A 56,392-nucleotide genomic window follows, 5' to 3' on the forward strand; every position below is an offset into this window, starting at 1 on the left:
GTGGGGGTGGGCGGGCCGGGGGGTGGGGGTTACTTGCGTTTGGGGTTGCGGGTAGAGGGGTTGTTGGAGCGGGAGGCGCGGCGGGTCAGGGCGGCTTGATGTTCGGTGCGGTGGAGGTTTTCGCCGGGGGCTTCGACGAGGCAGCGGAGGGAGTAGGCGAGGAGGGAGCCGATGAAGCCGATGGCCTTGAGGCTGCGGAGGGACTCCTCGCGGGCCGGGTCGGCGGGGCGGCGGACGAAGCCTTCCCAGGTCTTGCGGAAGGCGATCGCGCTGCAGACCGCGAACATGACGACGACCAGGATGTTGACGATGCCGCCGACGGCGGCGATCTGAAGGCCCTCGTAGGCGAAGCGCAGGACGAAGCAGGCAGCGACGGCGGCGGCGAGCGAGCCGACGGCGAGGCCGGCGCGGCGCAGGGCGTAGCCGTCGGTGTGGTCGAGCCAGGACGTGCCGAAGAAGCGGATCTCCTCCGGCTGCGGCCCGGTGGGCGCGGCGCCGGAGGAGCCGCCGGTCGTGCGGGGTTTCTTGTCGTCGCTCACGAGGTCGATTATCCCCGGGGCGACGGAGGAGGGCTCAGGAGCAGCGCGGCGCGACGAGGTCGTCGCTGCCCGTGTGCACGTAGGCGTCGGACACGTACTCGCCCGGCGCTATGTTGTCCCAGATGTTCGTGGTGCCGTAGGGGCCGCTGATCCACTCGCCGTACTTCTGGCAGTTGATCGCGACCGTGGCGCCGAGTGGCAGCACCCGGACGATCGGGTGCTTGGTGCTCGGGCCCGATCGGACGTTGACGCGGTAGCCCGGTGCGACCTCGTAGCGCGTGCTCATGGTGTCCTCCCCCTGTGGCGCAAAAGCGCTCCGCTGAGTTTCACTCTCCGCGACGCGCAGGCTAGCAAGCTCCGCCGACTTCGAGGGCACCATGGACTAGGCTCCGTCGGGTCGCGCACCTGCGCGCGAGGTGACGGGCAATCACACGGGGGTGGGCGATGCCACCGTTGCGCGGTACCGGTTCCGACCGGGAAGCGGAGGGGCCCCAGTTTGCGGGCGACTACCGGCTCCAGGCGTGTCTGGGGGCCGGCGGCATGGGAGTCGTACACCTCGCGGCATCGGCCTCGGGCCTGCGGCTCGCGGTCAAGGTCGTACACGCACGGTATGCGGAGGACCCGGAGTTCAGGGCGCGTTTCCGCCAGGAGGTCGCTGCCGCCCGCAGGGTCAGCGGGGCCTTCACCGCGCCGGTGGTGGACGCCGACCCCGACGCCGTACGGCCCTGGATGGCCACCCTCTACGTCCCCGGCCCGACCCTCGCCGACCAGGTGAAACGGAACGGCCCGCTGTCCCCCGCCGAACTGCGCCGGCTCACCGCCGGGCTCGCCGAGGCGCTGCGCGACATCCACCGGGCGGGCGTCGTCCACCGGGATCTCAAGCCCAGCAACGTCCTGCTCACCGACACCGGGCCGAAGGTCATCGACTTCGGCATCTCCCGGCCCGTCGACAGCGACCTGCACACCGAGACGGGCAAGCTGATCGGCTCGCCGCCGTTCATGGCGCCGGAGCAGTTCCAGCGCCCGCGCGAGGTCGGACCCGCGGCGGACGTCTTCGCGCTCGGCTCGGTCCTGGTGCACGCGGCGACCGGGCACGGCCCGTTCGACTCCGACAGCCCGTACATCGTGGCGTACCAGGTCGTCCACGACGAGCCTGACCTGACGGGCGTCCCGGCGGAGCTGGCGCCGCTCGTCGCGCGCTGCCTCGCCAAGGAGCCGGCCGACCGGCCGACCCCGGCCGAGATCATGTCGGCGCTGCTTCCTCCCTCGTACGAGGCGGAGGCCTTCATACCGGCGCAGCGGCGGCGACCCTCGCTGCCGGACGGCGAGCCCGGCCACGCGCCCGCGTGGGACGCGGACACCCGCGTACGGGCCACCGCGCCGGCCCCGCGCCGCCGGGGTCCGCGCCTCGCCGGGCGGATCCGTCCGCGCCCGACGCTGGCCGTCGTCGCCGTGCTCGCGCTGACCGGAGCCGGCCTGTACGCGGCGCTGAGCGCTCCGGCGGGCGGCAGGCCCGAGGCCCCCGCCCACCCGGACGAGGTGGCCAACGCCTTCACCGGCTGGCAGACCACGCTCCAGGAGCTCGGCCCCACGGCCGCTCCCGCCTGCGCCCACGACTCGGGGGCGCTGTACTGCACGGCCCGGGGCGTCGGGATCGCCCGGCTCGACCCGGTGACCGGCCGGGTCGTCTGGTCGCGGACCTCCCCCATCGAGCAGGGCTCCCCGGAGGTGCCGGTGGTCCTCGCGGGCGGCAGGCTGATCGGCGCCGCCGCCCCCACGGAGCCCCTCCGCGCGTACGGGGCCGAGGACGGCCGCCCCGGCTGGCGGGCCGGCTCGGGCGTGCCCGAGGCGTACTGGCCGGCCGGCTCCGCCGTCGTCCTGTCGGACGGCGCCGGCGGGATGCGGGCGGTCGACAGCCGCAGCGGCAAGGAGCTCTGGCGGCACGGACTGGCGGGGTTCGGCGTCCCGCGCCCGGGAACGTACGACGCGCCCTCCGGGCTGCTCACGCTGTCCGAGACCTCGTTCGACGGGACGAGCACCCGGGTGGGCGCGATCCGCCCGGCCACCGGCGAGGTGGCCTGGCACCGGGAGCTGGAGGGCGAGCTCGACCTGGTGGGTCGCACCGGGGACGGCTCGCTGGTCCTGGCCTCGCTGTACGACACCGGGCTGGTCGACGCGCTGGTGCTCCTGGGGCCGGGCGACGGCGGCAACGGAGCCGTACGCAGGCTGGCCCTGCCGAGCAGGATGGATCTCCGGGGCATCGCCGTGAGCGGCGCCGTCGTCCATCTGCTCGAAGCGGACGGGCACCTCACCGCCTTCGACACCGCCGCGGAGAAGGGGCGGGTGCTGTGGGACCTGGAGACGGCCGCCGGGAACGTCTCCCCGCCGGTCCTCGGCCCCGGCGACCGCCTGTACTTCTCCGTCCAGGACGGGCGGCTCCTCGCCGTCGACACCGCGCGCGGGGCGCTCATCGGCCAGACCAGGCCCCGGCTGCAGAACGGCCGGCTCGGGTACGCGCCCTCGGTGCCCTCGCCGCTGGTCGCCGGGGACCGGGTGTTCGGGACGGCTCCGGACGGCTCCGTGTTCGCGGTGGACGCGCGCGAGCCGTCGTCCTGGTGAACGGCGGTACGCCGGAGGTACGACGAAGGGGAGCGGGCCCGCAGCCCGCTCCCCTTCGTCGTACCTCCAGCGGGCTCAGCCCAGCTTCGTCACGTCCCTGACGGCGCCCTTGTCGGCGCTGGTCGCCATCGCGGCGTAGGCGCGGAGGGCGGCGGACACCTTGCGCTGCCGGTTCTTCGGGGCGTAGACGCCGCCCAGCGCCTCACGGCGGGCGGCGAGGGTGGCCTCGTCGACGAGGAGCTCGATGGAGCGGTTCGGGATGTCGATGCGGATCCGGTCGCCGTCCTCGACGAGGGCGATCGTGCCGCCCGACGCGGCCTCCGGGGAGGCGTGGCCGATGGAGAGGCCCGAGGTGCCGCCGGAGAAGCGGCCGTCGGTGACCAGCGCGCAGGTCTTGCCCAGGCCCCGGCCCTTGAGGAAGGACGTCGGGTAGAGCATCTCCTGCATGCCGGGGCCGCCGCGCGGGCCCTCGTACCGGATGACGACCACGTCGCCGTCCTTGACCTGCTTGTTGAGGATCTTCTCGACGGCCTCGTCCTGCGACTCGCAGACGACGGCAGGGCCCTCGAAGGTCCAGATCGACTCGTCGACGCCGGCCGTCTTCACGACGCAGCCGTCGGCGGCGAGGTTGCCGTGCAGGACGGCGAGGCCGCCGTCCTTCGAGTACGCGTGGGCCGCGTCGCGGATGCAGCCGCCGGCCGCGTCCACGTCCAGCGCCTCCCAGCGCTCGGACTGGGAGAAGGCGGTCGCCGAGCGGACGCAGCCGGGGGCCGCGTGGAACAGCTCGATCGCCTCGTCGGACGCGGAGCCGCCGCGGACGTCCCAGGTGTCCAGCCACTCCTTGATGGAGGCGGAGTGGACGGAGTTGACGTCCTCGTTGAGCAGGCCGGCGCGGTAGAGCTCGCCGAGGATCGCCGGGATGCCGCCGGCCCGGTGCACGTCCTCCATGTAGTACGTGCGGTCCTTGGCGACGTTCGGGGCGACCTTGGCCAGGCAGGGCACCCGGCGCGAGATCTCGTCCATGTCGGTGAGGCCGTAGTCGAGCTCGGCCTCCTGCGCGGCGGCGAGCAGGTGCAGGATCGTGTTGGTCGAGCCGCCCATGGCGATGTCGAGCGCCATGGCGTTCTCGAAGGCCGCGCGGGTCGCGATCGCGCGCGGCAGGACGGAGGCGTCGTCCTCGTCGTAGTACCGGCGGGTGATGTCGACGACCGTGCGGGCCGCGTCCTCGTACAGCGCCTTGCGGCCGGTGTGGGTGGCGAGCAGCGAGCCGTTGCCGGGGAGGGAGAGGCCGATGGCCTCGGTCAGGCAGTTCATCGAGTTGGCGGTGAACATGCCGGAACAGGAGCCGCAGGTCGGGCAGGCGTTCTCCTCGATCCGGGCGATGTCCTCGTCCGAGATCGCGGGGTTCACCGCGTCGGAGATCGCGTCGACCAGGTCGAGCGTGCGGACCGTGCCGTCGACGAGGGTGGCGCGGCCGGACTCCATCGGGCCGCCGGAGACGAAGACCGTCGGGATGTTGAGGCGCAGGGCCGCCATCAGCATGCCGGGGGTGATCTTGTCGCAGTTGGAGATGCAGATCAGGGCGTCGGCGCAGTGTGCCTCGACCATGTACTCCACGCTGTCGGCGATCAGGTCGCGGGAGGGCAGCGAGTAGAGCATGCCGCCGTGGCCCATCGCGATGCCGTCGTCGACGGCGATCGTGTTGAACTCGCGGGCGATGCCGCCGGCGGCCGTGATGGCCTCGGAGACGATCCGGCCGACCGGCTGGAGGTGGGTGTGGCCGGGGACGAACTCCGTGAAGGAGTTGGCGACCGCGATGATGGGCTTCCGGCCGATGTCCGCGCCGGGTACACCGGAGGCGCGCATAAGGGCGCGGGCGCCCGCCATGTTGCGACCGTGGGTGACTGTGCGGGACCTCAGCTCGGGCATCGTCGCTCGCTCCTCGTGATGGGTGTGCTTGCATTCGAGCGTACGCCGACGCTCCAAGATCTGGACAGGCCGTCCGGAATGCGGGACGGATGTTCAGCCTTCGGTCAGGTACCGCTGGAGCGTCGGGGCCACCTGGGCCACGATCGCCTCCGGGTCTGCGGAGGCCAGCGGCTCGACCTTGATGACGTACCGCATGATCACGATCCCGATCATCTGGGAGGCGGCCAGCTCCGCCCGGAGCGCCGGTTCCGGCACGTCCAGCTCGGCCGCGATCCGCTCCAGGAGCCGGCGGAGCACGAAGGTCCGCAGCACCTTGGCCGCCGCCTCGTGGGTCAGCGCGGAACGGACGGTCGCGAGGAGCGGGGCGCGGCTGACCGGGTTCTCCCAGACGCCGATGAAGAACCTCGCGAGCCGCTCGCCGATGGCGTCGCGCGGGCCCGCGACGATCGCCGGGACGACGGCCGCGGGCTCGAAGGACACCTCGATCGCGGCGGCGAAGACCTCGTCCTTCGTACCGAAGTAGTGGTGCACGAGCGCCGGGTCCACGCCCGCCGCCCGGGCGATGCCGCGCACCGAGGCCTTGTCGTAGCCCCGCTCCGCGAACTCGGCGCGGGCCGCGTCCAGGATGCGTTCGCGCGAGCCCGGGCCGCTCTCCTCCTCGGTGCGGGAGGGACGGCCGCGCCGGCGCGGGGCCTCCGCGGTCACGGTCGCGGCACCCGGGAGGGGCGGGTGGGGGCGGACGCGAGGTGCAGTCGGGTGAACGCCAGGGCCTCCGCGAGGTCGGCCTCGCGTTCGGCGGCTGACATCGCCCGGCGGGTGTTGACCTCGATGACGACGTGGCCGTCGAAACCGGTGAGGGCGAGCCGCTCCAGGAGCTCGGCGCAGGGCTGCGTGCCGCGCCCCGGGACCAGGTGCTCGTCCTTCGCCGAGCCCTTCCCGTCGGCCAGGTGGACGTGGCCGAGCCGGTCGCCCATCCGGTCGATCATCGCGAGGGCGTCGGTGCGGGCGGTCGCGGTGTGCGAGAGGTCGACGGTGAAGTGCCGGTAGTCGTCCTTGGTGACGTCCCACTCGGGGGCGTACGCGAGCATCTCTCGGTCCTTGTACCGCCACGGGTACATGTTCTCGACGGCGAACCGGACGTCGGTCTCGTCCGCCATCCGCCAGATGCCGGTGACGAAGTCCTTGGCGTACTGCCGCTGCCAGCGGAAGGGCGGGTGCACGACGACCGTCGACGCGCCGAGCTTCTCGGCGGCCGCCTGGGCGCGCTGGAGCTTGACCCACGGGTCGGTGGACCAGACGCGCTGGGTGATGAGGAGACAGGGGGCGTGGACGGCCAGGATCGGGACCTGGTGGTAGTCGGAGAGGCGGCGCAACGCCTCGATGTCCTGGCTGACCGGGTCGGTCCACACCATGACCTCGACGCCGTCGTAGCCGAGGCGCGCGGCGATCTCGAAGGCCGTCGCCGTCGACTCCGGATAGACCGAGGCCGTCGACAGGGCGACCTTCGCATCCGGGATGCGCACCACTGGTTCTGCCACGCAGACAGGGTACGGGGCCCGCCGGGGGGCCGGAGGGTGGTTCGGGTCACGCCCGGCCCCCGCGACCGTGCGGGGACCGGCGGCGGGGCGGCGCCGGGTCAGTGCTCCGGGAGGTGGTCGAGGCGGCGGAGGATGACGCCCTCGCGGAGGGCCCAGGGACAGATCTCCAGCTCCTCGACGCCGAGCAGGTCCATGGCGCCCTCGGCGACGACGGCGCCCGCGAGGAGCTGGCCCGCGCGGCCCTCCGAGACGCCGGGCAGGGCCGCGCGCTCGGGGGCGGTCATGGCGGCGAGGCGCGGGACCCACTCCTCCAGGGACTTGCGGGTCAGGATCCGCTCGACGTAGAGGCCCTCGCCGGAGCCGGGGGCGCCGGCGATCCTGGCCAGCTGCTTGAAGGTCTTGGAGGTGGCGACGATGTGGTCGGGGCGGCCGAAGCGGGTGAACTCGCCGACCGTACGGGCGATCTGGGCGCGCACATGGCGGCGCAGGGCCTTCACGTCGGCGCCGTCGGCCGGGTCGCCGGGCAGCCAGCCGGCGGTCAGCCGGCCGGCGCCGAGCGGCAGGGAGACGGCCGCGTCCGGGTCCTCGTCGATGCCGAAGGCGACTTCGAGGGAGCCGCCGCCGATGTCGAGGAGGAGGAGCTTGCCGGCGGACCAGCCGAACCAGCGACGGGCGGCGAGGAAGGTGAGCCGGGCCTCCTCCTCGCCGGTGAGGACCTGGAGGTCGACACCGGTCTCGTCCTTCACGCGCGCGAGGACGGCGTCGGCGTTGCTGGCCTCCCGCACGGCCGAGGTCGCGAACGGCAGCACCTCCTCGCAGCCCTTGTCCTCGGCGGCCAGGAGCGCGCCCCGGACGGTCGCGATGAGCCGCTCGACGCCGTCGGGCGCGATCGCCCCCCGCTCGTCGAGGAGTTCGGCGAGCCTGAGCTCCGCCTTGTGGGAATGGGCGGGCAGTGGCCGGGCGCCGGGATGGGCGTCCACCACCAGGAGGTGCACTGTGTTCGAACCGACGTCGAGGACTCCGAGTCTCATGGGCGGAACGCTACTGCTCCGACCCGCATACGCTTGGTGTTGTGCCAAAGACGAAGAAGGCGAAGCCGGACAAAGACCGTGACAGTGACAACGGCGTGAAGGCGGCCAGGACGGCGCACGCGGCGAAGTCGGTGAAGGCGGTCAAGGTCGGGAAGCGGAAGCGGGGCAAGGCGGAGGAGCCGGACGAGAAGGGACTGGACTTCGCGCGCGCGTGGGTCGAGTTTCCGGATCCGGCCGACGAGGAGCAGGTCTTCCGCTGCGACCTGACGTGGCTGACCTCGCGCTGGACCTGCATCTTCGGGAACGGCTGCCAGGGCATCCAGGAGGGACGCGCGGACGACGGCTGCTGCACGCTCGGTGCGCACTTCTCCGACGAGGACGACGAGAAGCGGGTGGCCGAGCATGTGGCGCGGCTCACGCCGGAGCTGTGGCAGTTCCACGACGTCGGCGCGGAGTCGGGCTGGGTGCAGCTCGACGAGGACGGCGACCGGCAGACCCGCCGTTGGGAGGGGTCGTGCATCTTCCAGAACCGGCCCGGTTTCGCGGGCGGCGCGGGGTGCTCGCTGCACATCCTGGCGATGAAGGAGGGCCGGGAGCCGCTGGAGACCAAGCCGGACGTGTGCTGGCAGCTGCCGGTGCGGCGGACGTACGACTGGATCGACCGCCCCGACGACAGCCGGGTGCTCCAGGTGTCGATCGGCGAGTACGACCGGCGTGGCTGGGGGCCTGGTGGCCACGACCTGCACTGGTACTGCACGACGGCGTCCTCGGCGCACGTCGGCGGTGAGCCGGTCTATGTCTCGTACCGGCCGGAGCTCGTCGAGATGATGGGCGAGGAGGCGTACGAGGTGCTGGTCGGGCTGTGCGAGGCGCGGCTCTCCTCGCAGCTGCCGCTGGTGGCCCCGCACCCGGCCGACCCGGCCTGATCGACAGGGCCAGGCGGGACTTTCCGGATACCCCCTGAGGAATCGACCGGGCATCCCCTGGGAAACCGCCCCTCCCCTCAGGAAGAGGACGGCGGGGGCGGTTCCTCCGTCGGGGCCGGGGGTGTGCCCGGGTCGGAGGTCGTGGGCGGGGGTTCCTCGGAGGTCGGCGGCGGGGTGGTCGGCTCCGTGGTGGGCTCGGTCGTCGGCGGCGGGGTCGTGGGCTCGGTCGTGGGCGGGGTGGTCGGCTCCGTGGTCGGCGGTGACGTGGGCGGAGTGGTCGGCTCGGTCGTCGGCGGCGTGGTCGGCTCCGTGGTCGTGACCGGCGGGGGCGTGATCACCCGGTCGTCGATCGGCGGGGGCGGGCGGTAGCCGTCGATCCTGACCACCGCGCCCGAGGGGTTCACGCCGATCCGCGCGCTCCAGGCGCCCACGGGCTCGCGGTCGTGGTCGACGCGGACGGTGATCGTGACCGTCTCGCCGGGACGGAGCGTGCCCGAGGCCCGGGTCACGTACAGCCAGGGGGCGTCCGTCCACAGCGACCAGTCGACGGGGGAGCCGCCGGAGGCGGTGAGCGTGAGCAGGGTCAGGTCGCCGTGGCCGCGCGCGGAGACCGTGATCCAGCCGGCGGCGGGCTCGCCGGGGCGGGACGGTTCGGTGGGACCGCCGGGGCTGACCACCTCGACGGAGACGTCGGGGGCGCGGGTGCCCTGGGTGAAGCGGGGTTCGGGGGTGGTGCGGGCGTTGCCCGCGTTCTCGTAGCGGCCGTCCGGGCCCTCCGGTTCGTCCGCCTCGCGGGCGCTGATCCGGGCGTCGTCCCGGCCGGCCGTGTCCGCGGCCGGGGTGCCCCGGTAGGAGGTCCACAGGGCGAGGACGGGTGCGGCGACGACGGCCGCGACGACGGTGGTGGTGACCGCGCGGGCCCGCATCCGGTCGCGCCGGGCCATGTGGTCCTTGGGGTCCATCGGGAAGCCGGTGGGCGCGAAGCGCGGGGCGCCGGCACGCGCGCGGGGGACGTGCAGCATCGCCATGTACGCGGCGGCCCGGGGCGCCTCGACGAGCGGCAGCCGGGCGGGGACCGGTTCGGTGGTGCCGGGCCAGGGGCCGCCGGCGCCGACGCGCTCGGCCACCCGTCGGCAGCGGGGGCAGTCGTCGACGTGCCGGACGAGTTCGGCGCGCAGGGCGGCCGAGAGGAGCACCTGGTGGTCGCCGGTGAGGCGGGCGACGGTGGGGCAGCCGCCGGTCTCGACGACGGCGAGCGCGGCGCGCGTCCGCTCGACCTCGCAGCCCGCGGTGGCGAGGAGCTCGCGGGCGGCCTGCGGGTCGAGGGAGAGCACGGCGGCGACCTGGCGTCGGCTGAGGCCGTGCCGCACGGCGAGCTCCAGGGCCTCCCGCTGCTCGGGCGTGGTGCCGGCCGCCTCGGGCCAGGCGAGGGCGGCGAGTTCGGCCCGGCGCCGGTCCGCGGTCTCCTCGGAGACGCGGGGCGGCTCGGGCGCGGTGACGGCGGGGCGGCCGGTGTGGGCGCCCTGGCGCTTGCGGCGCTGCTCGCCGAGGCTGCGCAGGCAGGCCCAGCGGGCGAGGGCGTACAGCCAGGCCGTGCGGCCGTCCTCGTCGGAGGGGCAGCGGCCGTGGTGGCGCTCGGCGACGGCGAGGACGTCGCCGAGGACGGCGGTCGCCGTGTCGTGGTCGCAGAGCACGGAGAGGCAGTACGTGAAGAGGCCGTCGAGGGCGGCCTCGTAGCGGGCGGGGGGCCGCCGGCCGAGCGTGCGCGGTCCCTGGTCCGCGGCGCGGTGCGCCCGGTGGGCGCCGGTGGTGCCTGTGGGGGAATCCAGCCTGCTGCTCGTCACTGGGCGACCGTAGGCAAGGCGGAGGGCACTCTTCGTACCGGTTGAGCCATTCTCATTCTTACGGGTGAAGGTATCGCTCGAAAGAGGACAGGAACCCGGCGTTCCGGTGCCGTGGCGGTCCCCCTGTGGAGGACGGCGGCCCGTTGTCAGTGGGGGCCGATACGGTGTGGGACATGGCTGCCCGTACGAAATCCGCCAAGGACAGGCCGTCCTACCGCTGCACCGAGTGCGGCTGGCAGACGGCCAAGTGGCTCGGCCGTTGCCCCGAATGCCAGGCCTGGGGGACGGTCGAGGAGTACGGCGCGCCCGCCGTCCGGACGACCGCGGCCGGCCGGGTCTCCACCGCCGCCGTCCCCATCGCCCAGATCGACGGCCGGCAGGCGACCGCCCGCTCGACCGGCGTCGACGAGCTGGACCGGGTCCTCGGCGGGGGCCTGGTGCCCGGTGCCGTCGTGCTGCTCGCGGGCGAGCCGGGCGTCGGCAAGTCCACGCTGCTGCTCGACGTGGCGGCGAAGGCGGCGAGCGACGAGCACCGCACGCTGTACGTGACGGGCGAGGAGTCCGCGAGCCAGGTCCGGCTGCGCGCCGACCGGATCAACGCGCTCAGCGACCATCTGTACCTGGCGGCCGAGACCGATCTGTCGGCGGTCCTCGGGCACCTCGACGCCGTGAAGCCCTCGCTGCTGATCATGGACTCGGTGCAGACCGTCGCCTCCCCCGAGATCGACGGCGCGCCCGGCGGCATGGCCCAGGTCCGCGAGGTCGCCGGAGCCCTGATCCGGGCCTCCAAGGAGCGCGGCATGTCCACGCTGCTCGTCGGGCACGTCACCAAGGACGGGGCCATCGCGGGCCCCCGGCTCCTGGAGCACCTGGTCGACGTCGTCCTGAGCTTCGAGGGCGACCGGCACGCGCGGCTGCGTCTGGTCCGGGGCGTGAAGAACCGGTACGGGGCGACCGACGAGGTCGGCTGTTTCGAACTGCACGACGAGGGCATCACGGGCCTGGCCGACCCGTCCGGGCTGTTCCTGACCCGGCGTGACGTGGCCGTGCCGGGCACCTGTCTGACCGTGACCCTGGAGGGGCGCCGGCCGCTGGTCGCCGAGGTCCAGGCACTGACCGTGGACTCCCAGATCCCGTCCCCGCGCCGGACCACCTCCGGTCTGGAGACCTCCCGGGTCTCGATGATGCTGGCGGTCCTGGAGCAGCGGGGCCGGATCAGCGCGCTGGGCAAGCGGGACATCTACAGCGCGACGGTGGGCGGCGTGAAGCTCACCGAGCCCGCGGCCGACCTGGCCATCGCCCTCGCCCTCGCCTCGGCTGCGAGCGACACCCCGCTGCCGAAGAACCTGGTCGCGATCGGCGAGGTCGGGCTCGCGGGCGAGGTGCGGCGGGTGACGGGCGTGCAGCGGAGGCTCGCCGAGGCGCACCGGCTCGGTTTCACGCACGCGCTCGTGCCGTCCGACCCGGGCAAGGTGCCGGCGGGCATGAAGGTGACCGAGGTCGCGGACATGGGGGACGCGCTGCGGGTGCTGCCGCGGAGCCGCCGCGCGAAGGCGCCGGAGGGTGCCGAGGGTTAGCCGGCGGCCAGGGTGGGGACCCCTTTCGGACCACCCCTGATCGGTCGTGGGCGGAGGGCTGCGGGGTGGTGTCGCTAGACTTTGCCCTGGTCTCGCCCATCCGTACGAGCCGGAGGAGTGCAGTGGCAGCCAAGGACGGGGCATCAGCTCCCGGAAAGTCCGGCGCGGGCTCCGGCAACGAAGCGCTGATGCGCGCCGCCCTGAGCGCCGTCGCGCCCGGCACCGCGCTGCGCGACGGCCTGGAGCGGATCCTCCGCGGGAACACGGGCGGTCTCATCGTGCTCGGCCTCGACAAGACGGTCGACTCGATGTGCACCGGCGGTTTCGTGCTGGACGTCGAGTTCGCCGCCACGCGCCTGCGTGAGCTGTGCAAGCTCGACGGCGCGCTCGTCCTCGACAAGGACATCACCAAGATCCACCGCGCGGGTGTGCAGCTGGTCCCGGACGCCTCCATCCCCACCGAGGAGACCGGCACCCGCCACCGCACGGCGGACCGGGTCTCCAAGCAGTGCAACTTCCCGGTCGTCTCGGTCTCGCAGTCGATGCGGCTGATCGCGCTGTACGTGAACGGGGAGCGCCGGGTCCTGGAGGAGTCGGGCACGATCCTGTCCCGCGCCAACCAGGCCCTCGCGACCCTGGAGCGGTACAAGCTGCGCCTCGACGAGGTGGCCGGCACGCTCTCCGCCCTGGAGATCGAGGACCTGGTCACCGTCCGGGACGTCACGGCCGTCGCCCAGCGTCTGGAGATGGTCCGCCGCATCGCCACCGAGATCGCCGAGTACGTGGTCGAGCTCGGCACCGACGGGCGTCTGCTCTCGCTCCAGCTCGACGAGCTGATCGCGGGCGTCGAGCCGGAGCGCGAGCTGGTGATCCGGGACTACGTGCCGGAGCCCACCGCCAAGCGCGCCCGCACGGTCGCCGAGGCGCTGACCGAGCTGGACGCGCTCACCCACACCGAGCTGCTCGAGCTTCCGGTCGTGGCAAGGGCGCTGGGGTACAGCGGCTCGCCCGAGACCCTCGACTCGGCGGTGTCGCCGCGCGGGTACCGGCTCCTCGCGAAGGTGCCGCGGCTGCCCGGAGCGATCATCGAGCGGCTCGTGGAGCACTTCGGGGGGCTGCAGAAGCTCCTCGCGGCGAGCGTGGACGACCTCCAGACCGTCGACGGCGTCGGCGAGGCCCGTGCCCGCAGCGTCCGCGAGGGACTGTCGCGGCTCGCGGAGTCCTCGATCCTGGAGCGGTACGTCTAGCACCCGCGCGCATCCGGATCCCCGCGCCGAGGCGTCCGGTCGGGGTCCCGCCGTGCCCGGGCCTCCGCGTCCGGGGGTTCCCCCGTGCCACGCCCCCCTGCCCGGGCCTCCGCGTCCGGGCCTCCGCGTCCGGGGGGCCCGCCGTGCCGAGGCCTCCACATCCGCGTTCCGTTGTGCCGCGGTCCGCGCGTCCGGGTTCCGCTGTGCCGCGGTCCGCGGCGCGGGGGTCAGTCGTTCGTCAGCCTGAACGAGGCCGGGAGCACCTTCGCGCCGGCCATCGTGGCCTCCACCAGGTAGGTGCCGGGGAGGGCCGGGCCGGCCGGGGCGGTGGCGCAGTGCGGGGCGCTGCGGCCGCGGTCCCATTCGACGGTGTGGGTGACGGTGGCGTGGGCGGGGACGTGGAGCAGGATCGGGTTGCCGGGGCGGGGGCAGTCGGCGGAGGACCAGACCTCGTCGTCCCGGGCGTCGCTGATCGTCAGGACCGCGGCGCGGGGCCCGAAGTCGGCCTTGCAGGCGGTGTTCGAGGTGTTCTTGGCGACGAGGTGGAAGCGGGGCTTCTCCCCCGCCTCGTAGGAGACCTTGGTGCTGCGGAGCGTCAACTGAAGTGTCCCGGCGGGGCAGTTCGGGAGGGGGGAGTTCGCCGGGACCTGCTGCCCCGCTCCGGTGCCCGCGCCGCCGTCGCCGCCGGCGCCGTCGGTGTCGCCGTTCTTCCCGCCGGTCTCGGCGCCGGAGTCCGTACCGCCGTCCGTACCGGCGTCCGTACCGGCGTCCGCGCCCCCGTCCGTGCCGGTGCCCGCGTTGGCGGCGGAGCCGTCGGAGTCGCCGGTCTCGCCCGACTCGTCGCGCCCGCCGGGCTGTTGGCTGATCGCGGGTCCGGTGCCCGAGGGGCCGGGCGTGATCGAGGGCGGGGTGGGCGACGAGCCGTTGGCGGCGTCGTTCGTCTTCGTCCCGCCGTCGTCACCGGAGGTGGTGACGGCCCACACGGCGAGCAGCGCCAGAAGCGCCACCAGGCATACCGCGACCGCCCTCCGTCGCCAGTAGATGGTGGAGGGAAGCGGCCCGACCGGATTGCGCAAAGATCCCACGACCCGAACCTTACGAGAGATCCGGCTCAACTCCCGCCCCACCCGCCGCCCGAGAAGCCAAGTTTTGCCGATGATCACATCCGTCGGTTCCGGGAACTTTTCCCGGTACCCCAGTCGAAATGGGCGGTTACCGGCGCGAATCGCAGGCCCCCCACTTTCGTCGGGGGTGGCCCTGGCCGTTGGCCCGGGGCGGGGGACCCGGAATTCCGGTTAGCGTCGTGCACCATGAACACCCTCCTCGACTTCTCCGACCGTCTGTATCTCGACGTCGCCGATTTCGCCCACTCCACCCCCCACTGGTTCCAGTGGCTCGCCGAGGTCTGGACCGAGGCCGGACTGCTGCTCTTCGGCGTGCTGTTCCTGGCCGGCTGGTGGCGCTCGCGCGACGGGAAGAGCGGGGCGATGGCGCTCGCGCTGCTCGCCCCGCTCGCCACCGCCTTCGGGTACGTGGTGAGCGAGGCGTTCAAGTCGCTGGTCGACGAGGAACGCCCCTGCCGCGCGGTCGCCGGGGCACCCGCCTCGCTCGTCGCCTGCCCGCCGCACGGCGACTGGTCCTTCCCCAGCAACCACTCGGCCATCGCCGGCGCCGCAGCGATCGCGCTCGCCCTGTCCTGGCGCGGGATCGTCTGGCTGACCGTGCCGATGGCGCTGCTCATGGCGTTCTCCCGGGTCTTCGTCGGCGTGCACTACCCGCACGACGTGACCGTGGGACTGCTCGTCGGCGCCCTGGTCGCCTTCCTCGTCATGAAGGCCGCCGAGCGGCCGGTGCGGTCGCTGGTGGAGACCGCCAGGTCGAGCCGTAACCCGGCCGTGTCGTGGTGTGCGGGGCGCGGACCGGCGGCGCACGCCGCCGCGCACGCTCCCGCGCACTCCGAGCGGCCCTCGCGCGCACGCCACGGCGCGTACTGATCCCGGCGCGGACGTGCCAGGATCGGGGGTGCCATGACTTCCATCGACACTCCCCCCACGTCCCCGGCCCCGGAGAGCCCCGTGGCCCCGGAGCTCCCCGCCGAGCTGCACGGCCCCGTCCTCGCCTGGTTCGACCGGCACGCCCGCGACCTGCCCTGGCGCCGCCCCGAGGCCGGCGCCTGGGGGGTCATGGTCAGCGAGTTCATGCTCCAGCAGACCCCGGTGGTCCGGGTCCTCCCGGTGTACGAGCAGTGGCTCGCGCGCTGGCCGCGCCCGGCCGACCTGGCCGCCGAGGCCCCCGGCGAGGCCGTACGCGCCTGGGGCCGGCTCGGCTACCCGCGCCGGGCGCTGCGGCTGCACGCGGCGGCCGTGGCCATAACGGAACGGCACCGCGGCGACGTACCGAGCGACCACGGGCAGCTCCTGTCGCTGCCCGGCATCGGCGAGTACACGGCGGCGGCGGTGGCCTCCTTCGCGTACGGGCAGCGGCACGCGGTCCTGGACACCAACGTGCGCCGGGTGTTCGCGCGGGCGGCGACCGGCGTGCAGTACCCGCCGAACGCGACCACGGCCGCCGAGCGGCGGCTCGCCCGCGCCCTGCTGCCGGACGACGAGGCGACGGCCTCCCGCTGGGCCGCCGCCTCGATGGAGCTGGGCGCGCTGGTGTGCACGGCGAAGAACGAGGACTGCGGGCGCTGCCCGATCGCCACGCGGTGCGCCTGGCAGCTGGCCGGCAAGCCCGCGCACGACGGCCCGCCGCGGCGCGGCCAGACGTACGCCGGCACCGACCGGCAGGTGCGGGGCCGGCTCCTCGCCGTCCTGCGCGAGTCGACCGACCCGGTGACCCAGGCGTCCCTGGACGCGGTCTGGGACGAGCCGGTGCAGCGGGCCAGGGCCCTCGACGGCCTGGTCGCCGACGGTCTCGTCGAGCCGCTGGAGGGCGGCCGCTACCGCCTCCCGCTCTCCTGACGCACCGCAATCCTTTCCCACACCCCGAGGCCGGCTGCCGGAGGCCTCGGGGTGTTCCCGAAACCTGCTCCGCCCCGCTGTTACACAACCGATGGGTAGCCGTGCGTCCGCCGACGGCTGCCTCGCACAGCTCCGTGACAAGTGCTCCGTAGCGTCATCGACGACACGAGGAACAGAGCAGGTCACGGGGATTCGGAGGCGGTTCGGATGAGGCACGGCGAGGTGCTCGACTTCGAGGAGTACGTACGCACGCGGCAGGACGCGCTGCTGCGCAGTGCCCGTCGGCTCGTCGCCGACCCCGTCGACGCGCAGGACCTCCTCCAGACGGCGCTGGCCCGCACGTTCGGCCGCTGGGACGGCATCGCCGACAAGACCCTGGCCGACGCCTACCTGCGCCGGGTCATGATCAACACCCGGACCGAGTGGTGGCGCGCCCGCAAGCTCGACGAGGTCCCCACCGAGCAGCTGCCCGACGCCTGCGTCGACGACGCGACCGAGCAGCACGCCGACCGGGCCCTGCTGATCGACGTCCTGAAGGTGCTGGCTCCGAAGCAGCGCAGCGTCGTCGTCCTGCGTCACTGGGAGCAGATGAGCACCGAGGAGACGGCGGCGGCGCTCGGCATGTCGACGGGTACGGTGAAGTCGACGCTCCACCGCGCGCTCGCCCGGCTCCGCCAGGAGCTGGAGAGCCGCGACCTCGACGCCTCCGCACTGGGGCGGACCGGGGAGCGGTCGACCGTACGAGGTGACGAAAGGGGGCGGGAGCGGTGCGCGGCCTAGACGACGCGGCCGACGGCGGCAGACGCCACGACGGCGACCCCTGCGAGAGCGGCGGCGGCGACCGGTTCCGGACCGGTCGGCGCCGCCCGCGTCGTACCGCCCGGGCGGCGGGCGCCACGGCGGTGGCGGGGCTCGTCGCCGTCGGCCTGTCGCTGGCGGCCTGTTCCACCGGCGGCACCGGTTCCCGCGACGAGGGCGCGGCCCGCACCGACGAGGTGGCCGCGGCGGCGCCCACCTCTTCCCCGTCCGCGAGCGAGGGTCCGCAGTCCGCCGAGCGGGTGGATCCGATCGCGCTCCTCAAGGCCGACCCGAAGATCGGCGACCGGCTCAAGGACGACCTGAAGCCGTGCGTCGCGGACGCCTATCCGGTGGACGCCTCGTACGGCGATCTCACCGGCGCTCCGGCCCCCGACGTCGTCGTCAACGTCATGACCTGCGGTGATGCCGTGGGGATCGGCACGTACGTCTACCGCATGCAGAACGACAGGTACGTGAACGTGTTCATGGCCGAGGAGGCCGCCGTGTACGCCACGATCGACCGGGGCGACCTCGTCGTCACCCGGCAGGTGTACGCGAAGGGCGACCCCGTCGCGTATCCCTCGGGCGAGGACGTGATCACGTACCGCTGGTCGGGGAGCAGGTTCACCCAGCACGACTGGGTGCACAACGACTACAGCCGCGCGGTCGGCGACGGCGGCGCGGCGGAGCCCGCGCCCAGCGAGCCCCCCGCGAACTGAGCCGTACCGCGGCCCTGCCACTCCGCCCGTATCCCGCACCCCCGACCGCCCGCTCCCGAAGGACGCGCCCGATGGCCGAAACCCATGTCCTGTTCGTCGAGGACGACGATGTGATCCGTGAGGCCACCCAGCTCGCCCTGGAGCGGGACGGCTTCCGCGTCACGGCCATGCCCGACGGACTCTCCGGCCTCGACGCCTTCCGGGCGCAGCGGCCCGACATCGCCCTGCTCGACGTCATGCTGCCCGGCATGGACGGGGTCAGCCTCTGCCGCCGCATCCGCGACGAGTCGACGGTCCCGGTCATCATGCTGTCGGCGCGCGCCGACTCGATCGACGTCGTCCTGGGCCTGGAGGCCGGGGCCGACGACTACGTCACCAAGCCCTTCGACGGCTCGGTGCTCATGGCCCGCATCCGGGCCGTGCTGCGCCGTTTCGGGCACGCGGGCGGCGCCGGCGAACACGGGGACGCGCCGGGCGACGGCGGCGGGCTGCTGGTCTTCGGCGACCTGGAGGTCGACACCGAGGGCATGGAGGTCCGCAAGGGCGGGCAGCCGGTGGCGCTGACCCCGACCGAGATGCGGCTGCTCCTGGAGTTCTCGGCCGCGCCCGGCACCGTACTGTCCCGGGACAAGCTCCTGGAGCGGGTCTGGGACTACGGCTGGGGCGGCGACACCCGGGTCGTCGACGTCCATGTGCAGCGGCTGCGCGCCAAGATCGGCCAGGACCGGATCGAGACGGTCCGCGGCTTCGGCTACAAGCTCAAGAGCTAGGCCGGCATGATCCACCCCACGTCGTCCCCCGAGACGGGACCGGTCCGTTGAAGCTGCTCCCCCTCCGGACCGGGGTCCGCTGGAAGATCGCCGTCGCCATCGCGGCGGTCGGCGCCCTCATCGCGGTCACCCTCAGCATCGTCGTGCACAACGCCGCCCGGATCTCGATGCTCGACAACGCGCGCGAGGTGCAGATGGAGCGGCTGCTCTTCGCCCAGCGGATGTACGAGTCCTCGAAGCCCAAGGAACCCCGCTTCGGCACGAAGATCAACGATCCGGCGCTGCCGCCCCAGCTCGACCAGCTGATGCGGGACAACCGGCGCGGCACGTACGTGCAGGAGCACCGGCACGGCGGGCCGCCCGACGTGTGGGCCGCCGTGCCGCTGGCCAGCGGCGACGTGCTGTCGCTGCACATCCCCTTCGCCGACCGCAGCGCGACGATCATGAACGATCTGGACCGGGCGCTGGTCATCGGCTCGGTCTCCGTGGTCTTCGGCGGCTGCGCCCTCGGCGTCCTGATCGGCGGCCGGATCTCCCGGCGACTGCGGAAGGCCGCCGTCGCGGCCGGGCGGGTCGCCCAGGGCAACACGGAGGTCCGGGTGCGGGACGCCGTCGGCGGGGTCGTACGGGACGAGACCGACGACCTGGCGTGGGCGGTGGACGCCCTGACCGACGCCCTGAACGAGCGGATCGAAGCCGAGCGCCGGGTGACCGCGGACATCGCGCACGAACTGCGCACCCCGGTCACCGGGCTGCTCACGGCCGCCGAGCTGCTGCCGCCGGGGCGCCCGACCGAGCTCGTACGGGACCGGGCGCAGGCGATGCGGACCCTGGTCGAGGACGTCCTGGAGGTGGCCCGGCTCGACAGCGCGTCGGAGCGGGCCGAGCTCCAGGAGATCGCGCTCGGCGAGTTCGTGGAGCGGCGGGTGCGCTCCCTGGACCCCGAGGTGGTCGTCCGGGTCGTCCACGACTCCTGGGTGAACACCGACCCGCGGCGCCTGGAACGCGTCCTCGGGAACCTCCTCGCGAACGCGGCCAAGCACGGCAAGCCGCCGGTCGAGGTCACCGTCGAGGGCCGCGTGGTGCGCGTCCGCGACCACGGTCCCGGCTTCCCGGAGGCGCTCCTCAAGGAGGGGCCGAGCCGGTTCCGTACGGGGACGAGCGACCGCGCCGGCCAGGGCCACGGCCTGGGGCTGACGATCGCGGTCGGCCAGGCGAGGGTCCTCGGCGCCCGGCTGACCTTCCGGAACGTGGCCTCCGAGGCGGCCCCGAACGGCGTGGGCGGCGCCATCGCGGTCCTGTGGCTGCCGGACCACGCCCCGACCAGCACGGGCAGCTTCCCGATCCTGCGACTGCCGGGGTGAGGCGAGCGGATCCGCTGCCGGCCTGAGGCGTACGGGAAACCTGGGGCGTACGACGAAGGGGCCAGTCCACTGCCGGCCTGAGGCGTACGGAAAGGGGCCGGGTCCCTTGTCAGGACCCGGCCCCTTCGTCGTACGCGCTACCGGTCTCAGACCGTCTCCGCGACCTTCACGGTGTCGCCGGACTCCGGCTTCGGTGCCGCCGCCGGTCCCGCGCCCCGGAGCGTCACCTCCTTGACGAAGAAGGCGAGGACGAAGCCGAGGACGGCGACCGCGGAGGCGAGCAGGAAGGCGCCGTGGGTGCCGGTGGCGACCGCGTGCTGGTAGGCCTCGCGGAGTGCCTCCGGCAGCTTGGCGAGGCTGGCCGCGTCGAGCTGCGCGGTGCGCTCGGTGAGCCCGGACCCGCCGCGGGCGGCCATCTCGTCCTGGACGCGGCCGGTGAAGAGCGCGCCCATGACGGCGACGCCGAAGGAGGAGCCGAGCGTCCGGAACAGGGTGGTGGAGGACGAGGCGACGCCCATGTCCTTCATCTCCACGCTGTTCTGGGCGACCAGCATCGTGATCTGCATCAGGAAGCCCATGCCGGCGCCGAGGACGGCCATCCAGACCCCGGAGACCAGGCGCGAGGTACCGGTGTCCATGGTGGAGAGCAGGTAGAGGCCGACCACCATGAGGGCCCCGCCGGCGATCGGGAAGACCTTGTACTTGCCGGTGCTGGTGGTGAACCGGCCGACGAGCAGCGAGACGACCATCATCGACAGCAGCATCGGCAGGAGGAGCAGGCCGGAGTTGGTCGCCGATGCGCCCTGGACGGACTGCTGGAAGATCGGCAGGTAGAGGACCGCGCCGAACATCACGAAGCCGGTGATGAAGCCGATCAGGGACATCAGGGTGAAGTTGCGGCTGCGGAAGATGTGCAGCGGCATGATCGGGTCGCTCGCGCGGGTCTCGACGAAGAGGAAGGCGGCGAGCGCGGCGGCGCCGCCGATCGCGAGGCCGACGATCATGCCCGAGCCCCAGGCGTACTCCGTGCCGCCCCAGGTGGTGACGAGGACGATCGCGGTGATGCCGACGGTCAGCAGTCCGGCTCCGAGGAAGTCGATCCGCGTGCCGGTGGCGCGCTGCTTCTTCGGCAGGTGCAGGACGGTGCTCACCATGGCGAGGGCGACGACGCCGAGCGGCAGGTTGATGTAGAAGGACCAGCGCCAGCCCCAGTGGTCCGTGATGGTGCCGCCGACGAGGGGTCCGCCGATCATGGCGAGGGCCATCACGCCGGCCATCATGCCCTGGTACTTGCCCCGCTCGCGGGGCGGGATCAGGTCGCCGATGATCGCCATGACGCCGACCATGAGGCCGCCGGCGCCGAGGCCCTGGATGGTGCGGAAGCCGATGAGCTGGCCCATGTCCTGGGCCATGCCGCTGAGCGCCGAGCCGATCAGGAAGATCACGATCGAGGCGAGGAAGACGCCCTTGCGGCCGAACATGTCGCCGACCTTGCCCCAGAGGGGGGTGGAGGCGGCGGTGGCCAGGGTGTAGGCGGTGACGACCCAGGAGAGGTGCTCCAGGCCGCCGAGCTCGCCGACGATCGTCGGCATCGCGGTGCCGATGATCATGTTGTCGAGCATCGCGAGCAGCATCGCGATCATGAGGGCGAGAAGGACGACGCGGACACTGCGCGCGGGTGGTGCCTCCCCCTCGGCCGTCTTGACTGTCTCGTTCGTCGCCATGTCGTTCCCTTACTTGCCGCCCGGCTAGTTACTACACTGGGGACGGTAGACGCGGAACTAGCCGGTCGTCAAGTAAGTAAGTGTGGAAGCGAGAGACCATGGCCCAGGCCCGAGGCAACACCCGCCAGCGCATCCAGGACGTGGCTCTCGCCCTCTTCGCCGAACAGGGCTACGAGAAGACCTCGCTGCGCGAGATCGCGGAGCGCCTCGACGTCACCAAGGCCGCGCTCTACTACCACTTCAAGACCAAGGAAGACATCCTCATCGGGATCTTCGAGGACCTGACCCGCCCCATGGACGAGCTGATCGCCTGGGCCGAGGAGCAGCCCCGCACGCTCGAGACCAAGCAGGAGGTCCTGCGCCGCTACCAGGTGGCGCTGCGCGCGGCGGAGCCCCTCTTCCGCTTCATCCAGGAGAACCAGGCCACCGTGCGCGAGCTCAGCGTCGGCCTGACGTTCAAGGAGCGCATGCTCACGCTGAGCGACCTGATCCAGGAGCCGGACCTCCCGATGACGGACAAGGTCCGCTGCGTCAGCGCGATCTTCACGCTGCACGCGGGCACGTTCTTCATGCAGAACGTCGAAGGCGACCCGGAGGACAAGCACGGAGCCGTCCTCGAGGTCGCCCTCGATCTGATCAGTCAGGCCTATTCGGCCTCCTGAGGCGGGTCGGGTCAGATGCCGACGCCGTGGGCCCGCAGGAAGGCGGCCGGGTTGACGGCGGAGCCGTAGTTCGGGGTCGTGCGGATCTCGAAGTGCAGGTGGGGGCCGGAGGAGTTGCCGGTGTTGCCCGAGAGGGCGATCTGCTGGCCGGCGCCGACCTTCTGGCCGACGTGGACCTTGATCTTCGACAGGTGGGCGTACTGCGAGTACGTGCCGTTGGCGTGCTTGACGACGATCGCGTTGCCGTACGCGGGGCCGTCGCCGCCGCCGTTCGGGCCGGCCTTCACGACGGTGCCCGCACCCGCGGCCTTGACCGGGGTGCCGACCGGGACGGCGAAGTCCTGGCCGGAGTGCTTGTGGGCCCACATCGCGCCGCCCTGGTTGTAGCTGGCGGTCAGGGTGTACGAGCTGACCGGCTTGACCCAGGAGGCGGCCTTCTTGGCCGTGACGGCCTTCTTCGCGGCGGCGGCCTTCACGGCGGCGGTCTTCGCGGCGGCGGCCTTGGCTGCCGCTGCCTTGGTGGCGGCGGCCTTCACCTGGGCGGCCACCTTGGCCTGGGTCTCGGCCTGGGTGGCGACGGCGGCGGACGCGGTCACGGCGATCGGGGTGACGGCCTGGCCCTCGGCGGCGAAGGCGGACCCTGCTCCGGCCACCATCGACGCTCCCAGACCCGCGGCGGCGAGAGCGACGGCGGCGGTACGGGTGGCGGGGTTCATGACGCGCTTCGACATACGGGGGGAAACCTCCGGGAAGTACGGGACCCGACGTGAACAGGTGCTCAGCGCCGGGCTTGCTCATCCTTGGTAACCCGGACCCCCGCCAAGCCCAAAACACCCCATCTACGACATAGCGTCGTAGCGATCTCCTCGGAAGATCGACCCTTGACGGCCTTGCCTTCAACTCCTGAAACCGGACATAACGACACAAGAGAAACAGTTTATCCGCACGTCACGGGGCGCCGGAACCGCCCGAAACGCCAGGCCTGCCCGGTTCGGGACCCCAGAGGTCCAAGGTCCCGACGCTTGATCCCTAAACGTCCCGAATCGCCATCAAAGGTCGCCACTATTCCGGTTAGTACCCCCCGAAACGCCTGTGCCGCTTGTCACCCGGCACCGACCGCGAATGGGACCTGGGTCACGCAACCGACCCACCGGAAAGGCCGTCCCGCACTACGCTGGCGCATTCCGTGATCTTCGGGGGGACACCTATGGAACCGGCACTCATCGGCACCCGCCTCGCCTCGGCGGCGATCAGCCCACTCCTGAAGAAACTGCTGGTCAGCGACGGTCCCGGAGCCGGACTCACCGGGAACGCGCCCAAAGTGAGGCTCTCCGGCCTCGTCTCCTTCCGCGGCGAGAAGCGCAGCCTCACCGAGAAGGACGTCCGCAGACTCGCGGCGACGCTGGTCGAACGCTCCCTGGACGAGCGCGCCGAGGCCCCGTTCCCCGCCGACGAGACCGAGGCCGTCGTCCACACCCTGGGGGCGACCCTCCTCGCCCTCGGCGACCTCGACATGGACGACGTCCAGGCCGTCCGCCTCGGCCACCGCACCCTCGCCCGCCGCCTCCGGGCCGCGGCCCCCGCCCCCGACGGCCTCTCCACGGACTCCGCCCTCTACCTGGAGTCCCTCACCGAATGGGCCTGCCTCCACATCCTGGAGTTCTTCACCCAGCGCTCCACCTTCATCGCCCGCAGCCTGGTCGAACAGACCCGCGGCCAGACCGAACTCATCGCGAAGCTCGACGAGGTCATCCGCCGGACGCCACGCGCGGACGGCCGCGACACCGCCTTCGAGCGCCGCTACCTGGACCACCTGGCGAAGAAGCACGGCCGCCTGACCATCTACGGCATCGACCTCCACCACTCGCCGGACCGGTGGCCGCTGGACCTGGCGTACCTCTCCCTGGAGGCGACGGGGACGGGGGTCGACAGCCCCTGGTTCGAGACCGGAACGGCCGCTCCCGCGGACGACGACACGGCGGAGAGCCCCTGGTTCGCCGCCGCGCCCCTGGACCACGGGGTCCGCGCCGACCTCTCGCTCGCCCGGCACGACCGAATCCTGCTGCGCGGCCTCGCCGGCTCCGGCAAGTCCACGCTCGTCCAGTGGCTCACCGTCTCCGCTGCCACCGAGGGCCGCACCGAGGGTATGGCCTACCTGAACGGCCGCATCCCCTTCGTCCTCCCCCTCCGCACCCTCACCCGCCACGGCGAGCGGCTCCCCGCCCCCGACCTCTTCCTCTCCGCCGCCGGCTGCCCGCTCACCGCGCCCGACGGCTGGGCCGACCGGGTCCTGAGCGCCGGACGCGGCCTGATCCTCGTCGACGGCATCGACGAGATCCCCGAAGCCGAACGCGGCCGGGCCCGCGAATGGCTCCGTGGCCTCCTCGACACGTACGACGGCAACCGCTGGCTCGTGACCTCACGCCCCACCGCCGTACGGGACGACTGGCTGGCCTCCGAGGCCTTCACCGAGCTGACCCTCTCCCCCATGACCCCCGCCGCGGTGACCACCTACGTACGCCGCTGGCACCAGGCCGCCGGGCCGGACGCGGAGCCGTACGAGCAGCCGCTCCTCGACGCCCTGCGCACCGCGGAACACGTCGCCCAGCTCGCCACCAACCCCCTCATGTGCGGGCTCATCTGCGCCCTCCACCGCGACCGGCGCGGCTTCCTGCCCCGCGGCCGCAAGGCGCTCTACGAGGCCGCCCTGTCGATGCTCCTCTCCCGCCGGGACCGCGAGCGGGACATGGCAGCCCCGTACGGCGTCACCCTCGACGAGGCCCCGCAGATCCAGCTGATCCAGCGCCTCGCGTACTGGCTGACGCTCAACGGCCGGACCCAGCTGGACCGCGCCCGCGCCGAGTCGATCGTGACGGAGGCGGCCCCCGCCGTCCCCGAGGCCTCCGCGTACGACCCGAACGCGCTCTTCACCCACCTCCTGCACCGCAGCGGCCTCCTGCGCGAGCCCACCGAGGACACCGTCGACTTCGTCCACCGCACCTTCCAGGACTACCTGGCCGCCAAGGCCCTCGTGGACCACTGGGACATCGGCGTCCTCATCGGGCACGCCAACGACGACCAGTGGGAGGACGTCATCCGCATGGCGGTCGGCCACGCACGGCCTCGCGAATGCGCGGAGATCCTGCGCGAGCTGCTCGCTGCCGCCGACGCCGCCGAGGACCGCCGCGTCCAGCTGCGCCTCGTCCTCCTCGCGGCCACGGCCCTCGAACACGCCACGGAGGTCCCCCCGGAGGTACGCGCCGAGGTCCTGGCTCGCACGGCCGAGGTGATCCCGCCGCGCGGCGTGCGGGAGGCCCGCGAGCTGGCCGCCGTGGGGCGCCTGATCCTGGATCTGCTGCCGGCGCCGGAGGGGCTGAGCCAGGGGCACGCCTACCTGGTGGCGACCGCGGCGAGCCATCTCTCCTCCGACGCGGCGCTGCTCTATCTGGCGGGCTTCGTCGGCCGCCCCGAGATCCTGGTCCGCTCACAGCTCATGTGGGCGTGGACCCGCTTCGACGCCGAGCGGTACGCCGAGGAGATCATCGCGAAGCTCGACCCGGCCGAGCTCTACTACACCGTCGTGACCGATGACCAGGCCGCCGCCCTGTCACGGCTGGGCCTGCGGCCCGAGCTCCTGGACATCAGGGCGGGAGTCGGCGAGAAAGGCTTCGCCTTCCTCCGGCCGATGCTGCCCGACGTACGCGGTCTGAGGCTGCTCGGCTTCGAGAGCGCTCGCTCGGTGCTCGACACGCTCGGGCCGCTGCCCCAGGTGACGTCGCTCCTCGTGGAGGTCGACCACGAAGATCCCCCGTTCCGGCTGATCACAGAGGCCTTCCCCCACCTGAACGCTCTCGTTCTCGAAGCGGCGCCCCGCGCCACCTGGGACGTGACCCTCCTCGCGCCTCTCCGCGGTCTGCGCCAGCTGCTCGTCCCCCGAGGGGCCACGCTCACCGGCCTCGAACACCTCCCGGCGGACATCAGCCTCACCCACTAGACAAAGGGGCGGCCCCGGAACCTTCTGGTTCCGGGGCCGCCCCTTGGTGCAGCTGTGCCTTACGCGTCCTTCGAGAGGTTCGGGCCGGTGCCGCCCGTGGCCTCGATGGGCGGGGAGTCCGGCAGGGCCGACTTCTCCTCGCCGCGGAAGGTGAACTTGCGCTCCTCGCCGTCGCCCTCGGTGTCGACGACCACGATGTGACCGGGGCGCAGGTCGCCGAAGAGGATCTTCTCCGACAGCGTGTCCTCGATCTCGCGCTGGATCGTCCGGCGGAGCGGACGGGCGCCCATCACGGGGTCGTAGCCCTTCTTGGACAGGAGCTCCTTCGCGGACTGGGAGAGCTCGATGCCCATGTCCCGGTCCTTCAGGCGCTCGTCCACGCGGCTGATCATCAGGTCGACGATCTGGAGGATGTCGTCCTGGGTCAGCTGCGGGAAGACGATGATGTCGTCCACACGGTTGAGGAACTCCGGGCGGAAGTGCTGCTTCAGCTCGTCGCTGACCTTCGCCTTCATCCGCTCGTAGTTGGACTTCGTGTCGCCCTGGGCGGCGAAGCCCAGGTTGAAGCCCTTCGAGATGTCCCGGGTCCCGAGGTTGGTGGTCATGATGATCACCGTGTTCTTGAAGTCCACGACCCGGCCCTGGGAGTCGGTCAGGCGACCGTCCTCCAGGATCTGGAGAAGGGAATTGAAGATATCGGGGTGGGCCTTCTCGACCTCGTCGAAGAGGACGACGGAGAACGGCTTGCGGCGCACCTTCTCGGTGAGCTGGCCGCCCTCTTCGTAGCCGACGTATCCGGGCGGCGAACCGAAGAGGCGGGAAACCGTGTGCTTCTCGCTGAACTCCGACATGTCGAGGGAGATCATCGCGTCCTCGTCGCCGAAGAGGAATTCGGCGAGGGCCTTCGAAAGCTCGGTCTTACCGACACCGGACGGACCGGCGAAGATGAACGAGCCACCGGGGCGCTTCGGGTCCTTCAGACCGGCCCGCGTACGGCGGATGGCCCGCGACAGGCCCTTGACGGCGTCCTTCTGGCCGATGACGCGCTTGTGGAGCTCGTCCTCCATGCGGAGCAGGCGGCTGGACTCCTCCTCGGTCAGCTTGAAGACCGGGATGCCGGTGGCGGTCGCGAGGACCTCGGCGATCAGCTCGCCGTCGACCTCGGCGACGACGTCCATGTCGCCGGCCTTCCACTCCTTCTCGCGCTTGGCCTTCGCGGCGAGGAGCTGCTTCTCCTTGTCGCGGAGCGAGGCGGCCTTCTCGAAGTCCTGCGAGTCGATCGCGGACTCCTTGTCGCGGCGGACGCCGGCGATCTTCTCGTCGAACTCGCGGAGGTCCGGCGGCGCGGTCATCCGGCGGATGCGCATCCGGGAGCCGGCCTCGTCGATCAGGTCGATCGCCTTGTCCGGGAGGAAGCGGTCCGAGATGTACCGGTCGGCGAGGGTCGCGGCCTGGACGAGGGCCTCGTCGGTGATGGAGACCCGGTGGTGGGCCTCGTACCGGTCGCGCAGACCCTTGAGGATCTCGATGGTGTGCGGCAGCGACGGCTCGGCGACCTGGATGGGCTGGAAGCGGCGCTCGAGGGCCGCGTCCTTCTCCAGGTACTTGCGGTACTCGTCGAGGGTGGTCGCACCGATGGTCTGGAGCTCACCACGGGCCAGCATCGGCTTGAGGATGCTGGCGGCGTCGATCGCGCCCTCGGCGGCGCCCGCACCCACGAGGGTGTGGAGCTCGTCGATGAACAGGATGATGTCGCCGCGGGTGCGGATCTCCTTGAGGACCTTCTTCAGGCGCTCCTCGAAGTCACCGCGGTAGCGGGAGCCGGCGACCAGCGCGCCGAGGTCCAGGGTGTAGAGGTGCTTGTCCTTGAGGGTCTCGGGCACCTCGCCCTTGACGATGGCCTGCGCGAGGCCTTCGACGACGGCGGTCTTGCCGACGCCGGGCTCGCCGATGAGGACCGGGTTGTTCTTGGTGCGGCGGGACAGCACCTGCATGACCCGCTCGATCTCCTTCTCGCGCCCGATGACCGGGTCGAGCTTGGATTCGCGGGCCGCCTGGGTGAGGTTGCGGCCGAACTGGTCGAGGACCAGGGACGTCGAGGGCGTGCCCTCGGCAGGACCGCCGGCCGTGGCGGCTTCCTTGCCCTGGTAGCCGGAGAGCAGCTGGATGACCTGCTGTCGCACCCGGTTGAGGTCGGCGCCCAGCTTCACGAGGACCTGGGCGGCGACGCCCTCGCCCTCGCGGATCAGGCCGAGCAGGATGTGCTCGGTGCCGATGTAGTTGTGGCCGAGCTGGAGGGCCTCACGGAGCGAGAGCTCCAGGACCTTCTTGGCGCGAGGGGTGAAGGGGATGTGCCCGGACGGGGCCTGCTGCCCCTGCCCGATGATCTCCTCCACCTGCTGGCGGACCGCCTCGAGCGAAATCCCGAGGCTCTCCAGGGCCTTAGCGGCGACACCCTCACCCTCGTGGATAAGGCCCAGAAGGATGTGCTCGGTGCCGATGTAGTTGTGGTTGAGCATCCGGGCTTCTTCCTGAGCCAGGACGACAACCCGCCGCGCGCGGTCGGTGAACCTCTCGAACATCGTTAATCGCTCCTCAGAGCGGTCAGTCAGTTAGGGGTCGATCCCCTCCCTGTCCTTCCGCAGCTTAGTCCCGCAAGCGGGGACCGCTCATTCCAACTGCCGACATCCGTCCGGATCACCCCCTCTTCCGCGGGGAGACCTGCTGCCGAACAGCCGACAAATGCTCCAACCCGATGGTGCGAGACGATGTTCCCGCAGGCCAAGTAGTTACCCGCGCCATCAGTACGCCGATGGCGAACGTGAGACGCCGAAGCCCGCGAGTCGCCCCTCTCCACTAGGAATGTCTTACCCGTAAGCACTGACACTCCATGCGGCGCACCCCGGTTCCCTCCGCTACCAGCGAACACCCTTGCGCGGTCGAATGCACGCGTACGCCTCATCACGGACACCGTGCGCGTCCGGAAGGGGACCGAACGTCACGACGACGTCCCCCGGGGCGTAACCAAGACGCCCCCGCGGGAGTTCCACCGGGCATGGCTTTCACCGTCCCGCTGCCCCGCTCGCCGATCGACGGCGGCATGGCGCGGTGGTACGAGGACGAGCTCGGCTGGGCGACGGTGGCGGGTCCGCCGGTGCAGCTGGTCACGGGGCTGCGGTTCGACGTCCTGGAGCTGCCCGCCGCGGCCGGTCGGGGCGTGCTGCGCCGGATGGGCGCGGCGACGGGTCCTGTGGCCCTGATGGGGCGCCGGATGCGGCTGCTCGTGGCAGCGGGGAGCGCCGAGGAGCTCCCAGGACTGCTCGACTGGCTGGAGTGGGGCGGGATCTCGCTGGATCTCGCCGGTGTGGGCGCCGATGGCCGGATGGCCGCGCCCCTTCCCCCGGGGCGCGGCAATTCCGGCACTCGGGGCGCCGCCGTGTGGCTGCGGGCGCCCGTGCCGGGGCGCGAGGTGGAGACCTCGCTGCCGGCCCTGCGGTCCGCACCGTGGGGCGGTGCGGATGCCCCGTGCCTGGTGCGGCTCGTGGCCGCGGCCGCGACTGAGTGCCACCGGGTGCGGCTGCTGAGTGCCCGGCCCCGTGGGCCGGCGGCTCAGCAGCTGTCGCCTCAGCGGTTCGCGTCCTCGTAGGCCGCCTTGACGGTGGCGGGCACGCGGCCGCGGTCGTTCACGTCGTAGCCGTTCTCCTTGGCCCACGCGCGGATCTTGGCGGTGTCGGGACTGCCGGCCGCGACACGGCCCTTGCCGCGCCCGCCCGTGGTGCGGCCACCGGTGCGACGGCCACCCGCGGTGTACGGCTCCAGCAGGCCACGGAGCTTTTCGGCGTTGGCGGTGGTGAGGTCGATCTCGTAGGTCTTCCCGTCCAGCGCGAACGTCACCGTCTCGTCCGCTTCGACGCCGTCGAGGTCGTCGACAAGAAGGACCTGAACCTTCTGTGCCACCGGATTTCCTTTCATCGAAAATGCAGTACGCGGAAAGGAAACCGCTTTTCCCGGAAAAACACAAACCCCTGGCAGAGGTTCAGAACCCCGGCAACGCGGGAAACGTGCGCGATTCGGACATAGGGTTACAGGTGCAGAAGCATCCGGCTGTTGCCCAAGGTGTTCGGCTTCACTCGTTCGAGACCGAGGAACTCGGCGACTCCCTCGTCATAGGAACGCAGGAGCTCGCTGTAGACATCTCCGTCGACCGGGGTCTCGCCGATCTCCACGAAGCCGTGCTTCGCGAAGAAGTCGACTTCGAAGGTCAGGCAGAATACCCGCCGCACCCCGAGCCATCGGGCCGTGTGCAACAACTTGTCGAGCACCTGATGTCCGACTCCGGCTCCCTTGAACTCGGGATCCACGGCGAGAGTGCGGACTTCGGCGAGGTCTTCCCACATCACGTGGAGGGCGCCGCAGCCGACGACGGTGGCGTCCTCGTCGCGTTCCGCGACCCAGAACTCCTGGATGGACTCGTAAAGGGTCACGGTCGCCTTGTCGAGCAGGATGCCGCGACTCACGAAAGGATCGACGAGGCGGCGGACCGCGGCGACATCGCTGGTGCGGGCCCTGCGGACGGTGACGGCTTTGGCGGAGGCCGCGGAGGCGGCCGGAGAGGCAGACGGCGACATGGGGGGACGCTATCGCTCCCGGACCCCGGTCCTGTCGGCGCCCTCCTCGGGCGGGGCGGTCAGCGGGGTGTCCCGCTGGACGATTCTGATGGCGTCGTTCAGGGCCTCGCGCTGGCCCTGCGACATCATCCCGAAGAAGGCGACGAGTGCGGCCGCCGGGTTGTCGCTCTGGGCCCAGGCCTCGTTCATCAGGGCGGCCGAGTAGGCGGCCCGGGTGGAGACCGCGGTATATCGATAGGCGCGGCCTTCGACTTCGCGGCGCACCCAGCCCTTCTGATGGAGATTGTCCATGACGGTCATGACGGTCGTGTAGGCGATGGACCGTTCCTGCTGGAGGTCCTCCAGAACTTCCCGGACGGTCACCGGGCGGTTCCATTGCCAGACGCGCGTCATGACGGCGTCTTCGAGCTCTCCCAATGGACGGGGCACAACGTCACCTTAGTGCGCAAAAGGCCAATGAACAGCCACTGACGGAAGGAAACGTAGCAAAAAGGACGCGCGACCTCGAAAGGTCACGCGTCCCGGGTGGTGCGCCGGCCGCCCCTGAGGGCGACCGCCTCAGGAGGCGGGGGTGCCGTCCGCCTGACGGGCGGCCTCGGCGCGGGCGATGGCGGCGTCCACGACCGCATCCTCCTTGGCCTTGTTCGGGCCGCCCTGGCTCTTCACGATCGTGACGACGAGGGCGATGAAGAACGCGGCCATCACGACGGGGGGCAGGAGCGCGGATACGTAGTCCATGACGACCAGGGTAGCTATCCGGCGACCCGCTCCTCGGGCGGGGGCGGGGGTACCGGCCGACGGCGCGGCGGGAACACCTCGGAGGGCTTGGGCACCGGACGCTCCGCCGGTACGGGCGGGGTCGGCTTGGGCTCGTCGGCCGCCGCGCGCCCGCCGGGCAGCGCCAGCAGCCGGGCCCGGGGCACGCCCGCCGGGGCGGCGACGGTGGCCTGGGAGACCCGGGCCAGGCGGGTGCGCACGGAACGCTCGGCAAGCACCTGGCAGCGGGTGAGCAGCTCGGAGGCCCCTGCGTTGCGCCGCAGCGCGCGCAGGGCCGCGAGGTCGTCGGCCCCGGGGTCGTACCCGGCGGCCAGGGCGTCCCGGAGGAGGTCCAGGTAGCCGCCGAGCGAACCGGGCAGCGCCTCGCGGTAGCGGGCCAGGTCGTCCAGGAGGAAGGCGCGCAGCCGGCCGGCCTCGCGCGCGGCCTCGTCCACGGATTCGGCCAGGCGCAGGCAGTCCTGGACGTCCTCGTCCTGGAGGGGGGCGGGGTGGAGGGCGATGGCAAGGGCGCGACGGAGCACACGCAGCTCGTCCGCGCTGAACGCCATGCCGCCGCGGTATCCGTATGGCGTGGGCATGGGCCGACACTACGCGCTAATCGGACAATTTTCTCTTAGCGATCATTCCGGCGCGCCGCCGCGCGGCCCCCCGGGAGGGCCGGTCCGGTGGACGCGGGAGGGCCGGTCCGGTGGACGCGGGAGGGCCGGTCCGGTGGACGCGGGAGGGCCGGTCCGGTGGGCGGCCGGGGCCCGAGCCGGTGGACGCGGGAAGGCTCGGCCGGTGAGGGCGCGGAGCCCGGGGTGCCCGGGTGGGCCGGGCACCGGGGCTCACATGCGGGTGACGTTCCGCTCGTACACCAGGCGCAGGCCGATCAGGGTCAGCCAGGGCTCGTGCTCGTCGATCTCGGCCGACTCGCCGAGGACCATCGGGGCGAGGCCGCCCGTGGCGATGACGGTGACGTCGGAGGGGTTGCCGTTCGGGCCGACGAGCTCGCGCTTCATGCGGGCGACGACGCCGTCGACCTGGCCCGCGTAGCCGAAGATGATGCCCGACTGCATCGCCTCGACCGTGTTCTTGCCGATCACGTTCCGCGGGCGGGCCAGCTCGATCTTGCGGAGCATGGCGCCCTTCACGCCCAGCGCCTCGACCGAGATCTCGATGCCGGGCGCGATGGCCCCGCCCGCGTACTCGCCGCGCGCGGTGACCGCGTCGTACGTCGTCGCCGTGCCGAAGTCGACGACGATCGCGGGACCGCCGTACAGCTCGACCGCCGCGGCCGCGTTGATGACGCGGTCCGCGCCGACCTCCTTGGGGTTGTCGGTGATGACCGGGACGCCCGTCTTGACGCCCGGCTCCACCAGGACCGCCGGCACGTCCCCGTAGTACCGGCGGGTCACCTCGCGCAGTTCGTGCAGCACCGAGGGGACCGTCGCGCAGATGGCGATCCCCTCGATGCCGTCGCTCAGCTCGACGCCGAGCAGCGGGTGCATGCCCATGAGGCCCTGGAGCAGGACCGCCCACTCGTCGGCGGTCCGGCGCGGGTCCGTGGAAATGCGCCAGTGCTCGATGACCTCCTCGCCGTCGAAGAGGCCGAGGACCGTCTGGGTGTTGCCGACGTCGATGGTGAGCAGCATCAGACGGCCGCCTCGCGCAGGTCGAGGCCGATGTCGAGGATCGGGGAGGAGTGGGTGAGCCCGCCGACCGCCAGGTAGTCCACGCCGGTCGCCGCGTACGCCGCCGCGTTCTCCAGGGTCAGCCGGCCCGAGGACTCCAGGACGGCGCGGCCCGCGACGATCGCGACGGCCTCCTCGGTCTCGATCGGGGTGAAGTTGTCGAGCAGGATCAGGTCGGCGCCCGCGTCCAGGACCTCGCGGACCTGGTGCATCGTGTCGACCTCGACCTCGATCGGTACCTCGGGGAACATCTCGCGCACGGCCTCGAAGGCCTCGGCGACGCCACCGGCCGCCACCACGTGGTTGTCCTTCACGAGGGCCGCGTCGGACAGCGACATGCGGTGGTTCACGCCGCCGCCGCAGCGGACCGCGTACTTCTCCAGGGCGCGCAGGCCCGGGGTGGTCTTGCGGGTGTCGCGGACCTTCGCCTTCGTGCCCTCCAGGGCGTCCGCCCACGCGCGCGTGGCGGTGGCGATGCCGGAGAGGCGGCACAGGATGTTGAGCGCGCTGCGCTCGCCGGTGAGCAGGTCGCGGGTGCGGGCGGTGACGCTGAGCAGCGTCTGCCCGGCCTCGACGCGCTCGCCGTCCTCGACGTGCCGCTCGACCTCGAACTCGTCCGCGCAGACGATGGACAGGACGGCCTCGGCGACCCGCAGACCGGCCACGACACCGGCCTCGCGGGCGGTGAAGTCGGCGGTGGCGACGGCGTCCTCGGGAACGGTCGCCACGGTCGTCACGTCGACGCCGCCGTCGAGGTCCTCGGCGATCGCCAGGTGGGCGATGTCCTCGACCTGCACCGGGTCGAGACCGGCCTCGGCGAGCAGCTCGGCGAGCGCGGGGTCGAGCCCGCACTCGAACTCCTCGCCCCCGCCGCAGGCGCAGTCGTCGCCGCAGCCTTCGGGCTCGTCGGCGGAGACCGTGTTGATCTGGATGAGAGGGACGTCCACGGGCTCGGGACGGGCTTCCTCGGGCGTGCTCACTTACGGCTCCCTTGGGGCGTCGACGGTGGGGGGAAAGTCGAAGGTGTCGGTGGTGCGGACGTCGAGGGTCCGCTCCGGCGTGAGGCGTACGACGAGGTGCCGGCGCCAGTCCGTGTCGTCCCGGTCCGGGTGGTCCTCGCGCCAGTGGCAGCCGCGGGTCTCCTCGCGGCGGCGGGCCGCGGCGACCAGGACCCGGGCGACGCACAGCAGGTTGGTGGTCTCCCAGGACTCCACACCGGGCTCGGCGGCCTTGGTGTCGTCGGTGCCGCCGGCCACGGCGTCGCTGTGCAGGGCGTCGAGGGCCTCGGCGGCCGCCCGCAGGCTGGTCTCCGAGCGGAGCACCCCCGCGCCGGCCGTCATCACCCGCTGCACGCGGGTCCGCGCGCCCGCCACGGGCAGCGGCAGGGTCACCGGCGCCGGGTGCGGCACCGGGGCTCCCGCCACGCGCGGGGCGGCGGCCGTGATGTCCTCGGCGATCCGCTCGGCGAAGACCAGGCCTTCGAGGAGCGAGTTCGAGGCGAGCCGGTTGGCGCCGTGGACGCCCGTACAGGCCACCTCGCCGCACGCGTACAGGCCGGGGACGGTGGTCCGGCCGCTCAGGTCCGTGCGGACACCGCCGGAGGCGTAGTGGGCGGCGGGGGCGACCGGGATCGGCTCGGTCACCGGGTCGATGTCGTGCGAGCGGCAGGCGGCCAGGATCGTCGGGAAGCGCTGCTCCCACATCTCGGCGCCGAAGTGCCGGCCGTCGAGGTACATGTGCTCGGTGCCGTGCTCCTGCATCCGGCGCGTGATCGCCTTGGCGACGATGTCCCGGGGGGCGAGCTCGGCCAGCTCGTGCTGCCCGACCATGAAGCGGACCCCGTCGGCGTCGACCAGGTGGGCGCCCTCGCCGCGTACCGCCTCGGAGACCAGCGGCTGCTGGCCCTCGGAGCCGGCGCCCAGGAAGAGCACCGTCGGGTGGAACTGGACGAACTCCAGGTCGGAGACCTCGGCGCCGGCCCGCAGGGCGAGCGCGACGCCGTCGCCGGTGGAGACGGCCGGGTTCGTGGTGGCGGAGTAGACCTGGCCCATGCCGCCGGTCGCCAGGACCACCGCGGGCGCGTGGACGGCGCCGACGCCGTCGTGCTGGCCCTCGCCCATGACGTGCAGGGTCACGCCCGCCGTGCGCCCCTCGGCGTCGGTCAGGAGGTCGAGGACGAGGGCGTGCTCGATGAAGCGGACGCCCCCGTCCCGTATCGCCTCGACCAGGGCGCGGGAGATCTCGGCGCCGGTCGCGTCCCCACCCGCGTGGGCGATCCGACGGCGGTGGTGGCCGCCCTCCCGGGTCAGCGCGATCTCGCCGTCGGAGCTCTTGTCGAAGTCGGCGCCGGTGGCGATCAGCCGCCGGACGGCGTCCGGGCCCTCGGTGACCAGCAGCCGCACGGCGTCCTCGTCGCAGAGGCCCGCGCCGGCGACCAGGGTGTCGTCGAGGTGCTGCTCGGGGGTGTCGCCCTCGCCGAGGGCGGCGGCGATGCCGCCCTGGGCCCAGCGGGTGGAGCCGTCGTCGAGCCGGGCCTTGGTGACGACGACGGTACGGAGCCCGGCGGCGGTGCACCGCAGGGCGGCGGTGAGACCGGCGACCCCGGAGCCGACCACGACGACGTCGGCGTCGATGTCCCAGCCGGGCGCGGGGGCGTGCAGCCGTATTCCGGTCACTTGGCGGCTCCGAACGGGGTGGTTCCGGACCCGGCGGTCCCGAACGCGAGGGGGATGTTGTCGATCAGCCGCGTGGCACCCACGCGCGCGGCGACGGCGAGGATCGCGTCACCGTCGTGGTCGTCGTCGACCTCGGTGAAGTCCGCCGGATCGACGAGCGCCAGGTAGTCGAGGGTGAGCGGCGGCTCGGCCTTGGCCGCGTCGTCGAGGACGGCGCGGGCCGCGGCCCGCACGGCCTCGGCCCCACCTGGCTCGGCGGCCTGCGCGACCGCGTGGGCGTCGGCGGCGGCCCGGGCCTCGCCGAGCCGGGAGAGCGCCTCGGCGCGGTTCTCGGCCCGGCCCTGGGCGCCCGGGAGGGAGGCGGCACGCGCGCGCAGCGCCTCCTGGGCGGCGAGCCGGTCGCCGGCGGCGAACAGCGCGCGGGACAGCGCGAGGGCGGTACGGCGCTCCTCGGCCGACAGGTAGCGGTTGCGGCTGGACAGGGCGAGGCCGTCGGCCTCACGGACGGTGTCCACGCCGACGATCTCGACCGGGAAGTTCAGGTCCTGGACCATCCGGCGGATCAGGGCCAGCTGCTGCGCGTCCTTCTGGCCGAAGAAGGCCAGGTCGGGGCCGGTGAGGTGGAGCAGCTTGGCGACGACGGTCAGCATGCCGTCGAAGTGGCCGGGCCGGGAGGCGCCTTCGAGGCGCTCGCCCATCGGGCCCGCGGTGATCCGGACCTGGGGCTCGCCGCCCGGGTAGACCTCGTCGGCGGACGGCGCGAAGACGACGCTCGCGCCGGCGTCGAGGGCCAGTTCCAGGTCGGCGTCGAGGGTGCGCGGGTAGCGGTCGAGGTCCTCGCCCGCGCCGAACTGGAGCGGGTTGACGAAGACGGTGACGACGACGAAGCCCTCGGCGCCCACGCGCTCGCGTGCGGCCCGGATCAGGGTGGCGTGGCCCTCGTGGAGGGCACCCATGGTCATGACGACGGCGGTGCGGCCGGGGGCGCTCCAGTGGGCGACGGCGTCCGCGAGGTCCTCGACCGCGCGGAGCAGCTCGGCCGGCTGGTGGCGGACGGGTCGGCCGCCCTCGGCGCTCTTGCGGGCGGACAGGGTCATCGGTCGTCTCCTTGCGGCCCGTCGGCGGCGGCGGTGCTGTCGGCGGCGAGCACGCCCAGCAGGTCCTCGGCCAGTTCGGGCTTGAGCAGGCCGTGGGCGAGCGCCCGGTCGGCGGTCGTGCGGGCCATCGCCAGGTATCCGGCGACGGTGCCGGGCGCGTGCTTGCGCAGCTCGGCGACGTGGGCGGCGACCGTGCCGGCGTCACCGCGCGCGACGGGGCCGGTGAGGGCCGCGTCCCCCGACCGCAGCGCGTTGTCCAGGGCGGCGCCGAGCAGGGGGCCGAGCATGCGGTCGGGAGCGGCGACGCCCGCCTTGTGGAGCAGCTCCATCGACTGGGCCACCAAGGTGACCAGGTGGTTCGCGCCGAGGGCCAGGGCCGCGTGGTAGAGCGGGCGGGCCTCCTCGGCGACCCACTCGGGCTCGCCGCCCATCTCGATCACCAGGGCCTCGGCCGCGAGCCGCAGCTCGTCGGGAGCGGTGACCCCGAAGGAGCAGCCGGCGAGCCGCTGGACGTCGACCGCGGTGCCGGTGAACGTCATCGCGGGGTGCAGCGCGAGCGGCAGGGCGCCGGCCTGCCGGGCGGGGTCCAGGACCCGTGCCCCGTACCGCCCGGAGGTGTGGACGATCAGCTGTCCCGGCCGTACGGCTCCGGTGTCCGCGAGGCCCTCGACCAGGCCCGGCAGGGCGTCGTCCGGGACGGTCAGCAGGACCAGGTCGGCGAGGGCGAGGACGCGGGCCGGCTCGACGACCGGGACGTCGGGCAGGAGGTCGGCGGCGCGGCGGCGGGAGGCGTCGGAGACCGCCGAGACGGCGACGGGACGGTGTCCGGCGAGCCGGAGGGCGGCGGCGAGGGCGGGGCCCACGCGGCCTGCGCCGACGACTCCGACGGTGAGCCGGGCGGGTCGGTCCTCGGGTCGGGTCTCTGGCGCTGCTGGTGCGTTCACGGTGGGGACGGCCTTCCGTTCCAGTCCTCGGCGGGTACCGGACGATTTCTGGTCATGCTACGCCAGCGTTTCGCGCTGCTCCGTGGCTGTCCACAGGGTGTGGGTGGTGGTGTGATGATCAGGCCCATGAATCCTGTAAGTCCTGAGAGTCCCGTGGACGAGGAAGCGGCCCGGCAGTACCGGGCGAAGCTCTGGGGAGGCGCCGCCCGCAAGCTGTGGGACACCTCCGTCGACGGCACGGTCGGCCCCCGGCTGCGCGAACTGGCCGACTGGGCGGAGGCCGCCGGCCACGGCGAGGCGCTGATCGACACGTACGGCAACGGGCTCGTGGAGGAGCTGGAGCGGCGCGTCGCCCAGGAGCTCGGCATGCCCGCCGCCGTCTTCTTCCCGACCGGCACCATGGCTCAGCAGGTGGCGCTGCGCTGCTGGGCCGGCCGCACCGGCAGCCCGGTCGTCGCCCTCCACCCGCTCGGCCACCCCGAGGTCCACGAGGGCGGGGCGTTCGCGGCCGTCTCCGGGCTCCGCACGGTCCACCCGACCGACGCGCCGAGGCTGCCGACCGCCGAGGAGGTACGGGACCACCCGGAGCCGTTCGGGGCGCTGATGCTGGAGCTCCCGCTGCGCGAGGCCGGCTTCGTCCTGCCGTCCTGGGAAGAGCTGACCGAGGTGGTGGAGGCGGCCCGCGAACGCGACGCGGTCGTCCACTTCGACGGGGCCCGGCTGTGGGAGTGCCCGACGCGTCTCGGCCGCGGGCTCGCGGAGATCGCGGGGCTCGCCGACAGCGTGTACGTCTCGTTCTACAAGTCCCTCGGCGGCCTGTCCGGCGCCGCGCTCGCCGGTCCCGAGGACGTCATGGAGGAGGCCCGGGTCTGGCGGCACCGGTACGGCGGCCAGCTCTTCCAGCAGTACCCGGTGGCGCTCGCCGCGCTCCGGGGCCTCGACACCGAGCTGCCCCGCCTGCCCGACTACGTGGCACACGCGCGCGTGGTGGCCGACGCGGTCCGCGAGGCCTTCGCCGAGGCCGGCGTCGGCTGGTCCCGGATCCACCCCGAGGCCCCCCACACCCACCAGTTCCAGGTCTGGCTCCCGTACGACCCCGACGCCCTCACCGCGGCCGCCGTCGCCCAGACCGAGGCCACCGGTACCGCCCTCTTCCGCCGCTGGTTCGCCCCCGGCGCCGGCGGCCCCCCGGGCGTCGCCTCCACCGAACTGACGGTCACGGCCCCCGGGCTCGCCTGGACCGCCGCGGACGTGAAGGACGCGGTACGGGACTTCCTGTCCAGGATCAAGGCCTGAGGGGGCGCTGAGCGGGGGCCCGGAGCGCTGAGCCGGGGCCGCTGAGCCGGGGCGGTGTCCGGGGCCGCTGTGGGCCGAGGCCGCTGAGCCGGGGCAGTGTCCGAGGCCGCTGAGCCGGGGCGGGGGCGGTCGCTCCTCGGGCGCCCCTCTGGCAGCTCCTCGGGCGCCCCTCTGGCAGAGGCGTCAGCAGGAGCAGGAACGGCGGCGGTCCGCGGGAGCGGGGTGCAGCAGGCGGCGCAGGGCCGTGCGGAGGGCGCCGCGCGCGGGGCGGCCCGCGAGCACCCGGGCGAAGCGGCGCCGGTCGCGGACCGACCGCAGGACGGCGACGTCGTGGGTGCCGGGCACCGGCGGCGCGGGCTCGCCCAGCCGGGCGGCGCGGTACGCGTCGAAGAGGTACTGATGCATCGCGTTCATGCCGTCACCGTGCGCCGCGCCCCCGCCCCGTGGCCCGCCGTTTGACGGGGCTCGTCAAACGGCGGGACAGCGCCCGGGGGCGAGCCCGCACCATGGACGGGTGAGCGTGACCATCGACATCACCGGACTGCCGCACGAGCGGATCTCCTTCTGCCCCTCTCCCCTGGCGGAGCTGGGCGCGGCCCTGCACGCCCTGGCCGAGCCCGCGCACCACGCACGGCTGCACGCCTGGACGACCACGACGGCCGCCGCGCTCGAACCGGAGCTCGCGGACCGGCTGCACGAGTCCGACTTCATGTGGCGCTCCACCCGCTCCGACATCCTGCTGCCCGCCCGGCCCCGCGAGACCCTCGCCGAGGAGCTGGACGACCTCGACCGCATGGACGACGAGAGGTTCGTGAGCTCGGCCCTGGAGATCTCCTGCGCAAGCCACTACACGCACGGCGCCCCCTCGCCGCTCGTCGACGAGCGGATGCGCCGCCGCGCCCTCGACCTGGCCGCGGCGCGCGGGCCGCGGCAGTCCGCCTTCGCGGAGCGGATGCTGGCCGATCCGTCCGCCACGCGCGCGTGGGTACGGCGGCTCCTGGAGGACTGCGACGACGCGTTCTTCGCCGACACCTGGCGCCGGGTCCGGGTCCAGCTCGCCGCCGACGCCCGCCACAAGACCGAGCTGCTGCGCCACAAGGGCCTGGCCGAGGCCGTCGCCGACGCCTCCTCCGCGATGGTCCTGGAGGAGGACGAGCAGGGCTCCCGGATCGTCGTCGACAAGCTGCTCCACGGCCGAACCAGCGCCGAAGGCTCGGGCGTGACGTTTCTGCCGACCGCGTTCGGCTGGCCGCACCTGTTCGCCCTGCACGCGCCCGGCTGGCAGCCGGTCGTCCAGTACCCCGTGCCCGCCCGCGACCTCGGCGGCGCCGCGCCCGTCGAGGCGGTCAAGCTGCGCCTGGAGGCGGTCGCCCACCCCATGCGGATGAGGCTGTGCCGCAGCCTCGCCCGGGGCGCGTACACGACGAGCGAGCTCGCCGACGCGTACGGCATCACCGCCCCCGAGGTCTCCCGGCACCTCGCCGTCATGCGGAAGGCCGGTCTCCTCACCACCCAGCGCCGCGGCCGCTACGTCCTCCACCAGCTCGACGTCTCCGTCGTCGCCCGGCTCGGCAGCGACTTCCTGGAGTCGGTGCTGCGCTAGTGCCTGATCGGCCCGGCACCCCAGGAGGTGTCAGGCCGCGCCGCCGCCCGCTCGGACCAGGCCCGACTCGTACGCCAGGACCACGACCTGGACGCGGTCGCGGAGGCCCAGCTTGGTCAGGATGCGGCCGACGTGGGTCTTGACGGTGGCCTCGGAGAGGACGAGCCGGGCGGCGATCTCGCCGTTCGAGAGGCCCTGTGCGACCAGCATCATCACCTCGCGCTCCCGGTCCGTCAGCCGTTCCAGGCCCTTGTGCTCGGGCTCCTTGCCCGACGACGGCAGCATCGGCGAGAAGCGGTCCAGGAGCCGGCGGGTGGTGGACGGCGCCACCACCGCGTCGCCGCTGTGCACCGAGCGGATCGCGCCGAGCAGCTCGGCCGGCGGCACGTCCTTCAGCATGAAGCCGCTCGCGCCCGCCTTCAGCCCCGAGAACGCGTACTCGTCGAGGTCGAAGGTCGTCAGGATCAGCACCTTCGGCGCGTCCGGCTCCGAACAGATCCGCCGGGTCGTCTCCACCCCGTCCAGCTTGGGCATCCGCACGTCCATCAGGACGACGTCGACCGCCGTGGACCGCAGCACCTCCAGGGCCTCGACCCCGTCGCCCGCCTCCGCCACGACCTCCATGTCCGGCTGGGCGGCGAGCACCATGCGGAAACCGGTACGCAACAGCACCTGGTCGTCGACGAGCATCACGCGGATGGACATCAGGTCAGTTCCTTAAGGGTCGTCAGTGGGCGGACTTGAGCGGGAGCAGGGCACTGATCCGGAATCCGCCGCCCGGACGCGGGCCCGCGTCCAGCGTGCCGCCGACCATGCCGACCCGCTCCCGCATGCCGATCAGACCATGCCCCCGGCCGTCGGCGCCCCCGTCCTCGTACATCTCCTGGGGCGCTCCCCGGCCGTCGTCCTCGACGAGCAGCCCGAGGCCGTCGTCGAAGTAGACCAGCCGGACGCTGGCGCCGACGTCCGGGCCGCCGTGCTTGCGCGTGTTGGTGAGGGCCTCCTGCACGATCCGGTACGCGGTGAGCTCGACGCCGCTCGGCAGCGGGCGGGGGCTCCCCTCGATCGCGAAGTCGACGGTGAGACCGGCGCCACGGACCTGCTCGACGAGGTCCTCGATCTGCTGCACGTCGGGCTGGGGCACGTACTCCCCGGCCTCCTGGTGCTCCCCGGTCCGCAGGATGCCGAGGAGCCTGCGCATCTCGGCGAGCGCCTGCCGGCCCGTCGTGGAGATGGTCTCCAGTGCCTGCTTGGCGGTCTCCGGGGAGGAGTCCATGACATAGGCGGCGCCGTCGGCCTGCACGACCATCACCGAGACGTTGTGCGCGACGACGTCGTGCAGCTCGCGGGCGATCCGGGCACGCTCCGCGGCGACCGCGACCTTGGCCTGCGCCTCGCGCTCCTTCTCCAGGCGGGAGGCCCGCTCCTCCAGCTGCGCGAAGTAGGCGCGGCGGGTGCGGAGCGAGTCGCCAAGGACCCAGGCGAGGGCGAACGGCACGGTCATGATGACCGTGAAGAAGATCTTGGCCGCGCCGGAGTCGGTCTCCTCCATCGGCCATCTCAGCTGGGAGAGCGTGGCCGCGCAGAGGCCGCCGACGAGCGCCAGCCGGGACGCCCAGCGCGGGCCGTCGTGCGCCGCGACGGTGAAGATGATCACGAGCATGGCGAAGTCGGCCACGAACGGCACCAGGCCGAAGACGAGCTGGAAGACCCCGAGGGCTACCGCGAGCAGCAGCATCTTCTCGGGCGCGCGCCTGCGCAGCGCCACGACCAGCGAGAAGAGCACGCCGACGGCACCGGCGGCGACGGGGTGGTCGGCCGCCGGGTAGGTCGACCCCACCCACAGCAGGGAGAACCCGAGGAGGACGACGGCCCAGAAGGTGTCGACGCCCGTCGGGTGTCTGCGGAGGAAGTCGTAGAGGCGCTGCACGTCACCCAGAGTAGGGAAAGGGAGATGGTGCAGGGATCAACCGTGGGGTCGACCTTTGGCGCGGAGCCCGTACTCCCCGAGGTGGAGACTGGGGCCCGTGACGGATGAGACGTGTCAGTGGCAGGGGTGGCGGGAGGCCACGGAACGGGCGCTGTACGGCCCCGGGGGCTTCTATCTGCGACCAGAGGGACCGGCGGGGCACTTCCGCACCTCGGTGCACGCCTCCCCGCTCTTCGCGGGGGCCGTGGCCCGGTTGCTCCACGAGGTCGCGGAGGAGCTGGAATCGTCCGAGGTGGACCTGGTCGACGTGGGCGCCGGCCGCGGCGAACTGCTCACCGGGGTCCTCGCCGCGACCGCCGGCAGCGGCCTCACGGTCCGCCCGGTCGCCGTGGAGCGGGCCGGCCGGCCCGCCGGGCTCGACCCCCGGATCACATGGACGGACCGGATCCCTCCGGGCGCACGCGGACTCCTCTTCGCGAACGAGTGGCTCGACAACGTGCCGACGGACGTCGCCGAGGCCGACGCCACGGGCACCGCCCGGTACGTGGAGGTCCGCCCCGACGGCACCGAACGGCTCGGCCCTCCCGTCTCCGGCCCCGACGCCGACTGGCTCTCCCGCTGGTGGCCCCTGTCCGAACCCGGCTCCCGGGCCGAGATCGGACGCCCCCGCGACCAGGCCTGGGCGCTCGCCGTCGCCTCCCTCTCGGCCGGCCGCGCGGTCGCCGTCGACTACGCCCACCTCCACGCCGCCCGGCCCCCCTTCGGCACCCTCACCGGCTTCCGCTCGGGCCGCGAGGTCCCCCCCGTCCCCGACGGCACCTGCGACCTCACCTCCCACGTGGCCCTGGACGCCTGCGGAGCCCTGCCGGCGGCGGGCGGGGGCACGGGCCGGTTGCCGGGGGCCGAGTTGGTCACGCAGCGGGAGGCGTTGCGGCGGCTCGGGGTGTCCGGCGGGCGGCCGCCGCTCGCACTGGCCTCCACCGACCCCGCGGGATACGTGCGCGCCCTCGCCTCGGCGGGCGAGGCCGCGGAGCTCACCGCCCCCGGAGGGCTCGGCGACTTCCTCTGGCTGACGCAGCGGGTACCGGCCGCGAGCGGGTGAAACGGCGGGTCCCGGGCGAGGGCTCCGGGAATGTCCCGGTCGTCCTGTGAGCGAGGGGAACGGGCGTCGGGGACGCGAGGGATACTGGGCCGCATGACGGAGACGACGGTCGGGATCGGCGGGGCGGCGGAGAGCACCGACATGGTGCTGAACATCGGGCCGCAGCACCCTTCGACCCATGGGGTCCTCCGGCTGCGGCTCGTGCTCGACGGCGAGGTCGTGCGGGAGGCCGAGCCGGTGATCGGGTACATGCACCGGGGCGCGGAGAAGCTCTTCGAGGCGCGGGACTACCGGCAGATCATCATGCTGGCCAACCGTCACGACTGGCTCTCCGCGTTCTCCAACGAGCTCGGCGTGGTGATGGCCGTCGAACGAATGCTGGGCATGGAGGTCCCGGAGCGCGCCGTATGGACGCGGACGCTCCTCGCCGAGCTCAACCGGGTCCTCAACCACCTGATGTTCCTCGGCTCGTACCCCCTCGAACTGGGCGGCATCACGCCGGTCTTCCACGCCTTCCGGGAGCGCGAAGAGCTCCAGGCCGTGATGGAGGAGGTCTCCGGCGGCCGGATGCACTACATGTTCAACCGCGTCGGCGGCCTCAAGGAGGACCTGCCGGCCGGCTGGCTGGGACGGGCGCGGCAGGCCGTCGCGGACGTGCGGTCGCGGATGGACGTGTACGACCGGCTGGTCCTCGGCAACGAGATCTTCCGGGGCCGCACCCGCGGAATCGGCGTCCTGTCACAGGCCGCGGTGCACGCGTACGGGGTGTCGGGGCCGATCGCCCGCGCCTCCGGCGTCGACTTCGACCTGCGCCGCGACGAGCCGTACCTCGCCTACGGGGAACTCCAGGACACCCTCCGGGTCGCCGTCCGCGACGAAGGCGACTGCCTCGCCCGCTTCGAGTGCCTGCTCGACCAGACCCACAACTCCCTCGACCTCGCCGACGCCTGCCTCGACCGGATGGCCGAACTGCCGCCGGGGCCGATCAACCAGCGGCTGCCGAAGGTGCTCAAGGCGCCGGAGGGGCACACGTACGCGTGGACCGAGAACCCGCTCGGGGTCAACGGCTACTACCTCGTCTCCAAGGGCGAGAAGACCCCCTACCGGCTCAAGCTGCGCTCCGCCTCCTTCAACAACATCCAAGCGCTGGTCGAGTTGCTGCCCGGGACGCTCGTCGCCGACATGGTCGCCATCCTCGGCTCCCTCTTCTTCGTCGTCGGCGACATCGACAAGTAGCCCCCTTCGGAGCCCGCCCCCATGCGCCCGCGGGCGAAGGGCCGGCGGGGCCGCGGGGCCCCGGGCCGGGGGTTAGGAGTTGACGGCGTCGCGGAGGGTGGCTACGTCGAGTTGTTCGGTTTCGTCGTGGGCCGTGAGGTCGATGACGTGGCCGATCGCACCGGGCGGCGGCCCGACGGGGGTGAGGAAGGGCGCGGCGAGTGCCTCCTCGCCGACGACGTCGGCGAGGTCGGTGTGCTGGACGGCCTCGATGGCGGCCGCCGCCTTCTGCGTACCGAAGAAGTCGAAGCCGCCCTCGGGCCGAGGGACGGGCCGGCGGGCAGCGTAGGGGACGATCGCGCTCGCGGTGGGGACGGCGGGCAGCGCGGCGGGCGCGGCCGCGGGGAGGGCGAGGGCGGCGGCCGGGCGGGCGTGCTCGGATCCGGCGGCCGCCGCGTGCTTCCCCTGCGGCTCCTCCGTCTCGCGGGCCCGTTCGGCGAGGTCGCGGGCGCGGGCGGCCTCGGTGGTGCGGCGGGCCTGCTGTGCGGCGGCGTTGCGCGGGAGGTCGCGCAGGGCCTGGGCCGCGCGGCGGTAGGCCTCCGGGGTCGGCGTGGAGGCGGCCGGCAGGGCCTTGGCGTCGGCGGCGCCGGTGGTCTCCAGGGCGAGGACGCGCCGGCCTTCCAGGGCGCTGGCGCGCTCGGTCTCGGCGGTGGCGTACCGGCGGAGGAGGTCGGCGTGCTCGCCGCGCAGCCCGGCGAGCTCCACGCGCTTGGCGCGGAGCTTGGCGTCGAGCTTGGCGCGCAGGGCGCGGGACTCGTCCAGGTCGGACTCCAGTTCGGCGGTCCGTTCCTCGGCCTTCCACTGGTCGGCGGTGCGCGCCCGGTCGAGCTCGGCGACCCGCAGGCCGGCGCTGCGGTCCCAACTGCGCATGAGGACGGCACCGGTGACCGCGGCGGCGGCCGCGGCGGCGGCGAGCAGCCGCACGACCACCAGGTCGCCGGGCAGCCAGGCGGCCGCGGCGCACACGACCGCGGCGCCGGCGACCGCGGAGGGCGGCAGCAGCTTGTGCAGAGGCGGGGAATGGCGGTGGCGTCCACGTGGCATGGCCTGAAATTTACCGTGCGTAGGCGCCATGTGGGGTCTCGGCCCGGCAATCTCTTGGCCACTTCTCGCCACCAGAAGTGGATATCAACCGTTCCGGTTCCGTTTCGGGTCGACTCCCCTCACCCGTGGACTACTTGTCGACCAGCCCCTTCTCCACCAGATAGGCCTTGGCGACGTCCTCCGGCTTCGCCCGCTCGGCGTCCACCTTGCGGTTCAGTTCGGCGAGATCCGCTGTGGTCAGCACCTTGGTGAGCCGGTCGAGTGCGGCGGCTATGTCCGGAGAACCGGCGTCCTTCGCGTTGACCACGGGCAGCACGTTGTCGGCGTTCTGCAGCTTCTTGTCGTCGGTGAGGAAGACGAGGCCGTAGGCGTCGATCGTGGCGTCCGTGGTGGTGGTCAGGACCAGCTGGTCCACGCCGTCCTTGACCGCCTGCTTGGCCTGCGGGGTGCCGACGCCCTTGGGGTCGATCCCGGTCACCTCGATCCCGTAGGCCTTCTTCAGACCTGGCGCGCAGAACGGCCGTACCGCGCATTCGTCGCCGGCCGCGATCTTCACCTTCAGCTTGGCGCGACCGAGATCGGAAAGGGTCTTCAACTTGTTCTTCTCGGCGAATTCCTTGGTCACCGCGAAGGCGTTCTGATCGACGGCGTCGCCGACCGCGAGCACCTTCAGACCGCGCGGTTCCGCGAGCTTCCGCAGCGCCTCGACCGTCGCCGTCGCGTCACCGGATGCGACCGGCTTCTCCTCGGGCGCCTTCGGCCCGTTCACCTTCGCGTTGAGGAATTCCGCGATCGTCGCCGCGTATTCCGGTACGACGTCGATCTCGCCCTTCTCCAGGGAGGGCTCGTACAGTTCGCGGTTCTTCACGGTCGTGATGGACACCGAGTACCCGGCGGCCTCCAGCGACTGGGCGTACAGCTCGGCCAGCACCTTGGCCTCGGTGAACGCCGCCGCACCGACGACCAGCGAGCCCTTGTCCTTCGTGCTCGCGCCGCCGGCGGAGCCCCCCGAGCCTCCGTCGCCCTTCTTGCTGCCCTCCAGGCTGTCGCCGCCGCAGGCGGCGAGGGCGACGGTCAGCGCCGCCGTACCGAGCACCGCACCCGCGATACGCGAGATCCTGTTCACGGAATCACCCATCTCAGATCGTTCGTTCAGCCGTCGAGTCGTCGCGCCCGCGCGGGTCCCGCGAGCAGTCGGTCCGCGCCCGCCAGCACGCCTTCCACGAGGAGCGCGAGCAGGGCCACGAGCACGGCGCCCGCGACCACCTGCGCGGTGTCGTACGTGGCGAAGCCGGCCGTGATGATCCGGCCCAGACCGCCCTGGCCGACCATCGCCGCGACCGTCGCCGTGGCCACCACCTGCACCGCGGCCGAGCGCACCCCGGTCATCACCACCGGCCGGGCCAGCGGGAGTTCGACCCGCCAGAAGAGCTGACCGCCGGTCATCCCCATGCCCCGCGCGGCCCGCACGGCGGCCCGGTCCACCTCCCGCATCCCCACGTACGCGTTGGTGAGGAGCGGGGGCATCGCGAACAGCACCAGGGCCACGACGGTCGGCACGTACCCGGCGTTGCGCAGGGGGGACACCATGAACAGGGCGAGCACCGCGAAGACGGGGACCGCCCGCCCCACGTTGGACACGTTCACCGCGAGCGTCCCGCCCCGGCCGAGGTGGCCGAGCCAGAGCCCCAGCGGCAGCGCGACCGCCGCCGCGATCAGGAGCGCCGCCCCGCTCACGTACACGTGCTCGGCGAGGCGCTGCCCGATGCCGTCCTCGCCGGTCCAGTGCGCGCCGGTGGTGAGCCAGGCCCAGGCATCCGTCACGACCCCCACCTCACTCACCTCCCGGCGCGGTCCGTATCCGGGCCCACGGCGTGAGCAGCCGCTGGAGGCCCAGGAGAAGCAGGTCGGCGGTGACGGCGAGCAGCACGCACAGCACGGAGGCGGCGAGCATCTGCGCCTTGAAGAAGGTCGGCAGCGCGTCCTCGATGAGGTTGCCGAGGCCGCCGCGGCCGACGACCGAGCCGATCGTGGTCAGCGCGATCGTGGAGACCGTCGCCATCCGTATGCCGGCCATCAGCACCGGCAGCGCCAGCGGGAGTTCGACCTCCCAGAGCAGCCGCCACGAGCCGTATCCCATGCCCCGGGCGGCCTCCCGCGTCTCGGCGGGCACCGCGGCGAGCCCCGCCAGCGTGTTCCGCACGAGGATCGTCAGGGCGTACAGCACGAGGCCGGTCACCACGAGCGCGGCGGAGAGCCCGAAGAGGGGCAGCAGCAGCGAGAACATCGCGAGCGACGGCACCGTGTAGAGCAGGGTGGTCAGGCCGAGGACCGGACCGGCGAACCGGGGCCTGGCCCGCACGAGCAGCGCGAGGGGGACCGAGACGGCGAGGGCGATCAGCACGGACGCAGCCGTGATTCCCACATGCTGGAGCAGAGCATCCGTCAACTCCGCGCTGCGCGTGCGCAGATACTCCCCGCAGATCCAGTCGTTCGTGACCAGACAGTTCGGTGCGCTCATCGTCCCTCCCCCGGGCCGCCCACCCTCCCGAACGCTTGTCTGACGACCCTAACCCCCGCCACCGACAATCACCGGAACCCGCCACAATGCGGCAACACGCCCTTCACACACCCCCTGCGCCCAGGGGCCAGAATGGGGAACCATGATCCGGTTCGAGCACGTGACCAAGCGGTACGCCGACGGCACCACGGCCGTCGACGACCTCTCCTTCGAGGTCGCCGAGGGCGAACTCGTCACCCTGGTCGGGCCGTCCGGCTGCGGCAAGACGACCACGATGATGATGGTGAACCGGCTCGTCGAGCCGACCTCCGGCCGCGTCCTCGTCGACGGCGAGGACGTCGCCGGCGTCGACCCCGTCGCCCTGCGGCGCAAGATCGGCTACGTCATCCAGCAGGTCGGCCTCTTCCCCCACCGCACGGTCCTCGACAACACGGCGACCGTCCCCGCCCTCCTCGGCTGGAAGAAGACCGCCGCACGCGCGCGTGCCGCCGAACTCCTCGACCTCGTCGGCCTCGACCCGGCCACGTACGGCTCCCGCTACCCCGCCCAGCTCTCCGGCGGACAGCGCCAGCGCGTGGGCGTCGCCCGCGCCCTCGCCGCCGACCCGCCCGTCCTCCTCATGGACGAGCCCTTCGGCGCCGTCGACCCCGTCGTCCGCGAGCGCCTCCAGAACGAGTTCCTCGCCCTCCAGGCCACCGTCCGCAAGACCGTCCTCCTCGTCACCCACGACATCGAGGAGGCCGTCCGCATGGGCGACCGCATGGCCGTCTACGGGCAAGGCCGCATCGAGCAGTTCGACGCCCCCGCCACCGTCCTCGGCTCCCCCGCCACCCCGTACGTCGCGGACTTCGTCGGCAGCGACCGCGGCCTCAAGCGGCTCGCCGTCACCCCCGTCACCGAGGCCGACCTCGACATCTGGGAGGGAAGCCGCGAAGGGTACGTCGGAGGCCCCGAGGAATACGAGGACGGCACCCATGTGCCCCTCGGGACCTCCCTCAAGGACGCCCTCGCCGTGCTCCTCCAGCACGACACCGGCCGCCTCGCGGTCACCGGCGCCGACGGGCGGCCGCTCGGCGTCCTCACCCCGGCCGGCGTCCACCGCGCCCTGCGCCGGGCCACGCCGGAGTGAGCGTCAGTTCGCGCTGAGCTTCCCGCTCATCCAGACGAGCCCCGGCGGGATCTCCCTGTTCCACGTGTTGAAGTTGTGGCCGCCGCTCTCCAGCGTGATCGAGGAGACCTTCGCCGGGCTCTTCACCTTGCCCACGAACTCCCGCGTCGCCTTCAGGTTGTCCTCGCCCCGCTTCGACGTCGTCACCAGGAACGACGACCGCCCCTGCGGCAGGTGGTCCAGGCTCCACAGCAGGTCCGACCGCCTGCGCAGCCGCTCGTCGCCGTGGAACAGGTCACCCGTCGTCACGTCCTCCGCCGCCCGGTAGTACGCCGAGAACCCGGCCCCCGCCGCGAACCGGTCCGGATGGCGCAGCGCGATCTTCAGGGCGCAGTAGCCCCCGGTCGAGTTCCCCATGAAGCCCCAGTTCCGCGGCTTCGTCCCCACCCGGTACGACTCCGAGACCGCCCTCGGCAGGTCCTCCGCGAAGAACGTCTCCGTCTTCGGGCCCCCGGGCACGTCCACGCACTCGGTGTCCCGCGGCGGCGCCACCGTCGGGCGCAGCATCACGAGGATCATCGGCTGCATCCGCCCCTCCTTCGCCTGGAGGTACGCCGTCCTCGGGTACTTCAGCCCCTTGATCAGGTTCTCCGCCGTGCCCGGGTACCCCGTGAGCACCACCGCCGCCGGGAACGTCCGCCGCGCGTACTGCTCCTGGAAGTACTCCGGAGGCAGGTACACGTACGCCGACGACACGATCCCCGACCGGTCCCCCGCTACGACGACCTTCTGTATCCGGCCGCCGACCGCGGGACGGCCACCACCCGGCACGTCGAGCGCCTGCGTGCCCACCACCCGCAGGTCCTTCGATCCCGCCGCGTGGTCGACGACCACCCCCATGTCCTGCTCCTGCCCGAACAGGTCGGCCCAGGAACCGTAGAAGAGGAACGACCGGTTCGCCGCGAGACCCACGGCCGCGAACAGCGTCACCTGCGTCAGCAGGAGCAGCCCCACCCGGCCCACGACGCTCCGCCACCCGCCGCGCGCGAGCCGCGGCCACAGCAGCACCGTGGCCGCGAACAGCACCACGGCCAGCACCACTGCCGACCAGAGGACCTTGTCGCTGGTGAGACCCATGAGACGCCCGAGCCTTCTTTCCGAGAATTTCCTGTGCACCGATGAACCCGACCTGGCACGGCTCCGTCCTAGAAGGCGCACCAGCCGGAACGGCCCGCCCGAACGCGCGGCAGGGCCCGACCGGAGTCGATGACCCTCGCAGGACCCCTCGCGGGACCACAGGAACCACGGGAAGCACGGGAAGCCATGTCTGTCACGGTAGATGGGGATAAATCCGGAACGGTTCCGGTTCGGGTACGCCGGATTCTCCGCGGCCCCCGACCCGAGAAGGTTCCGGCACTCGTCGGCACGGCCTGCACCCTGATCGGCCTCATCGACATCGCCGCCGGAGTCTTCCCCCGCTTCCGCGCCAGCCGCATGCACGCCGTCGCCGAAGTCCTCCCCGGCACCCTCGGCCCCCTCTCCGCCGCCCTCTCCCTCAGCGCCGGCGTCCTCCTCCTGCTCCTCGCCCACGGCCTCAAGCGCCACAAGCGCCGCGCCTGGCGCGCCGCCGTCGTCCTGCTCCCCCTCGGCGGCCTGGCCCAGTTCGTCTGGCGCCACTCCGTCCTCGGCGCCCTGCTCTCCCTCGCGCTCCTCGGCCTCCTCCTGCGCCACCGCAACGAGTTCGCCGCCCTCCCCGACCCCCGCAGCCGCTGGCGCGCCCTCGCCAACTTCGTCGTCATGGGCGCCGGATCCATCGCCCTCGGCCTCGTCATCGTCAGCGCCCACCCCCGCCGCGTCATCGGCGACCCCAGCCTCGCCGACCGCCTCGAACACGTCCTGTACGGACTCTTCGGCGTCGAAGGCCCCGTCGGCTACACCAACGGCGTCGACTGGACCGTCGGCTACTCCCTCGGCGCCCTCGGCATGCTCACCGCCCTCACCACCATCTACCTCGCCTTCCGCCCCGAGCACCCGGCCGCCCGCCTCACCGACGAGGACGAGACCCGGCTGCGCGCCCTCCTCGACCAGCACGGCGGCCGCGACTCCCTCGGCCACTTCGCGCTCCGCCGCGACAAGGGCGTCGTCTTCTCCCCCAGCGGCAAAGCCGCCGTCTGCTACCGCGTCGTCTCCGGCGTCATGCTCGCCAGCGGCGACCCCATCGGCGACGTCGAGGCCTGGCCCGGGGCCATCGAACGATTCATGGACGAGGCCAAGGCCCACTCCTGGACCCCCGCCGTCATGGGCTGCTCCGAGACCGGCGGCCAGGTCTGGACCCGCGAGACCGGCCTCGACGCCCTCGAACTCGGCGACGAGGCGGTCGTCGACGTCGCCGACTTCTCCCTCTCGGGCCGCCCCATGCGCAACGTCCGCCAGATGGTCAAGCGCATCGAACGCAACGGCTACACCACCCAGGTCCGCCGCGTCCGCGACCTCGACGAAGCCGAACTCGCCCGCGTCCGCCGCGCCGCCGCCGACTGGCGAGGCACCGACACGGAACGCGGCTTCTCCATGGCCCTCGGCCGCATCGGCGCCCCCGGCGACGGAGACGCCGTCATAGCGACCGCCCACAAGCACGACGACCCCGGCGACCCCGACTCCCCCTACGGCGACCTCAAAGCGATCATCCACTTCGTGCCCTGGGGCCCCGACGGCATGTCGCTCGAACTCATGCGCCGCGACCGCTCCGCCGACCCCGGCATGAACGAACTCCTGATCGTCGCCGCCCTCCAGGCCTCCCCCGGCCTCGGCATCGAACGGGTCTCCCTCAACTTCGCCATGTTCCGCGCCGCCCTCGCCCGCGGCGAGAAGATCGGCGCCGGCCCCGTCCTGCGCGTCTGGCGCGGACTGCTCGTCTTCCTCTCCCGCTGGTTCCAGATCGAATCGCTGTACAAGTTCAACGCCAAGTTCCGGCCACGCTGGGAACCCCGCTTCGTCGTCTACCGCACCAGCCGTGACCTCCCCCGCATCGGCTTCGCCGCCATGCAGGCCGAAGGCTTCGTCACCCTCTCCCTGCCCCGCCCCTTCACCCGCCGACGCCCCGCGTCCGCCCCCCGACCCTGCGCCCACATCGTCCCGACCCCCGCCGAACGCGAGATCCGCGCCGCCTGACCCCGGGCCACGCACACCCCGCCCCAGGGCTCCACGCGACCCCGACCGAGGGCTCCGCCCGGCCTGATCTCACCCCTGGGCCCTACGCTGGACACATGAGTACGACGATCGACCGGGGCACCGCCCGAGGCCTGCCGGAGTGGGACCGCTGCGCGGTCATGGGCGTGGTCAACGTGACCCCCGACTCCTTCTCCGACGGCGGCCGCTGGTTCGACACCACGGCCGCCGTCAAACACGGCCTCGACCTCGTCGCCGAAGGCGCCGACCTCGTCGACGTCGGCGGCGAGTCCACCCGCCCCGGCGCCACCCGCGTCGACGAGGAGGAAGAGCTCCGCCGCGTCGTCCCCGTCGTCCGCGGCCTCGCCGCCGAAGGCGTCACCGTCTCCGTCGACACCATGCGCGCCCGCGTCGCCGCCCGCGCCGTCGAGGCCGGCGCGATCCTCGTCAACGACGTCAGCGGCGGCCTCGCCGACCCCCACATGGTCCCGGCCGTCGCCGCCGCCGAGGTCCCCTTCGTCGTCATGCACTGGCGCGGATTCAGCCAGGACATGAACAGCCTCGCCGTGTACGACGACGTCGTCGGCGAAGTCCTCGGCGAGCTCCGCACCCGCCTGGACGCCGTCGTCGCCGGCGGCGTCGACCCCGAACGCATCGTCGTCGACCCCGGCCTCGGCTTCGCCAAGCTCGCCCCCCACGACCTGGCCCTGGTCGCCCACCTCCCCGAGCTCCGCACCCTCGGCCGGCCCCTCCTGGTCGCCGCCTCCCGCAAGCGCTTCCTCGGCCACGTCCTCACCCGCGAAGGCGCCGCCCCACCGCCCGCCCGCGAACGCGACGCCGCCACCGCCGCCGTCTCCGCCCTCGCCGCCCACGCGGGCGCGTGGGCCGTCCGCGTCCACGAGGTCAGGGCCACCGCCGACGCCGTCCGAGTCGCCCGAGCCGTCGAGGGAGCCGCGTGAGCCACACGGGCCGCAGCACCGACGAGGCGGCCGTCGAAGCAGCCAACACCGCCTTCTACGAAGCGATGGAGACCGGCGACTTCGAAGGCGTCTCCGCCCTCTGGCTCGACGACGGCGCCACCCCCATCACCTGCGTCCACCCCGGCTGGCCCGTCCTCACCGGCCGCGGCGAAGTGCTCCGCTCGTACGCGCTGATCATGGCGAACACCGAGTACATCCAGTTCTTCCTCACCGACCTGAAGATCTCGCTGGCCGACGGCACCGCCGTCGTCACCTGCACCGAGAACATCCTCAGCGGCGGCCCCGCCGAGGACGGCGCCGAGCTCGGCCCCCTCGTCGGCCAGCTCGTGGTCGCCACCAACGTGTTCCGCCGCACCCCCGACGGCTGGAAGATCTGGTCCCACCACGCCTCCCCCGTCCTCACCGACGACACCGAACCCCCCGGCGTGGACGGCACCGAACCCCCCGCCTGACCCGCCCAAGGCCCCCGAGGGCAAGCGCTGTCGGTCCCCGCAGGTAGATTCGAGAGTGGACACCCGGCCGTCCGCACCCGGCTGCGTGGCCACCCGAACTACGACAGCAGGAGTGATTCGCGTGGATCGTGTCGCGCTGCGCGGCCTCAAGGCCCGAGGCCACCACGGCGTCTTCCCCAAGGAGCGCGAGGAGGGCCAGACCTTCATCGTGGACCTGGTCCTCGGCCTGGACACCCGCCCCGCGGCGGCCGACGACGACCTGGCGAAGACCGTGCACTACGGCATCGTCGCCGAAGAGGTCGTCGACGTCGTCCAGGGCGAACCCGTCGACCTCATCGAAACCCTCGCCGAGCGCATCGCCCAGCAATGCCTCAGCCACGCCGGGGTCCAGGAGGTGGAAGTCGTCGTCCACAAGCCGGACGCACCCATCACCGTGCCCTTCGACGACGTCACCATCACGATCACCCGGAGCCGACGATGAAGCCGACGCAGAGCGACCCCACCGTCCAGCCCGTACCGGCCTCCGTCGTCGCGACCGTCGACGCCGCCGACACCACCCTCTCCAACCCCCGCTGGGCCGTCCTCGCCTTCGGCGCCAACCTCGGCAACCGCCTGGAGACCCTCCAGGGAGCCGTCGACGCCCTCGCCGACACCCCCGGCCTCCGGGTCAAGGCCGTCTCCCCCGTCTACGAGACGGAGCCCTGGGGCGTCGAGCCCGGCAGCCAGCCCTCGTACTTCAACGCCGTCGCCCTCGTCCGCACCACCCTGCCGCCCTCCTCCCTCCTGGAACGCGCCCAGGCCGTCGAGGAGGCCTTCCACCGCGTCCGCGAGGAGCGCTGGGGCGCCCGCACCCTCGACGTCGACATCATCACGTACGCCGACGCCGTCTCCGAGGACCCCGTCCTCACCCTCCCGCACCCCCGCGCCCACCAGCGCGCCTTCGTCCTCGCCCCCTGGCACGACGTCGACCCCGAGGCCCAGCTCCCCGGCCACGGCTCCGTGGCCGACCTCCTCGCCGCCGTCGGGACCGAGGGCGTCACTCCCCGTGTCGACCTGGAACTCCGTCTGCCCGAGTAGTCGTTACGCTCGTGCCAGACCGCCCCAGCGACGACTCGAAGGACATCCGGTGAAACAACTGCGGCTCAAGGTACTCACCGGACTGTTCCTCGTGGCCGGCATCCTCTCCTGGGGCGCCGCCCGGCTCTGGGACTCGGTCGGCACCCTCCCCAGCGTGCCGATCGCCGCACCCATCGTGCTCGCCGTGATCGCGGTGATCCTCACCGCGACCGCCCTCTCCATCCGGACCCGCCTCAAGGCCCAGCGCGAGCGCCGCCCCGGCGCCAAGGGCGTCGAACCCCTCATGGCGGCCCGCGCCGTCGTCTTCGGCCAGGCCAGCGCCCTCGTAGCCGCCCTCGTCGCCGGCATGTACGGCGGCACGGGCGTCTACCTCCTCGGCTCCCTCGACGTCCCCGCCCGCCGCGACCAGGCCCTCTACGCCGCCCTCGCCGTCGCCGCCGGCATCGCCGTCGTCGCCGCCGCCCTCTTCCTGGAACGGGTCTGCAGGCTCCCCGAGGACGACGAAAACGGCAAGGGCCAAGCCCCCGTCTCCTGAACCTGACAGGACGGGCGGGGGTGGTCCGGGATGCGCCCGAAAGCCGTACGCCGCAGGATCTACGCTTGGCCGAGCATGAGCGCGGCGGTCGCCTTTGACGCCGTCGCGCTATCGCTCGCCACGGCCCAGGACGACACAGGACTCGCGCGCGAGGTGCCCGTTCAGCAGGAAGGTGGGGTGGGGTTCGAGCCGGTAGCTGTAGAAGGTGAAGGGTTTCGTGCCGAGGGCGGGGCGGGGGCGGACCTCTTGGACCTTGATCCAGGAGG

Annotated in this window: 54 protein-coding genes (1 of these 54 cut by a window edge); 24 read left to right on the top strand and 30 right to left on the bottom strand. The window is 72.7% G+C overall.

The annotated features are described in order from the left end of the window. Positions 1-29: 29 nt before the first annotated feature. Positions 30-539 (bottom strand): hypothetical protein, encoded by a 510-nt coding sequence (locus tag OO54_RS11545; protein WP_033202780.1) that lies wholly within the window; start codon positions 537-539, stop codon positions 30-32. Between the two features lie 34 nt (positions 540-573). After that, positions 574-825 (bottom strand): SH3 domain-containing protein, encoded by a 252-nt coding sequence (locus OO54_RS11550; RefSeq protein ID WP_078905154.1) that lies wholly within the window; start codon positions 823-825, stop codon positions 574-576. Positions 826-983: 158 nt separating this feature from the next. Here OO54_RS11550 and OO54_RS11555 point away from each other — a divergent pair, with 158 nt between their 5' ends. After that, positions 984-3,158 (top strand): protein kinase domain-containing protein, encoded by a 2,175-nt coding sequence (locus OO54_RS11555; RefSeq protein ID WP_033202782.1) that lies wholly within the window; start codon positions 984-986, stop codon positions 3,156-3,158. A 75-nt stretch (positions 3,159-3,233) separates the two neighbouring features. On the opposite strand, the gene ilvD is transcribed toward OO54_RS11555, so the two are convergent. From ilvD to OO54_RS11575, 4 genes are all read right to left on the bottom strand, one after another. Beyond that, the gene (gene ilvD, locus OO54_RS11560) at positions 3,234-5,087 is read right to left on the bottom strand and encodes a dihydroxy-acid dehydratase (RefSeq protein ID WP_017240010.1); all 1,854 of its coding nucleotides are present in this window, start codon (positions 5,085-5,087) and stop codon (positions 3,234-3,236) included. A gap of 93 nt (positions 5,088-5,180) precedes the next feature. Further along, positions 5,181-5,792, bottom strand: a complete 612-nt coding sequence (locus OO54_RS11565) for a TetR/AcrR family transcriptional regulator (RefSeq protein ID WP_033202783.1) — start codon at positions 5,790-5,792, stop codon at positions 5,181-5,183. Then, positions 5,789-6,625, bottom strand: a complete 837-nt coding sequence (locus tag OO54_RS11570; RefSeq protein WP_078905155.1) for a sugar phosphate isomerase/epimerase family protein — start codon at positions 6,623-6,625, stop codon at positions 5,789-5,791. Before OO54_RS11570 ends, OO54_RS11565 begins: the two co-directional genes overlap by 4 nt. Positions 6,626-6,723: 98 nt before the next feature. Beyond that, positions 6,724-7,656: a Ppx/GppA family phosphatase gene (locus OO54_RS11575; RefSeq protein ID WP_033202785.1), complete on the bottom strand. Its 933-nt coding sequence runs from the start codon at positions 7,654-7,656 to the stop codon at positions 6,724-6,726. A 41-nt stretch (positions 7,657-7,697) separates the two neighbouring features. Here OO54_RS11575 and OO54_RS11580 point away from each other — a divergent pair, with 41 nt between their 5' ends. Continuing rightward, positions 7,698-8,582: a DUF3109 family protein gene (locus OO54_RS11580; RefSeq protein ID WP_033202786.1), complete on the top strand. Its 885-nt coding sequence runs from the start codon at positions 7,698-7,700 to the stop codon at positions 8,580-8,582. Positions 8,583-8,659: 77 nt separating this feature from the next. Here OO54_RS11580 and OO54_RS42360 read toward each other — a convergent pair whose 3' ends face one another. Beyond that, a complete protein-coding gene (locus tag OO54_RS42360) occupies positions 8,660-10,426 on the bottom strand; it encodes a BACON domain-containing protein (RefSeq protein ID WP_051786868.1) in 1,767 nt (588 codons plus the stop codon). A 173-nt stretch (positions 10,427-10,599) separates the two neighbouring features. On the opposite strand from OO54_RS42360, the gene radA reads away from it, so the two are divergent. Further along, positions 10,600-12,003 carry a DNA repair protein RadA gene (gene radA / locus OO54_RS11590; RefSeq protein WP_033202787.1) on the top strand — a complete coding sequence of 468 codons (1,404 nt, stop codon included), beginning with the start codon at positions 10,600-10,602 and terminating at the stop codon, positions 12,001-12,003. Positions 12,004-12,125: 122 nt separating this feature from the next. Next, on the top strand, positions 12,126-13,250 hold the full coding sequence (disA, locus tag OO54_RS11595) for a DNA integrity scanning diadenylate cyclase DisA (RefSeq protein ID WP_033202788.1): 1,125 nt from the start codon (positions 12,126-12,128) through the stop codon (positions 13,248-13,250). A gap of 227 nt (positions 13,251-13,477) precedes the next feature. Here the strand turns inward: disA and OO54_RS11600 are convergent, their stop codons facing one another. Continuing rightward, complete coding sequence (locus OO54_RS11600) at positions 13,478-14,335, bottom strand: hypothetical protein (RefSeq protein ID WP_033202789.1); 858 nt, start codon at positions 14,333-14,335, stop codon at positions 13,478-13,480. A gap of 225 nt (positions 14,336-14,560) precedes the next feature. On the opposite strand from OO54_RS11600, the gene OO54_RS11605 reads away from it, so the two are divergent. The 6 genes from OO54_RS11605 to cseC all read left to right on the top strand — a co-directional run bounded on the left by OO54_RS11605 (position 14,561) and on the right by cseC (position 19,864). Next, positions 14,561-15,244, top strand: a complete 684-nt coding sequence (locus OO54_RS11605) for a phosphatase PAP2 family protein (protein ID WP_033202790.1) — start codon at positions 14,561-14,563, stop codon at positions 15,242-15,244. Between the two features lie 33 nt (positions 15,245-15,277). Continuing rightward, the gene (locus OO54_RS11610) at positions 15,278-16,213 is read left to right on the top strand and encodes an HhH-GPD family protein (protein WP_033202791.1); all 936 of its coding nucleotides are present in this window, start codon (positions 15,278-15,280) and stop codon (positions 16,211-16,213) included. A gap of 207 nt (positions 16,214-16,420) precedes the next feature. After that, complete coding sequence (locus OO54_RS11615; RefSeq protein WP_033202792.1) at positions 16,421-16,993, top strand: SigE family RNA polymerase sigma factor; 573 nt, start codon at positions 16,421-16,423, stop codon at positions 16,991-16,993. Next, positions 16,981-17,730 carry a hypothetical protein gene (locus OO54_RS11620; RefSeq protein WP_200146738.1) on the top strand — a complete coding sequence of 250 codons (750 nt, stop codon included), beginning with the start codon at positions 16,981-16,983 and terminating at the stop codon, positions 17,728-17,730. Before OO54_RS11615 ends, OO54_RS11620 begins: the two co-directional genes overlap by 13 nt. Before the next feature lie 71 nt (positions 17,731-17,801). Further along, positions 17,802-18,500: a two-component system response regulator CseB gene (gene cseB / locus OO54_RS11625; protein ID WP_033202793.1), complete on the top strand. Its 699-nt coding sequence runs from the start codon at positions 17,802-17,804 to the stop codon at positions 18,498-18,500. Continuing rightward, the gene (cseC, locus tag OO54_RS11630) at positions 18,389-19,864 is read left to right on the top strand and encodes a two-component system sensor histidine kinase CseC (protein WP_399522328.1); all 1,476 of its coding nucleotides are present in this window, start codon (positions 18,389-18,391) and stop codon (positions 19,862-19,864) included. The genes cseB and cseC overlap by 112 nt, the downstream gene beginning before the upstream one ends. 146 nt (positions 19,865-20,010) lie before the next feature. On the opposite strand, the gene OO54_RS11635 is transcribed toward cseC, so the two are convergent. Beyond that, on the bottom strand, positions 20,011-21,588 hold the full coding sequence (locus tag OO54_RS11635; RefSeq protein WP_033202794.1) for an MDR family MFS transporter: 1,578 nt from the start codon (positions 21,586-21,588) through the stop codon (positions 20,011-20,013). 98 nt (positions 21,589-21,686) lie between these two features. On the opposite strand from OO54_RS11635, the gene OO54_RS11640 reads away from it, so the two are divergent. Then, positions 21,687-22,250 (top strand): TetR/AcrR family transcriptional regulator, encoded by a 564-nt coding sequence (locus OO54_RS11640; RefSeq protein ID WP_017240024.1) that lies wholly within the window; start codon positions 21,687-21,689, stop codon positions 22,248-22,250. 11 nt (positions 22,251-22,261) lie between these two features. Here OO54_RS11640 and OO54_RS11645 read toward each other — a convergent pair whose 3' ends face one another. After that, a complete protein-coding gene (locus OO54_RS11645; RefSeq protein ID WP_051786869.1) occupies positions 22,262-22,981 on the bottom strand; it encodes a M23 family metallopeptidase in 720 nt (239 codons plus the stop codon). Positions 22,982-23,457: 476 nt separating this feature from the next. Between OO54_RS11645 and OO54_RS11650 the strand changes: the two genes are divergently transcribed. Further along, the gene (locus tag OO54_RS11650; protein ID WP_033202796.1) at positions 23,458-26,244 is read left to right on the top strand and encodes an NACHT domain-containing protein; all 2,787 of its coding nucleotides are present in this window, start codon (positions 23,458-23,460) and stop codon (positions 26,242-26,244) included. Between the two features lie 59 nt (positions 26,245-26,303). On the opposite strand, the gene OO54_RS11655 is transcribed toward OO54_RS11650, so the two are convergent. Beyond that, entirely contained in the window at positions 26,304-28,826 is a 2,523-nt protein-coding gene (locus OO54_RS11655) for an ATP-dependent Clp protease ATP-binding subunit (RefSeq protein ID WP_033202797.1), read from the bottom strand. A 473-nt stretch (positions 28,827-29,299) separates the two neighbouring features. Between OO54_RS11655 and OO54_RS11660 the strand changes: the two genes are divergently transcribed. After that, positions 29,300-29,890: an SCO3374 family protein gene (locus OO54_RS11660; RefSeq protein WP_033202798.1), complete on the top strand. Its 591-nt coding sequence runs from the start codon at positions 29,300-29,302 to the stop codon at positions 29,888-29,890. On the opposite strand, the gene OO54_RS11665 is transcribed toward OO54_RS11660, so the two are convergent. From OO54_RS11665 to OO54_RS11710, 10 genes are all read right to left on the bottom strand, one after another. Next, entirely contained in the window at positions 29,869-30,201 is a 333-nt protein-coding gene (locus tag OO54_RS11665) for a histone-like nucleoid-structuring protein Lsr2 (RefSeq protein WP_017240029.1), read from the bottom strand. The two genes, OO54_RS11660 and OO54_RS11665, sit on opposite strands and share 22 nt — an antisense overlap. 125 nt (positions 30,202-30,326) lie before the next feature. After that, the gene (locus OO54_RS11670) at positions 30,327-30,872 is read right to left on the bottom strand and encodes an amino-acid N-acetyltransferase (protein ID WP_017240030.1); all 546 of its coding nucleotides are present in this window, start codon (positions 30,870-30,872) and stop codon (positions 30,327-30,329) included. 9 nt (positions 30,873-30,881) lie between these two features. Next, positions 30,882-31,301, bottom strand: a complete 420-nt coding sequence (locus OO54_RS11675; RefSeq protein ID WP_078905156.1) for a BlaI/MecI/CopY family transcriptional regulator — start codon at positions 31,299-31,301, stop codon at positions 30,882-30,884. 129 nt (positions 31,302-31,430) lie between these two features. Next, on the bottom strand, positions 31,431-31,610 hold the full coding sequence (locus OO54_RS11680; RefSeq protein ID WP_017240031.1) for a hypothetical protein: 180 nt from the start codon (positions 31,608-31,610) through the stop codon (positions 31,431-31,433). A gap of 14 nt (positions 31,611-31,624) precedes the next feature. Continuing rightward, a complete protein-coding gene (locus OO54_RS11685) occupies positions 31,625-32,197 on the bottom strand; it encodes a hypothetical protein (protein ID WP_200146740.1) in 573 nt (190 codons plus the stop codon). A 279-nt stretch (positions 32,198-32,476) separates the two neighbouring features. After that, a complete protein-coding gene (locus tag OO54_RS11690; protein WP_033202800.1) occupies positions 32,477-33,283 on the bottom strand; it encodes a type III pantothenate kinase in 807 nt (268 codons plus the stop codon). Beyond that, positions 33,283-34,302, bottom strand: a complete 1,020-nt coding sequence (gene nadC, locus OO54_RS11695) for a carboxylating nicotinate-nucleotide diphosphorylase (RefSeq protein ID WP_033202801.1) — start codon at positions 34,300-34,302, stop codon at positions 33,283-33,285. The genes OO54_RS11690 and nadC overlap by 1 nt, the downstream gene beginning before the upstream one ends. Further along, positions 34,303-35,997, bottom strand: coding sequence for an L-aspartate oxidase (locus OO54_RS11700; RefSeq protein WP_033202802.1), 1,695 nt, complete (start codon positions 35,995-35,997; stop codon positions 34,303-34,305). Next, positions 35,994-37,094, bottom strand: coding sequence for a pantoate--beta-alanine ligase (panC, locus tag OO54_RS11705; RefSeq protein ID WP_033202803.1), 1,101 nt, complete (start codon positions 37,092-37,094; stop codon positions 35,994-35,996). The genes OO54_RS11700 and panC overlap by 4 nt, the downstream gene beginning before the upstream one ends. Continuing rightward, positions 37,091-38,038, bottom strand: coding sequence for a Rossmann-like and DUF2520 domain-containing protein (locus tag OO54_RS11710; RefSeq protein ID WP_033202804.1), 948 nt, complete (start codon positions 38,036-38,038; stop codon positions 37,091-37,093). The genes panC and OO54_RS11710 overlap by 4 nt, the downstream gene beginning before the upstream one ends. A 114-nt stretch (positions 38,039-38,152) precedes the next feature. On the opposite strand from OO54_RS11710, the gene OO54_RS11715 reads away from it, so the two are divergent. Then, positions 38,153-39,334, top strand: coding sequence for a threonine aldolase family protein (locus tag OO54_RS11715; RefSeq protein ID WP_245236719.1), 1,182 nt, complete (start codon positions 38,153-38,155; stop codon positions 39,332-39,334). A gap of 183 nt (positions 39,335-39,517) precedes the next feature. On the opposite strand, the gene OO54_RS11720 is transcribed toward OO54_RS11715, so the two are convergent. Further along, entirely contained in the window at positions 39,518-39,748 is a 231-nt protein-coding gene (locus OO54_RS11720; RefSeq protein ID WP_017240039.1) for a hypothetical protein, read from the bottom strand. Positions 39,749-39,854: 106 nt separating this feature from the next. Between OO54_RS11720 and OO54_RS11725 the strand changes: the two genes are divergently transcribed. After that, positions 39,855-40,937, top strand: coding sequence for a DUF5937 family protein (locus OO54_RS11725; RefSeq protein WP_200146739.1), 1,083 nt, complete (start codon positions 39,855-39,857; stop codon positions 40,935-40,937). 30 nt (positions 40,938-40,967) lie between these two features. On the opposite strand, the gene OO54_RS11730 is transcribed toward OO54_RS11725, so the two are convergent. Beyond that, a complete protein-coding gene (locus OO54_RS11730) occupies positions 40,968-41,642 on the bottom strand; it encodes a response regulator (RefSeq protein WP_017240041.1) in 675 nt (224 codons plus the stop codon). A 22-nt stretch (positions 41,643-41,664) separates the two neighbouring features. Then, positions 41,665-42,867 (bottom strand): sensor histidine kinase, encoded by a 1,203-nt coding sequence (locus tag OO54_RS11735; RefSeq protein ID WP_033202807.1) that lies wholly within the window; start codon positions 42,865-42,867, stop codon positions 41,665-41,667. Between the two features lie 97 nt (positions 42,868-42,964). On the opposite strand from OO54_RS11735, the gene OO54_RS11740 reads away from it, so the two are divergent. Both OO54_RS11740 and OO54_RS11745 read left to right on the top strand, forming a co-directional pair. Further along, complete coding sequence (locus tag OO54_RS11740; RefSeq protein ID WP_033202808.1) at positions 42,965-43,969, top strand: SAM-dependent methyltransferase; 1,005 nt, start codon at positions 42,965-42,967, stop codon at positions 43,967-43,969. Positions 43,970-44,062: 93 nt separating this feature from the next. Then, a complete protein-coding gene (locus OO54_RS11745; protein WP_017240043.1) occupies positions 44,063-45,205 on the top strand; it encodes an NADH-quinone oxidoreductase subunit D in 1,143 nt (380 codons plus the stop codon). 72 nt (positions 45,206-45,277) lie between these two features. Here the strand turns inward: OO54_RS11745 and OO54_RS11750 are convergent, their stop codons facing one another. The 4 genes from OO54_RS11750 to OO54_RS11765 form a co-directional block, all read right to left on the bottom strand. Then, a complete protein-coding gene (locus OO54_RS11750) occupies positions 45,278-46,288 on the bottom strand; it encodes a hypothetical protein (protein ID WP_033202809.1) in 1,011 nt (336 codons plus the stop codon). Positions 46,289-46,418: 130 nt separating this feature from the next. After that, on the bottom strand, positions 46,419-47,426 hold the full coding sequence (locus tag OO54_RS11755) for an ABC transporter substrate-binding protein (RefSeq protein ID WP_033202810.1): 1,008 nt from the start codon (positions 47,424-47,426) through the stop codon (positions 46,419-46,421). Between the two features lie 14 nt (positions 47,427-47,440). Further along, positions 47,441-48,121 carry an ABC transporter permease gene (locus OO54_RS11760; RefSeq protein ID WP_033202811.1) on the bottom strand — a complete coding sequence of 227 codons (681 nt, stop codon included), beginning with the start codon at positions 48,119-48,121 and terminating at the stop codon, positions 47,441-47,443. A 1-nt stretch (position 48,122) separates the two neighbouring features. Then, on the bottom strand, positions 48,123-48,809 hold the full coding sequence (locus tag OO54_RS11765; protein ID WP_033202812.1) for an ABC transporter permease: 687 nt from the start codon (positions 48,807-48,809) through the stop codon (positions 48,123-48,125). 142 nt (positions 48,810-48,951) lie between these two features. Here OO54_RS11765 and OO54_RS11770 point away from each other — a divergent pair, with 142 nt between their 5' ends. Further along, a complete protein-coding gene (locus tag OO54_RS11770; protein ID WP_033202813.1) occupies positions 48,952-49,938 on the top strand; it encodes an ABC transporter ATP-binding protein in 987 nt (328 codons plus the stop codon). Between the two features lie 3 nt (positions 49,939-49,941). Here OO54_RS11770 and OO54_RS11775 read toward each other — a convergent pair whose 3' ends face one another. Further along, the gene (locus tag OO54_RS11775; RefSeq protein ID WP_033202814.1) at positions 49,942-51,054 is read right to left on the bottom strand and encodes an alpha/beta hydrolase; all 1,113 of its coding nucleotides are present in this window, start codon (positions 51,052-51,054) and stop codon (positions 49,942-49,944) included. A gap of 186 nt (positions 51,055-51,240) precedes the next feature. Between OO54_RS11775 and OO54_RS11780 the strand changes: the two genes are divergently transcribed. From OO54_RS11780 to OO54_RS11805, 6 genes are all read left to right on the top strand, one after another. After that, positions 51,241-53,085, top strand: a complete 1,845-nt coding sequence (locus tag OO54_RS11780) for a phosphatidylglycerol lysyltransferase domain-containing protein (protein WP_051786871.1) — start codon at positions 51,241-51,243, stop codon at positions 53,083-53,085. A gap of 95 nt (positions 53,086-53,180) precedes the next feature. Then, positions 53,181-54,041 (top strand): dihydropteroate synthase, encoded by an 861-nt coding sequence (gene folP / locus OO54_RS11785; RefSeq protein ID WP_033202815.1) that lies wholly within the window; start codon positions 53,181-53,183, stop codon positions 54,039-54,041. Positions 54,042-54,106: 65 nt separating this feature from the next. Continuing rightward, positions 54,107-54,514, top strand: a complete 408-nt coding sequence (locus tag OO54_RS11790) for a nuclear transport factor 2 family protein (RefSeq protein WP_234439508.1) — start codon at positions 54,107-54,109, stop codon at positions 54,512-54,514. Between the two features lie 121 nt (positions 54,515-54,635). Then, entirely contained in the window at positions 54,636-54,995 is a 360-nt protein-coding gene (gene folB, locus OO54_RS11795) for a dihydroneopterin aldolase (RefSeq protein WP_017240053.1), read from the top strand. Next, positions 54,992-55,591: a 2-amino-4-hydroxy-6-hydroxymethyldihydropteridine diphosphokinase gene (gene folK, locus OO54_RS11800; RefSeq protein ID WP_033202817.1), complete on the top strand. Its 600-nt coding sequence runs from the start codon at positions 54,992-54,994 to the stop codon at positions 55,589-55,591. Before folB ends, folK begins: the two co-directional genes overlap by 4 nt. A gap of 49 nt (positions 55,592-55,640) precedes the next feature. Next, positions 55,641-56,126 carry a DUF3180 domain-containing protein gene (locus tag OO54_RS11805; protein ID WP_033202818.1) on the top strand — a complete coding sequence of 162 codons (486 nt, stop codon included), beginning with the start codon at positions 55,641-55,643 and terminating at the stop codon, positions 56,124-56,126. Positions 56,127-56,234: 108 nt separating this feature from the next. Here OO54_RS11805 and OO54_RS11810 read toward each other — a convergent pair whose 3' ends face one another. Continuing rightward, positions 56,235-56,392: the 3' portion of a hypothetical protein gene (locus OO54_RS11810; RefSeq protein ID WP_234439507.1), read on the bottom strand. 862 nt of this gene lie beyond the right edge of the window; only the last 158 of its 1,020 coding nucleotides appear in the window; its start codon lies beyond the right edge, outside the window — the gene reads right to left on this strand; the stop codon is at positions 56,235-56,237.

The sequence above is a fragment of the Streptomyces wedmorensis genome (assembly GCF_000716445.1).
GTDB classification, from domain to species: Bacteria; Actinomycetota; Actinomycetes; order Streptomycetales; family Streptomycetaceae; genus Streptomyces; species Streptomyces wedmorensis.

Bases quoted from the DNA above. Each gene is read 5' to 3' on its own strand.
- OO54_RS11575 (WP_033202785.1), bottom strand. From the start codon at position 7,656: ATGAGACTCGGAGTCCTCGACGTCGGTTCGAACACAGTGCACCTCCTG.
- panC (WP_033202803.1), bottom strand. From the start codon at position 37,094: ATGACCCTGTCCGCCCGCAAGAGCGCCGAGGGCGGCCGACCCGTCCGC.
- OO54_RS11615 (WP_033202792.1), top strand. From the start codon at position 16,421: ATGAGGCACGGCGAGGTGCTCGACTTCGAGGAGTACGTACGCACGCGG.
- OO54_RS11765 (WP_033202812.1), bottom strand. From the start codon at position 48,809: ATGAGCGCACCGAACTGTCTGGTCACGAACGACTGGATCTGCGGGGAG.
- OO54_RS11780 (WP_051786871.1), top strand. From the start codon at position 51,241: ATGTCTGTCACGGTAGATGGGGATAAATCCGGAACGGTTCCGGTTCGG.
- OO54_RS11690 (WP_033202800.1), bottom strand. From the start codon at position 33,283: ATGCTGCTCACCATCGACGTCGGCAACACCCAGACGGTCCTCGGCCTC.
- OO54_RS11730 (WP_017240041.1), bottom strand. From the start codon at position 41,642: ATGTCCATCCGCGTGATGCTCGTCGACGACCAGGTGCTGTTGCGTACC.
- OO54_RS11750 (WP_033202809.1), bottom strand. From the start codon at position 46,288: ATGCCACGTGGACGCCACCGCCATTCCCCGCCTCTGCACAAGCTGCTG.
- OO54_RS11645 (WP_051786869.1), bottom strand. From the start codon at position 22,981: ATGTCGAAGCGCGTCATGAACCCCGCCACCCGTACCGCCGCCGTCGCT.
- OO54_RS11605 (WP_033202790.1), top strand. From the start codon at position 14,561: ATGAACACCCTCCTCGACTTCTCCGACCGTCTGTATCTCGACGTCGCC.
- OO54_RS11745 (WP_017240043.1), top strand. From the start codon at position 44,063: ATGACGGAGACGACGGTCGGGATCGGCGGGGCGGCGGAGAGCACCGAC.
- folK (WP_033202817.1), top strand. From the start codon at position 54,992: ATGAAGCCGACGCAGAGCGACCCCACCGTCCAGCCCGTACCGGCCTCC.
- OO54_RS11640 (WP_017240024.1), top strand. From the start codon at position 21,687: ATGGCCCAGGCCCGAGGCAACACCCGCCAGCGCATCCAGGACGTGGCT.
- ilvD (WP_017240010.1), bottom strand. From the start codon at position 5,087: ATGCCCGAGCTGAGGTCCCGCACAGTCACCCACGGTCGCAACATGGCG.
- OO54_RS11660 (WP_033202798.1), top strand. From the start codon at position 29,300: ATGGCTTTCACCGTCCCGCTGCCCCGCTCGCCGATCGACGGCGGCATG.
- OO54_RS11670 (WP_017240030.1), bottom strand. From the start codon at position 30,872: ATGTCGCCGTCTGCCTCTCCGGCCGCCTCCGCGGCCTCCGCCAAAGCC.
- OO54_RS11770 (WP_033202813.1), top strand. From the start codon at position 48,952: ATGATCCGGTTCGAGCACGTGACCAAGCGGTACGCCGACGGCACCACG.
- OO54_RS11655 (WP_033202797.1), bottom strand. From the start codon at position 28,826: ATGTTCGAGAGGTTCACCGACCGCGCGCGGCGGGTTGTCGTCCTGGCT.
- OO54_RS11635 (WP_033202794.1), bottom strand. From the start codon at position 21,588: ATGGCGACGAACGAGACAGTCAAGACGGCCGAGGGGGAGGCACCACCC.
- OO54_RS11715 (WP_245236719.1), top strand. From the start codon at position 38,153: ATGATCAGGCCCATGAATCCTGTAAGTCCTGAGAGTCCCGTGGACGAG.
- OO54_RS11755 (WP_033202810.1), bottom strand. From the start codon at position 47,426: ATGGGTGATTCCGTGAACAGGATCTCGCGTATCGCGGGTGCGGTGCTC.
- OO54_RS11680 (WP_017240031.1), bottom strand. From the start codon at position 31,610: ATGGACTACGTATCCGCGCTCCTGCCCCCCGTCGTGATGGCCGCGTTC.
- OO54_RS11555 (WP_033202782.1), top strand. From the start codon at position 984: ATGCCACCGTTGCGCGGTACCGGTTCCGACCGGGAAGCGGAGGGGCCC.
- cseB (WP_033202793.1), top strand. From the start codon at position 17,802: ATGGCCGAAACCCATGTCCTGTTCGTCGAGGACGACGATGTGATCCGT.
- OO54_RS11790 (WP_234439508.1), top strand. From the start codon at position 54,107: ATGGAGACCGGCGACTTCGAAGGCGTCTCCGCCCTCTGGCTCGACGAC.
- OO54_RS11550 (WP_078905154.1), bottom strand. From the start codon at position 825: ATGAGCACGCGCTACGAGGTCGCACCGGGCTACCGCGTCAACGTCCGA.
- OO54_RS11650 (WP_033202796.1), top strand. From the start codon at position 23,458: ATGGAACCGGCACTCATCGGCACCCGCCTCGCCTCGGCGGCGATCAGC.
- OO54_RS11775 (WP_033202814.1), bottom strand. From the start codon at position 51,054: ATGGGTCTCACCAGCGACAAGGTCCTCTGGTCGGCAGTGGTGCTGGCC.
- OO54_RS11720 (WP_017240039.1), bottom strand. From the start codon at position 39,748: ATGAACGCGATGCATCAGTACCTCTTCGACGCGTACCGCGCCGCCCGG.
- folP (WP_033202815.1), top strand. From the start codon at position 53,181: ATGAGTACGACGATCGACCGGGGCACCGCCCGAGGCCTGCCGGAGTGG.
- radA (WP_033202787.1), top strand. From the start codon at position 10,600: ATGGCTGCCCGTACGAAATCCGCCAAGGACAGGCCGTCCTACCGCTGC.
- OO54_RS11685 (WP_200146740.1), bottom strand. From the start codon at position 32,197: ATGGCGTTCAGCGCGGACGAGCTGCGTGTGCTCCGTCGCGCCCTTGCC.
- OO54_RS11610 (WP_033202791.1), top strand. From the start codon at position 15,278: ATGACTTCCATCGACACTCCCCCCACGTCCCCGGCCCCGGAGAGCCCC.